At 64.3% G+C, this 56,637-nt stretch carries 51 protein-coding genes (2 of these 51 cut by a window edge); 31 read left to right on the plus strand and 20 right to left on the minus strand.

The window, feature by feature from the left end:
• The 3 genes from JAB4_RS15470 to JAB4_RS15480 form a co-directional block, all read right to left on the minus strand.
• On the minus strand, window positions 1-39 hold the beginning of the coding sequence (locus JAB4_RS15470) for a hypothetical protein (protein WP_070218687.1). The gene continues 354 nt to the left of window position 1, outside the view; the window shows 39 of its 393 coding nt (coding positions 1-39); it begins with the start codon at window positions 37-39; the stop codon falls past the left edge of the window.
• A gap of 33 nt (window positions 40-72) precedes the next feature.
• On the minus strand, window positions 73-522 hold the full coding sequence (locus JAB4_RS15475; protein WP_139143627.1) for a hypothetical protein: 450 nt from the start codon (window positions 520-522) through the stop codon (window positions 73-75).
• 186 nt (window positions 523-708) lie between these two features.
• Window positions 709-1,443: a helix-turn-helix transcriptional regulator gene (locus tag JAB4_RS15480; RefSeq protein WP_083287099.1), complete on the minus strand. Its 735-nt coding sequence runs from the start codon at window positions 1,441-1,443 to the stop codon at window positions 709-711.
• Window positions 1,444-1,719: 276 nt separating this feature from the next.
• Between JAB4_RS15480 and JAB4_RS15485 the strand changes: the two genes are divergently transcribed.
• Genes JAB4_RS15485 through JAB4_RS15505 form a run of 5 tightly spaced genes read left to right on the plus strand, consistent with a single transcriptional unit; the run spans window position 1,720 to window position 8,205 of the window.
• Window positions 1,720-2,403, plus strand: coding sequence for a VWA domain-containing protein (locus JAB4_RS15485; RefSeq protein ID WP_070218690.1), 684 nt, complete (start codon window positions 1,720-1,722; stop codon window positions 2,401-2,403).
• 14 nt (window positions 2,404-2,417) lie between these two features.
• Window positions 2,418-3,176: a PP2C family serine/threonine-protein phosphatase gene (locus tag JAB4_RS15490; protein ID WP_070218691.1), complete on the plus strand. Its 759-nt coding sequence runs from the start codon at window positions 2,418-2,420 to the stop codon at window positions 3,174-3,176.
• On the plus strand, window positions 3,173-5,512 hold the full coding sequence (locus tag JAB4_RS15495) for a hypothetical protein (RefSeq protein ID WP_070218692.1): 2,340 nt from the start codon (window positions 3,173-3,175) through the stop codon (window positions 5,510-5,512). The genes JAB4_RS15490 and JAB4_RS15495 overlap by 4 nt, the downstream gene beginning before the upstream one ends.
• Window positions 5,513-5,521: 9 nt before the next feature.
• Window positions 5,522-6,868 (plus strand): toxin-antitoxin system YwqK family antitoxin, encoded by a 1,347-nt coding sequence (locus tag JAB4_RS15500; protein ID WP_070218693.1) that lies wholly within the window; start codon window positions 5,522-5,524, stop codon window positions 6,866-6,868.
• Window positions 6,853-8,205: a toxin-antitoxin system YwqK family antitoxin gene (locus tag JAB4_RS15505; protein WP_070218694.1), complete on the plus strand. Its 1,353-nt coding sequence runs from the start codon at window positions 6,853-6,855 to the stop codon at window positions 8,203-8,205. Before JAB4_RS15500 ends, JAB4_RS15505 begins: the two co-directional genes overlap by 16 nt.
• Before the next feature lie 21 nt (window positions 8,206-8,226).
• Here JAB4_RS15505 and JAB4_RS15510 read toward each other — a convergent pair whose 3' ends face one another.
• The 4 genes from JAB4_RS15510 to JAB4_RS15525 form a co-directional block, all read right to left on the minus strand.
• Window positions 8,227-8,592 (minus strand): hypothetical protein, encoded by a 366-nt coding sequence (locus JAB4_RS15510; RefSeq protein WP_070218695.1) that lies wholly within the window; start codon window positions 8,590-8,592, stop codon window positions 8,227-8,229.
• A 151-nt stretch (window positions 8,593-8,743) separates the two neighbouring features.
• On the minus strand, window positions 8,744-9,157 hold the full coding sequence (locus tag JAB4_RS15515; RefSeq protein ID WP_070300526.1) for a hypothetical protein: 414 nt from the start codon (window positions 9,155-9,157) through the stop codon (window positions 8,744-8,746).
• A 104-nt stretch (window positions 9,158-9,261) separates the two neighbouring features.
• Window positions 9,262-10,875 (minus strand): L-aspartate oxidase, encoded by a 1,614-nt coding sequence (nadB, locus tag JAB4_RS15520; protein WP_070218697.1) that lies wholly within the window; start codon window positions 10,873-10,875, stop codon window positions 9,262-9,264.
• A gap of 46 nt (window positions 10,876-10,921) precedes the next feature.
• Window positions 10,922-11,101 carry a hypothetical protein gene (locus tag JAB4_RS15525; RefSeq protein ID WP_139143629.1) on the minus strand — a complete coding sequence of 60 codons (180 nt, stop codon included), beginning with the start codon at window positions 11,099-11,101 and terminating at the stop codon, window positions 10,922-10,924.
• Here JAB4_RS15525 and JAB4_RS15530 point away from each other — a divergent pair.
• The 6 genes from JAB4_RS15530 (at window position 11,081) to JAB4_RS15555 (ending at window position 18,248) form a co-directional block, all read left to right on the plus strand.
• Complete coding sequence (locus tag JAB4_RS15530) at window positions 11,081-12,469, plus strand: TIGR03013 family XrtA/PEP-CTERM system glycosyltransferase (protein WP_070218698.1); 1,389 nt, start codon at window positions 11,081-11,083, stop codon at window positions 12,467-12,469. The two genes, JAB4_RS15525 and JAB4_RS15530, sit on opposite strands and share 21 nt — an antisense overlap.
• On the plus strand, window positions 12,466-14,568 hold the full coding sequence (prsK, locus tag JAB4_RS15535) for an XrtA/PEP-CTERM system histidine kinase PrsK (protein WP_070218699.1): 2,103 nt from the start codon (window positions 12,466-12,468) through the stop codon (window positions 14,566-14,568). Before JAB4_RS15530 ends, prsK begins: the two co-directional genes overlap by 4 nt.
• Window positions 14,569-14,583: 15 nt before the next feature.
• Window positions 14,584-15,939, plus strand: a complete 1,356-nt coding sequence (prsR, locus tag JAB4_RS15540) for a PEP-CTERM-box response regulator transcription factor (RefSeq protein ID WP_070218700.1) — start codon at window positions 14,584-14,586, stop codon at window positions 15,937-15,939.
• 105 nt (window positions 15,940-16,044) lie between these two features.
• Window positions 16,045-16,488 (plus strand): hemerythrin domain-containing protein, encoded by a 444-nt coding sequence (locus JAB4_RS15545; RefSeq protein WP_070218701.1) that lies wholly within the window; start codon window positions 16,045-16,047, stop codon window positions 16,486-16,488.
• 35 nt (window positions 16,489-16,523) lie between these two features.
• Entirely contained in the window at window positions 16,524-17,462 is a 939-nt protein-coding gene (locus JAB4_RS15550; RefSeq protein ID WP_070218702.1) for a hypothetical protein, read from the plus strand.
• A 216-nt stretch (window positions 17,463-17,678) separates the two neighbouring features.
• Window positions 17,679-18,248, plus strand: a complete 570-nt coding sequence (locus tag JAB4_RS15555) for a DUF1439 domain-containing protein (protein WP_070218703.1) — start codon at window positions 17,679-17,681, stop codon at window positions 18,246-18,248.
• 12 nt (window positions 18,249-18,260) lie between these two features.
• On the opposite strand, the gene JAB4_RS15560 is transcribed toward JAB4_RS15555, so the two are convergent.
• Window positions 18,261-18,497, minus strand: coding sequence for a hypothetical protein (locus tag JAB4_RS15560; protein WP_070218704.1), 237 nt, complete (start codon window positions 18,495-18,497; stop codon window positions 18,261-18,263).
• Window positions 18,498-18,653: 156 nt separating this feature from the next.
• Here JAB4_RS15560 and JAB4_RS15565 point away from each other — a divergent pair, with 156 nt between their 5' ends.
• Both JAB4_RS15565 and JAB4_RS15570 read left to right on the plus strand, forming a co-directional pair.
• Window positions 18,654-19,379 (plus strand): hypothetical protein, encoded by a 726-nt coding sequence (locus tag JAB4_RS15565; protein ID WP_139143994.1) that lies wholly within the window; start codon window positions 18,654-18,656, stop codon window positions 19,377-19,379.
• Between the two features lie 119 nt (window positions 19,380-19,498).
• A complete protein-coding gene (locus tag JAB4_RS15570; RefSeq protein ID WP_070218705.1) occupies window positions 19,499-21,547 on the plus strand; it encodes a M13 family metallopeptidase in 2,049 nt (682 codons plus the stop codon).
• 31 nt (window positions 21,548-21,578) lie between these two features.
• On the opposite strand, the gene fdx is transcribed toward JAB4_RS15570, so the two are convergent.
• The 3 genes from fdx to lpxO form a co-directional block, all read right to left on the minus strand.
• Window positions 21,579-21,911 (minus strand): ISC system 2Fe-2S type ferredoxin, encoded by a 333-nt coding sequence (gene fdx, locus JAB4_RS15575; RefSeq protein WP_070218706.1) that lies wholly within the window; start codon window positions 21,909-21,911, stop codon window positions 21,579-21,581.
• A gap of 61 nt (window positions 21,912-21,972) precedes the next feature.
• Window positions 21,973-22,371, minus strand: coding sequence for a DUF6331 family protein (locus tag JAB4_RS15580; protein ID WP_070218707.1), 399 nt, complete (start codon window positions 22,369-22,371; stop codon window positions 21,973-21,975).
• Between the two features lie 84 nt (window positions 22,372-22,455).
• Complete coding sequence (gene lpxO, locus JAB4_RS15585) at window positions 22,456-23,355, minus strand: lipid A hydroxylase LpxO (RefSeq protein WP_070218708.1); 900 nt, start codon at window positions 23,353-23,355, stop codon at window positions 22,456-22,458.
• Between the two features lie 142 nt (window positions 23,356-23,497).
• On the opposite strand from lpxO, the gene JAB4_RS15590 reads away from it, so the two are divergent.
• On the plus strand, window positions 23,498-23,932 hold the full coding sequence (locus tag JAB4_RS15590) for a hotdog fold thioesterase (RefSeq protein ID WP_070218709.1): 435 nt from the start codon (window positions 23,498-23,500) through the stop codon (window positions 23,930-23,932).
• 292 nt (window positions 23,933-24,224) lie between these two features.
• Window positions 24,225-25,805: a methyl-accepting chemotaxis protein gene (locus tag JAB4_RS15595; RefSeq protein ID WP_070218710.1), complete on the plus strand. Its 1,581-nt coding sequence runs from the start codon at window positions 24,225-24,227 to the stop codon at window positions 25,803-25,805.
• A gap of 493 nt (window positions 25,806-26,298) precedes the next feature.
• Here the strand turns inward: JAB4_RS15595 and JAB4_RS15600 are convergent, their stop codons facing one another.
• On the minus strand, window positions 26,299-27,921 hold the full coding sequence (locus tag JAB4_RS15600; protein WP_139143632.1) for an MFS transporter: 1,623 nt from the start codon (window positions 27,919-27,921) through the stop codon (window positions 26,299-26,301).
• 110 nt (window positions 27,922-28,031) lie between these two features.
• On the opposite strand from JAB4_RS15600, the gene JAB4_RS15605 reads away from it, so the two are divergent.
• The 10 genes from JAB4_RS15605 (at window position 28,032) to JAB4_RS15650 (ending at window position 41,026) form a co-directional block, all read left to right on the plus strand.
• Window positions 28,032-28,925: a LysR family transcriptional regulator gene (locus tag JAB4_RS15605; RefSeq protein WP_070218712.1), complete on the plus strand. Its 894-nt coding sequence runs from the start codon at window positions 28,032-28,034 to the stop codon at window positions 28,923-28,925.
• Window positions 28,922-29,632: a DUF6000 family protein gene (locus JAB4_RS15610; RefSeq protein WP_070218713.1), complete on the plus strand. Its 711-nt coding sequence runs from the start codon at window positions 28,922-28,924 to the stop codon at window positions 29,630-29,632. Before JAB4_RS15605 ends, JAB4_RS15610 begins: the two co-directional genes overlap by 4 nt.
• Window positions 29,633-29,862: 230 nt before the next feature.
• A complete protein-coding gene (locus tag JAB4_RS15615; RefSeq protein WP_070218714.1) occupies window positions 29,863-32,907 on the plus strand; it encodes a calcium-binding protein in 3,045 nt (1,014 codons plus the stop codon).
• A gap of 102 nt (window positions 32,908-33,009) precedes the next feature.
• A complete protein-coding gene (locus JAB4_RS15620) occupies window positions 33,010-35,208 on the plus strand; it encodes a type I secretion system permease/ATPase (RefSeq protein WP_070218715.1) in 2,199 nt (732 codons plus the stop codon).
• Complete coding sequence (locus JAB4_RS15625) at window positions 35,205-36,548, plus strand: HlyD family type I secretion periplasmic adaptor subunit (RefSeq protein WP_070218716.1); 1,344 nt, start codon at window positions 35,205-35,207, stop codon at window positions 36,546-36,548. The genes JAB4_RS15620 and JAB4_RS15625 overlap by 4 nt, the downstream gene beginning before the upstream one ends.
• Window positions 36,538-37,935 carry a TolC family protein gene (locus JAB4_RS15630; RefSeq protein ID WP_139143633.1) on the plus strand — a complete coding sequence of 466 codons (1,398 nt, stop codon included), beginning with the start codon at window positions 36,538-36,540 and terminating at the stop codon, window positions 37,933-37,935. The genes JAB4_RS15625 and JAB4_RS15630 overlap by 11 nt, the downstream gene beginning before the upstream one ends.
• A gap of 63 nt (window positions 37,936-37,998) precedes the next feature.
• Window positions 37,999-38,499, plus strand: coding sequence for a VOC family protein (locus tag JAB4_RS15635; RefSeq protein ID WP_217494524.1), 501 nt, complete (start codon window positions 37,999-38,001; stop codon window positions 38,497-38,499).
• Window positions 38,500-38,605: 106 nt separating this feature from the next.
• Complete coding sequence (gene purT, locus JAB4_RS15640; RefSeq protein WP_071650151.1) at window positions 38,606-39,835, plus strand: formate-dependent phosphoribosylglycinamide formyltransferase; 1,230 nt, start codon at window positions 38,606-38,608, stop codon at window positions 39,833-39,835.
• Window positions 39,835-40,272 (plus strand): DUF6678 family protein, encoded by a 438-nt coding sequence (locus tag JAB4_RS15645; protein ID WP_070218718.1) that lies wholly within the window; start codon window positions 39,835-39,837, stop codon window positions 40,270-40,272. The genes purT and JAB4_RS15645 overlap by 1 nt, the downstream gene beginning before the upstream one ends.
• Window positions 40,273-40,288: 16 nt before the next feature.
• A complete protein-coding gene (locus JAB4_RS15650) occupies window positions 40,289-41,026 on the plus strand; it encodes a hypothetical protein (protein WP_070218719.1) in 738 nt (245 codons plus the stop codon).
• Here JAB4_RS15650 and JAB4_RS15655 read toward each other — a convergent pair.
• Window positions 41,013-42,362, minus strand: a complete 1,350-nt coding sequence (locus JAB4_RS15655; RefSeq protein ID WP_083287101.1) for a hypothetical protein — start codon at window positions 42,360-42,362, stop codon at window positions 41,013-41,015. The two genes, JAB4_RS15650 and JAB4_RS15655, sit on opposite strands and share 14 nt — an antisense overlap.
• Before the next feature lie 241 nt (window positions 42,363-42,603).
• Here JAB4_RS15655 and JAB4_RS15660 point away from each other — a divergent pair, with 241 nt between their 5' ends.
• Window positions 42,604-43,782, plus strand: a complete 1,179-nt coding sequence (locus JAB4_RS15660) for a hypothetical protein (RefSeq protein ID WP_070218720.1) — start codon at window positions 42,604-42,606, stop codon at window positions 43,780-43,782.
• A 149-nt stretch (window positions 43,783-43,931) separates the two neighbouring features.
• Window positions 43,932-44,264 (plus strand): hypothetical protein, encoded by a 333-nt coding sequence (locus JAB4_RS15665; protein WP_139143634.1) that lies wholly within the window; start codon window positions 43,932-43,934, stop codon window positions 44,262-44,264.
• Between the two features lie 70 nt (window positions 44,265-44,334).
• Here the strand turns inward: JAB4_RS15665 and JAB4_RS15670 are convergent, their stop codons facing one another.
• The 4 genes from JAB4_RS15670 to JAB4_RS15685 all read right to left on the minus strand — a co-directional run bounded on the left by JAB4_RS15670 (window position 44,335) and on the right by JAB4_RS15685 (window position 50,060).
• A complete protein-coding gene (locus tag JAB4_RS15670) occupies window positions 44,335-45,771 on the minus strand; it encodes a catalase (RefSeq protein ID WP_070218722.1) in 1,437 nt (478 codons plus the stop codon).
• Between the two features lie 282 nt (window positions 45,772-46,053).
• Window positions 46,054-46,746: a tetratricopeptide repeat protein gene (locus JAB4_RS15675; RefSeq protein WP_083287102.1), complete on the minus strand. Its 693-nt coding sequence runs from the start codon at window positions 46,744-46,746 to the stop codon at window positions 46,054-46,056.
• A 56-nt stretch (window positions 46,747-46,802) separates the two neighbouring features.
• Window positions 46,803-48,899, minus strand: coding sequence for a bifunctional 2',3'-cyclic-nucleotide 2'-phosphodiesterase/3'-nucleotidase (locus JAB4_RS15680; protein WP_070218724.1), 2,097 nt, complete (start codon window positions 48,897-48,899; stop codon window positions 46,803-46,805).
• A 114-nt stretch (window positions 48,900-49,013) separates the two neighbouring features.
• Window positions 49,014-50,060, minus strand: coding sequence for a hypothetical protein (locus JAB4_RS15685; protein ID WP_070218725.1), 1,047 nt, complete (start codon window positions 50,058-50,060; stop codon window positions 49,014-49,016).
• 237 nt (window positions 50,061-50,297) lie between these two features.
• Between JAB4_RS15685 and zigA the strand changes: the two genes are divergently transcribed.
• From zigA to JAB4_RS15705, 4 genes are read left to right on the plus strand one after another with little or no spacing between them, the layout of a single operon-like run.
• Window positions 50,298-51,524, plus strand: a complete 1,227-nt coding sequence (gene zigA, locus JAB4_RS15690; protein ID WP_070218726.1) for a zinc metallochaperone GTPase ZigA — start codon at window positions 50,298-50,300, stop codon at window positions 51,522-51,524.
• Window positions 51,525-51,542: 18 nt separating this feature from the next.
• Window positions 51,543-52,547: a GTP-binding protein gene (locus tag JAB4_RS15695; RefSeq protein ID WP_070218727.1), complete on the plus strand. Its 1,005-nt coding sequence runs from the start codon at window positions 51,543-51,545 to the stop codon at window positions 52,545-52,547.
• Window positions 52,544-53,332, plus strand: a complete 789-nt coding sequence (locus JAB4_RS15700; protein WP_070218728.1) for a hypothetical protein — start codon at window positions 52,544-52,546, stop codon at window positions 53,330-53,332. Before JAB4_RS15695 ends, JAB4_RS15700 begins: the two co-directional genes overlap by 4 nt.
• 44 nt (window positions 53,333-53,376) lie before the next feature.
• The gene (locus JAB4_RS15705; protein WP_070218729.1) at window positions 53,377-53,895 is read left to right on the plus strand and encodes a GNAT family N-acetyltransferase; all 519 of its coding nucleotides are present in this window, start codon (window positions 53,377-53,379) and stop codon (window positions 53,893-53,895) included.
• Between the two features lie 13 nt (window positions 53,896-53,908).
• Here the strand turns inward: JAB4_RS15705 and JAB4_RS15710 are convergent, their stop codons facing one another.
• The 3 genes from JAB4_RS15710 to JAB4_RS15720 form a co-directional block, all read right to left on the minus strand.
• The gene (locus JAB4_RS15710) at window positions 53,909-54,334 is read right to left on the minus strand and encodes a transcriptional repressor (RefSeq protein WP_070218730.1); all 426 of its coding nucleotides are present in this window, start codon (window positions 54,332-54,334) and stop codon (window positions 53,909-53,911) included.
• 103 nt (window positions 54,335-54,437) lie between these two features.
• Window positions 54,438-55,787 (minus strand): alpha/beta fold hydrolase, encoded by a 1,350-nt coding sequence (locus JAB4_RS15715; RefSeq protein WP_070218731.1) that lies wholly within the window; start codon window positions 55,785-55,787, stop codon window positions 54,438-54,440.
• A 108-nt stretch (window positions 55,788-55,895) separates the two neighbouring features.
• Window positions 55,896-56,637, minus strand: partial view of a peptidase gene (locus JAB4_RS15720; RefSeq protein WP_070218732.1) — the 3' portion only. Its footprint extends 137 nt past the window's final position; the window shows 742 of its 879 coding nt (coding positions 138-879); the start codon falls outside the window, past its right edge — the gene reads right to left on this strand; its stop codon occupies window positions 55,896-55,898.

Below are 56,637 nucleotides of genomic sequence, written 5' to 3' on the forward strand. Positions count from 1 at the left end.
CAGCGCATTTTGCTGTTGCACAGAATATTGCTTGCTCATGGCTGTCACCCATGCGGAAGGCGGCTTGCTGCATCAACGCGATGCCAGGCTCATGCTTTGCACATGGGCGGGCACGATGTCACCGCTGGCCAGTTTTTCGGCCGGCACCACCATCAGCACTTCGCCGCCCACGCTGCCATTGTCGCGCAAGTCGATGCGCATGGCCAGTTGCCGGTCGAGCGCCACGAAGCTGTTGCTGCCGCTGGCGACGATGCGGTGTTCTTCCTGGTCATCGATGCGCGCATACATCATGGCGCCGATGCTGCTGGCGTTGCGCAGGTACAGCACTTGTCCGTTCGACAGCTCATAGCCGCCGCGGAACGGAGAAAATTCTTGCGCGCTCATGAAGTGCCTGTGGGCGGGCAGTTCGATCGTCTGCATGCGCCCGCCTGGAATGACGACGGTCTGGCTGTCGGGAAGCGTTTGTGCATTTGCCAGCAGGGCGCAGATGCCCAAGGTGCCGGCCAAGATCCATGTTTTCATTTTTTTACCCATCCTTGAATTTTGATGCCGTCCGCTGCCGGCGCGGCGATATTGTTGTCGATGCCAGGGAAATCGCGCCGGGTGGCCCGCATGCGCCGTGGTGACCTTGGCAAGGCGGGGGCGCCCGGTCTTGCCAGTGTAGGCAGGCAAGATGCCGCGCACATCATCCGATCGGATGACACGGCCTCAGGCATCCAACACGGTCAGGTGCGCCGTCGCGCCGTGGATCAGCGCGATCAGCTCGCCCTGGCGGCGAGTGTCGGTCTTCAAATAGGTGTGGTGCAGATGCGTCTTGACGGTATTGACGCTGATGCCGCCGCGCGCGGCGATTTCCTCGATGGTGGCCCCTTGCGCCAGTGCCTTGCCCACTTGCGCTTCGGCTTGCGTCAAGTCGAACAGCTGCCGCAAGGCAGTGACAGACGTGCTCGCTTGGGTGGGATCGCGCGCGATCAGCAGCGCGCATGGGGGCTGGCAATCGGCAAGCGGGGTGACTGTCAGGGCCAGGGGACCTTGCTGCTTGCGCGCCAGGCGCAGCGACTGGCATTGCGCTGCGCCGCCGGTGCTGGCGATGACCATGCGCACGGCGCGCGCCAGGTCGGGCGGCGCGGCGTGCGCCAGTTGCGCCGCATGCAAGGCGTGGCCGGCGGGCGTGGCGAAACGCAGTCCGAGGTTGGCGTCGAGCACCAGCACGATGGCGCCCATGGCGTCGAGCGCCGCCAGCGCGCAGTGGCTGGCCAGTTGGGCTTCGCGCAGGCGCTGCTGCAGGCACAGGGCGCGTTGCAGATGCGGCAAGAGTTCCTGCCATTGCTGGCCGCTCAGGTCAAAGCTGTCGAGCTGCGGCCAGTCGCCCGCGCCGCAGGCCGAGTCGTACATGGCGGCGATCAGTTTCCCCACATCCGCCGTTGCTGTACCTGTGTCCATGCTTGCCCCCAATCCTGACTACATCAATGTGCCGCAGGCGCGCAGGTGCGGAACTGGGTAAGGGCGGTGTTGCGCAGCGATTCGTCCCACCTTTGTGAGGAAGGTCTGTTCGCTGCCTTCTGTCCTGGGCAATTATCAAGATAGTACAAAGATATCGGTGCCGCAATGGTTCACGCCTGTCCTTCTGGATAGTGTTCTGCAGGAAACTCGCGCGGGTAAATCATGGCCATGATGTAAGATTCGCACTATGTCCGATTTCACATTTACCGATTGCCCATGAGTTCAATAATGATTCCCGACGTCGCCCTGGTCGACAACACCGAACAACGCACGCCGCTGGTGCTCGTGCTCGACTGCTCCGGCAGCATGGATGGCGAACCCGTCGCGCTGCTCAACGATGGCCTGGCCTTGCTGGAACAGGAACTCAAGTCCGATGTGATCGCCGCCAAGCGCGTGCGCATCCTCGTGATTCAATACGGCGCCCACGATGAAGCCGTGGTGGCCAGCACCTGGTGCGACGCCATGGATTTCACGGCGCCCCGGCTTGAAGCGAACGGCACCACGCCGACCGGCGCCGCCGTGGAACTGGCCCTGGCCGAGATCGAGCAGGAAAAGCAGCGCTTCCGCGCGGCGGGCGTGGCGTACACGCGGCCATGGCTGTTTTTGATGTCCGACGGCGAGCCGACCGATCCCTGGCAGCGCGGCGCCGAGAAGGCGCGCGCGGCCGAGCAGGCGAATAAAGTGGCGATCTTCCCCATCGCCGTGGGCGACAATGCGAATACCGATACCCTGGGGCAGTTTTCCAGCCGTGGCGAACGGGGCGTGAAGCAGCTGAAGGGCTTGCAGTTCCGCGAACTGTTCCTGTGGCTGAGCGCCAGCATGCAGGTCGTGTCGCAATCGCGCCCAGGCGCGCAGGCGCAGCTGGCTTCGACGGACGGCTGGTCCGTCGTGAATACGTGAAAGCCCGCTGATCCATGGCAATAGCAAAGCAGCAGTGGCGCGTGTTTGGCGCGTCCGTCACGGGCAAGGCGCATCTGGATAAAGACATCGCTTGCCAGGACGCGCACGCGCACGCCGTCGTGAACGACGTTTTGGTGGCCATCGTCTGCGATGGCGCCGGCTCGGCCCGCCTCAGCGAGCAGGGCGCGCAGTTTGTCGCAGCGCAAACCGTGCAGGCGCTGGCTGGCCGGCTGGAGCAGGGCGCCACCGTGCAGGATTTACAGGACGGCGCGCTGGCGGCGACCCTGGCGCAGATCCGCGCCGCGCTCGACGACATCGCCCGCGCGGCCAACGCCACCCTGGACGACTACGCCAGCACGGTGGTGGGCGTGGTCATGGGGCAAGAGGCCGGCTTCTTCTTCCACCTGGGCGATGGCCTGGGCGTGGCGCAGTTGATGGACGGCGGCGAGCTGATCTCGCTGCCCGCCAACGGTGAATACGCCAACGAAACATATTTCATCAGCGGCGAGCGCTGGCGCGAACAGCTGCGCCTGCTGGCGATTCCGCAAGCCGTGCGCGGCGTCGTGCTGATGTCGGACGGCTGTATGCCCTTTGCCATGAGCAAAAACAATGCAGCGCTGTACGCGCCGTTCATGGATGCCGTGCAAGGCTATCTGCGTACGGTCGAGAGCAGCGAGCTGGGCAATGCGGCGCTGGCGTCCACCCTGGCCGACCCGCGCACGCACCAGATCACGGGCGACGACAAGACCCTGCTGCTGGCCTTGCGCGCATGAGCCGGAAGCAGGGAGTCACGCCCGGATTCAGTCCGGGCGGCAAGATATGGCTCGATAAAGTCCGCAGCCTGGTGCTGGGCAAACTGATTAAAAGCGGCGGGGCGGGCAGCGTGTATCTGCTGCCCGGCGCGCCCGCGCAGGTTGCCAAGCTGTACCACCCGCACCTGGACCGGGCCGCCAACCGGCGCAAGCTCGAAGCGATGCTGGAACTGTCGCCTGAATTGCCCGATCAAGTGGAAAACGGCAAGCGCTATGTGCAGATCGCGTGGCCGCAAGCGGCCGTGTTCGACGGCCAGGGCGGCTTTGCCGGTTTCGTCATGCCCCTGCTGGACATGGCGCAGACGGCCGAGCTGGAACAGATCATGCAGGAGCGGCAAGCGCGCGCGGCGGGCTTGCCCACGGGACTCGGTCCCAAGCTGACCCTGGCCGCCAATCTGGCCGCCGTCCTCGACGCGCTGCACCAGCAGCAGCATTACGTGGTCGACTTAAAACCCGTGAACCTGCGCTTTTACCGCGATTCGCTGTACATCGCCATGCTCGATTGCGACGGTTTCAGCATCCAGGGCCATGCGGAACGTTTTCCTGCCGAGCAATTCACGGCCGACTACCTGGCGCCGGAATTCCAGCGCAAGGGCATGCCTGCGGGCACGGAAATGGCACAGGACCGTTTCGCCCTGGCCGTCGTCATCTTTCAGTTGCTCAACTTTGGCATCCACCCGTACAGCGGGCGGCCTGGCAATGCGCAGGCACCCACCGACATTCCCGGGCGCATCCGCGATGGTTATTACGCGTATGGCGCCAAGCGCCACAAGAACATGGCGCCCAACGCCACCAGCGGCCACGCGCTGATGCCGCCCGAATTGCGCGCCATGTTCGACCGCGCGTTTTCCCAGTCGCCAAACTCCCAGCGGCCATCGGCGGCCGACTGGGCGCAATTGCTGCGAGGCTATGCGCAGCGCAGCGGCGGCAAGCTCGTCGTTTGCGCCGCGAATCCCGAACACCAGCATTTTGCGGGCCAGGGCTGCGCGGCCTGCGCGCGCGACAAGGTCATCGCCTCGGCCGCGCAAGCGTCCGTGCAGGCGCAGCAGATGCAACTGCAACAGCCATCGTTGCCGCAGCAGCGCGGCGCGCACCATACGGCGCCGGGCCAGGCGCCGGTCTTCATCCCCGTGGCGGGCAACACGGGTGGCGGCATGACGGGCAAGGGCTGGGCCGTTGTGGTGCTGCTGATCGTGCTGTTCCTGATTGGCTTTACGGCCTGGACCTCGTCGCCCGACGAGGCGAAGGACAAGGCCGCGATGCAGGCCCAAGCCGAGCAGGCGGCCGGCCTGGAAGTATTCAGCTGGCGCCCCCGCAAGGCGGCCGGTTTCCAGCCGTCCGATGCGCGCAAGGCCGTGCGCAGCCTGTCGCAAGCGGTCAGCAAGGGCGACGATGACGCCGTCACGCGGGGCTTGCAGCTGTTGTACCGTGCCGGAGAGCAAAAATCGTCTGTCTACGGCGGCGACCCCGTCCAGGCGCAGCTGCGTGCGTCCTTGCTGGAAGGCCTGGGCTGGGTGCCCGGCTATGAGCCGTCGCTGGTGGCCAGCTATCTTGACTTGCTGCAAGCGAACCCGCGCGACCATCTGGTGGCGGCGGCCATGGGGCGCATGCACCTGAGCCTGAACGAACCGCAGGCGGCGCGCCAGTACTTCGAGCAAGCCTTGTGGGCACGCCCGACCGATGGCACGGCCTGGCTGGGCATCGCGGCGACGGCGCTGCTGCGTGGCGGCGACGAGCGCGATGCCGTCAACATGGTGGCGCTGGCGCAGCTGACGGCCTACCGTTATGCCGTGCAGAACGCCTTGCCCGCCGAGCCGGGCCAGCCGTCCGACAATGGCGTCGTGCGCACGATGCAACGCATGGACCTGAACGCCAAGATGCTGCGCCTGGTTCAGGGGTGGGATTACCAGAAGCGCTGGGACAAGGCGCTGGCCGATGGCGCGCTGCTGGCGGCCAGACTGAAGGCCATGCCGCCCTTGCGCGACCAGGCCGGCGGCGTGCAGCGCGAGACGATGACGACGGTTGAATATGGCGTGCTGGACGAACAGCATGCAACGGGTGAAAACCGCCTGACCCTGACCATTGCGGCCGACGGCACTCTCAGCTATGCGGCGGCCGAGTTGCCGATGGAGCCGATGCTCAACAAGGTGCTGCTCGACAGCGTGAAGCGCTGGACCTACTTGCCGGCCGTGCAGCACGGTCAATTGCGGGAGGCCAAGGTGGTGGTGCTGGTGCGCTATCGTAACGGCCGGGTCAGCTTCGTGCCGGCCGGCGTGGCCGCCACGATGGAAAATTAAAGGAATACCATGAAAATCAAGACTTTATGTGCGCTGCTTGGCGCTTGCCTGCTGACCCCGGGTCTGGCGCAGGCGGACATCGTGCAGCGCCAGGTGCTGACCAGCATGGCCGTCGAACCCGACAGCGAAGGCGGCGACGTGTTCACGATTGCCGGCACGACGGCCTGCGGCGGCAAGCAGATCCGCATGGATGCCCGCTCGGTCAATCTGGACGAGGCGCCGTACGACGCGCTGAAAGCCGATCTGGCCCGGCACATCCGCAGCAAGACGCCCATGCGCGTCACCCTGAAAAAATGCCCCGAGGATGCAAGCGTGCCCATCGTGCGCCAGATCGCCGCCTGCACGCCAGCCGCCTGTGCCGATGGCCGGGCGCGGCTGTACCTGCACGAAGGTTTCTACCCCATCGAGCAGGAAAAAGCGCCCAACGTGCTGCTGTTGCCCTTGCCGAAAGGCAAGCTGCCAGGCACATGGAAGGTCGATATTTATAGCGTCGCCGACCACAAGCTGCGCCTGTCCGGCCAGGTCAACCGCGCCGATTATGCCTCCGGCGAGCTGGTGGGCGGCTATGTGACGTATTTCCCCAATGGCAAGGTCGAGAAACAGGTGGCGCAGGATGGGCAAGGCCGGCAACACGGCATCGGCAGCAAGTACTATCCCGATGGCACGCTGGAGCTGCGCGGCAACTGGCGCCATGGCATGCCCGAGGGCGAGCACCAGCGCTATCACGCGACGGGCAAGCTGAGCGAGACGAGCCGCTACCGCGACGGCCAGCGCCTGGACGGGCCCGTGCAAACCTTCGATGAAAATGGCAAGCCCAGTACCAGCTACACTTTGCGCGGCGGCAAGATGGAAGGCGAGATGCTCACGTATTTTCCGGATGGAAAAGTCTCCAGCCGCTCGGAAATGCACGATGGCAAGTCCAATGGCGTGACGACGAATTACTACCCCGATGGCGCCGTGCACGCCAGGATGACGCAGGTCGACGATTTACCGGTCGGGGAAGCGCTGGAGTTCTATCCCGACGGCAAGGTGCAAAGCCGCCAGCGGTACGGCGACAAGGGCGGGCTGCTGAGCCTGCAGCGCTACAGTCCGCAGGGTGTGCTGGTGCTGGAACGACGCTGGGATGCGCAATGGCGCGAGCAGGGCACGTCGCGCTCGTGGTACGAAAGCGGCAAGCCCGAGCAATCGATCGAGTATGCGAACGACCGGCGCGACGGCTGGAGCCGCAGCTGGCACGAGGATGGCAGCCTGAAAAGTGAATGCCAGTATGTGGCCGGCAAGGCCCAGGGCGGCTGCGGCGAGGCGCCGCCGGCGCCGGAACTGCAGCGCAAGGAGCAGGCATGGCGCGCCTTGTGAAGCATGTGCTGCTTGCAACGCTGCTGTGGCCGGCGCTGGTCCACGCCGAGATCGAACAGCGGCAAGTGGTCAGCGCGATCAAGGCCGAGGCCGGCAAGGGCGGCGGCGATGTACTGACACTGGCCAGTGACAACGGTTGCGGCGGGCGCCAGGTGCGCATGGATGCCTTGTCCGTGCACCTGGACGCAGCGCAATACGCGGCCATGAAGCAGCAGCTTGCGCGGTTGATACGCGAGGCGACGCCCTTGCTGATGCGCATCAGATCGTGTCCGGCACCCGGTGCAGCGCTCGCCATGCCCGAAGTTAGCAAGCTGGGCGGCTGCGAGCCGCAAGCGTGTGCCGATGGCAAGGCGCGCCTGTACCTGAACCACAATCTGCGGCGCGGCGAAGTGAAGGAGCATGCGCGCTATGCGCTCGTCGTGCCGCTGCCGCCAGGCAAGACACCGGGCACCTGGCAAGTCGCGGTATTCCACGTGCGCGAAGGCGAGCCGACGCGGCTGTCGGGCCAGGTCGACGGCCCCGATTACCTGCGCGGCAAGCTGGTGGGCAATTACAGCATGTATTACCCGCATGGTCAGCTGGAAATGCAGGTGGAGCAGGACGGACGCGGCGTGCAAGAGGGCATGCAGACCCGCTATTACCCGGACGGCCAGGTTTCCCTGCGCGGCAGCTGGCGCAATGGCGTGCAGGAGGGCGAGGAGCAGACTTATCACCAGAGTGGCAAGCTGATCGAGTCACGCACCTACCGCAACGGCGCCCGCGCCGACGGTGTGGTGGAAACGTTCGATGAAAACGGCAAGCTGCGCACGCGCATGACGCGGGTCAAGGGCGAGACGGACGGCGAGCTGCTGCTGTTCTATCCCGATGGCAGCGTGGAAAGCCGCAGCCTGTATGTGAATGGCATCATGACGGGCCCCAGCACCGGCTATTTCCCGGATGGCAAGGTACGCAGCACGGTAAGCTATGTGGACGGCAAGCCCGCCGGCGACAGTGTCGAATATTATCCGGACGGCAACGTCGCCAGCAAGCGCACGCACAGCGGCCACTACGTATTGCGCAGCGAACAGCGCTTCAGCCGGGCCGGCGTGTTGCTCGTGCACAAGCTGTGGAACGCGGGCGGGCGCGAGGAGGGCGCCTTGCGTTCCTGGTACGCCGATGGCAAGCCGCGCCAGCTGATCGAGTACGTGGATGGCGAACGCCAGGGCTGGACGCGGCATTGGAACGAAGATGGCAGCCTGGAAAGCGAATGCCGCTATGTGGCGGACGAGCCGCAGGGGGAGTGTATGGGTGCGTCTGCCAAGTTTTCGTATACGGAAGATGGCATACACATAGACTAGGCGGCGGGCCGGTCAGGTCTTTTATCGGCCTGCGATCAAACGGGCATAGCGGTAATCTGGGATCAGCAACGGTTCAATATCTGCTCTCCAAACCCAGGCTGCGATATCACGCGGAGTTTCTTCCTGCGTAAAATCAGCAAAGAATTCCCGCAGGCTGGTGATGGCGATCAGAAAGTCTTCGGCGCCTAGCAATTGAAAGGAATACACCTCCTGGGTGATGAATTCTCCGCTTGTTATGCTGGACAATATTTCATGGTTGGAACTCAAGACCTCATCGAAAATGGCGCCAAACACACGCCATAGTGCATCATCGATACTGGCCCAGGACAGGTTTTCGGCCGAGGGCGGATGTTTGGGGTCAAGAAGACCGATAACAATAACACCCATGGATCAGTTCACTGCCACAAGGGCGCTACTGGTAGGCACAGCGTGGAGCCAGGCCGCAATGTTGCGCGAAATGAATAGCGCCACCACCATCCAACTAGCGACATTGTCGTCCCATGAGATGAACGACTGCTTCTGGCCGCTTGAAGCCACCTCAAATTCCATACCTGTTCCGAGCAGCGGCCTCAAGCTCAGCTTGCGCCAAGCCTGCTTGCCGCCAAAATTCAAAAAAATACTCCAATGTCTCGGCAGTAGCGCCACTATCCATAGGATGCAAGACGCATATGGCCGTTCTTATTTTCAAAACGTCCGGCTCGTCCGATTGGTCTCGTCCTTCAATTGCTCGCCAGAGGCGTACACGCTCAGCGATGACTTCCTCAGCCGTTGCCGCACCGGTGATGTATCGATTCGCCACCGCTGCCGCTGACCTGGCAACCTCAGGCAATTGTGCAGTCACTCTGCCAATGGCCTCAATCATGAATCGCTGCGCTAAAGATTGTTCTGCAGGGTCATCCAGGTCCACTGCGGATGCAATGGCATCAAAAAGTTTTTTATTTAATATGTGCATTAGTTTCGGTGATTGCGCGATGCCTGCAGCGGGGCCGCCTGTGGCAAATGGCGGCACACCGCCGTGATTCATCGCACGATGCAGCAGGCGGTGCTGCTTGTCGACTAGCGGTGTGGCGGCGTCAGCACGCTGGCGATGGCCTTCGGCAAGGTTTCCGGATAATCGCGGCTGAAGTGCAGGCCGCGGCTTTCGCGGCGCGACAGGGCGCTGTTGACGATCATCGAGGCCACGTCGACGAGGTTGCGCAATTCCAGTAAATCGTGCGTGATGCGGAAGTTGCGGTAGTACTCGTCGATTTCCTCTTTCAGCAGGGCGATGCGGTGCTGGGCCCGCTCCAGGCGCTTGGTCGTGCGCACGATGCCCACGTAATTCCACATGAAGCGGCGCAGCTCGTCCCAATTGTGGGAAATCACCACTTCCTCGTCCGCATCCGTGACGCGGCTTTCATCCCAGTCGGGCAGGTAGGGCGTGCCCAGCTTTTCCTTGCTTTCGATATCCTGCGCGCAGGCGCGGCCGATGACGATGCATTCCAGCAAGGAATTGCTGGCCAGGCGGTTCGCGCCATGCAAGCCCGTGCAGGCCGTCTCGCCGACCGCATACAGGCCCGGCAAGTCGGCGCGGCCGGACAGGTCCGTCACGACGCCGCCGCACGTGTAGTGGGCGGCGGGCACGATGGGAATCGGCTGCTTGGTGATGTCGATGCCCAGTTCCAGGCAGCGCGCGTAAATGGTGGGGAAGTGTTCGATGAGGAATTCGGCCGGTTTGTGGCTGATATCGAGGTGCACGTAGTCGAGGCCCCGCTTCTTGATCTCGAAGTCGATGGCGCGCGCCACCACGTCGCGCGGCGCCAGTTCGGCCCGCTCGTCGTGGGCCAGCATGAAGCGCTGGCCGGCAGCCGCGCCCGCTTCAGGCGGCAGTTTCAGCAAGCCGCCTTCGCCGCGGATGGCTTCGGTGATCAGGAACGATTTCGCATATGGGTGGTACAAACAGGTCGGGTGGAACTGGATGAACTCCATGTTCGAGACGCGGCAGCCGGCGCGCCAGGCCATGGCGATGCCGTCGCCGCTGGCCGTGTCGGGGTTGGTGGTATATAAATACACCTTGCCGGCGCCGCCCGTGGCCAGCACGGTGTGCTCGGCGGCAAACGTGTGCACCTTGCCCGTTTGCTCATCCTGCACGTACAGGCCGTGGCAATGCGGTTGCGCATTGCGCTGCGTGGGCTTCATGCCCAGCTTGTCGGAGGTGATCAGGTCGATCGCGCAATGGTGTTCGAACAGGCTGATGTTCGGGTGGGCGCGCACCTTTTCTTCCAGCGTCACTTGCACGGCGTGGCCGGTGGCGTCGGCCGCGTGGATGATGCGGCGCTGGCTGTGGCCGCCTTCGCGGGTCAGGTGGAAACCCAGCTCGGCCGAGGCGTCGCGCGTGAATGGCACGCCTTGCTCGATCAGCCATTCGATCGCTTCGCGGCCGTGCTCGACGATGTAGCGCGTGGCGCTCTCGTCGCACAAGCCGCCGCCGGCGATCAGGGTGTCTTCGATGTGCTGCTGGTGGCTGTCGCCGGAGTCCAGCACGGCCGCGATGCCGCCCTGCGCCCAGTTGCTGGCGCCATCGAGCAGCGCGCGTTTGGAAATGATCGCGACGGTGCGCGTCTCAGCTAAATGCAGTGCAACCGATAAACCCGCCAGGCCACTGCCGACAATCGCTACATCAAATTTCATGACATTTATCTTCTTTTAGGGGAAGCATACTATATGCCATTTCCCCTCATTCGGTAATGTATTGAGATAAATTCTGCCAGTGAAAGATCGCTGGGGCTGTAGCTTGTGGCGCATCAATGTCTTCTTGGAACAGTTCGCCATCATGGCAAGACCAGCAGCGGCCCGCCTTGCGCGCCGCCTGGTGCTTTTTGCCGCAGGGGGAACCATGATCCGCATCTTCAGCCATTATGTCTCGAAAACAGCGTTTATCTTGCTGTTGCTGGAAATCCTGCTCCTGCTGCTGTCGGCCACCCTGACGTCCTTGCTGTGGCTGGCGGACGGCAGCCGCGTGCTGCGCGTGGGCGATATTTACCTGTCGTCCGCCATCTTTGCGCTGGTCATCGTCCTGAGCATGAGTGCGCTGGGCATGTACCAGCACCGCTCACGCGAAGACATCCGCAACACCTTATTGCGCATCCTGCCTTCGTTCGCGCTGGGTTTTGCCGTGCTCAGCGTCCTGATACGCTTCATTCCGGCGCTGCAATTCGGGCGCGGCAGTGCGATGATCTTCGGCCTGGGCGCCATCGGCGTGCTGCTGGCGCGCCTGGTGGTATTCAAATCCTCGCAATCGGCGCTGATGGAAGGCCGGCTGATCCTGGTGGGCGGCGGGGCGCTGGCGCGCGAATGCATGGACTTGGCGGCCAGCAAGATCGGCTTCCATCAATTTACGGTGGTCGGCTGCATCGATGTGGCGGGCGAGCAATGCTGCGTGCCGGCCTCGGCCTTGCTGCCGGCCGGACCGTCGCTGCTGGCCACGGCGCAGCGCCACGCCGCGCATGAAATCGTCGTGTCCGTCAGCGACCGGCGCAATGGCGCGTTTCCTGCCAAGCAATTGCTGGAATGCGCGCTGGGCGGCGTCAAGGTGATCGACGCGGCCACGTTTTTCGAACGCGAAGCATGCCAGATCCGCATCGATTCCTTGCAACCGAGCTATCTGATCTATGGCGGCGGTTTCGACCAGAGTTTTTTCCGCGCCGCGTCGAAGCGTTTGTTCGATCTGGCGGCCAGCGCGGTTATCTGCCTGGCCACGCTGCCCGTCATGCTGGCGACGGCGATCTGCATCCGCCTGGAAGACGGCGGCCCCGTGTTTTACCAGCAAGAGCGGGTGGGGCGCGATGGCCTGCCTTTCAAGGTGCTGAAATTTCGCAGCATGCGTTGCGATGCCGAGCGCGACGGCAAGCCCATCTGGGCCCTGGCCAACGATGCGCGCATCACGCGCGTGGGCAATCTGATCCGCAAGCTGCGCATCGACGAACTGCCGCAGATGCTCAATGTGTTTCGCGGCGAAATGAGTTTCGTGGGCCCCCGTCCCGAGCGCGCGTATTTTGTCGAGCAATTGAAGGAGCAGGTGCCGTACTACAACATTCGTCACAACATCAAGCCGGGCATCACGGGTCTGGCGCAGGTGCGCTACCAGTATGGCGCTTCCGTCGATGATGCCGTCAAGAAGTTGCAATATGACCTGTATTATGTGAAAAACAATAGCCTGTTCCTCGACTTGCTGATCCTGCTCGACACGGTGCAGGTGGTACTGTTTGGCAAGGGCAGCCGATGATGCGGGCGCATTCGGCCTGGCTGGCGGCGGCCGATGCGGCGGCGCTCAGCCATGGTCTGGCATCGCTGGCCTTTTTCGTGCTGGCGCTGCTGCTCATCAGCAATTGGCGCGCGCGGCAGAACGTGCGCGCCTTGCTGGTCGCGTGCCTGGCGACGGGAGTCTGGGCCACGGGCACGGTGGTGCTGGTGCTGCTGGGGCAGCGCATCGCGCTGGCCGGCGACGCGCTCGAATTGCTGCGCACCCTGGCCTGGCTGGTGTTTTTGCTGCTGCTGATCGAGCCGTCGCGGCCCCGCCTGCGCCTCGTGCTGGCCGGCATCGTTCTCACGGCGCTGGCGCCCTGGCTGCTCTCCATGGCTTCCTCCTGGCTGGCGCTGCCTTTGCCGGCGCGCATCATCGCCAGTGTCTGCCGTTTGCTGCTGGCCGTGCTGGGCATGTTGCTGGTGGAACAGTGGTACCGCAACACGCCGCCCTTGAAACGCTGGGGCATCAAGTTTGCGTGCCTGGGCGTGGGCGGGCTGTTTGCCTACGATTTCTATCTGTACAGCGACGCCTTGCTGTTTCGCGCGGTCAACGATGACATCTGGGCCGCGCGCGGCATCGTCGACGCCCTGTGCGCGCCGCTGCTGGCAGTCTCGGCGGCGCGCAATCCGGGCTGGGCGCTGGGCTTGTCCGTCTCGCGCCAGATGCTGTACCGCTCGGCCGCCTTGCTGGGCTCGGCCATTTACCTGCTGGCCATGGCGGCCAGCGCCTATTATTTGCGCTATTTCGGCGGCACCTGGGGTTCCTTGATGCAGATGGCTTACCTGGGCGGCGCGGCCCTGCTGCTGGCGGGCGTACTGTTTTCGGGCAGCCTGCGCGCCAAGCTCAAGGTGACTATCAATAAACATTTTTACAATGCCATCTTCGACTACCGCGAGGAATGGCTGCGGTTTACGCGGGCCTTGTCGGAAGACGGGCCGGCCCTGGGCGAGCGCACGATACAGGCCATGGCGAAACTGGTGGAAAGCCGCGCCGGCGCGCTGTGGATACTGCGCGAACCTGGCCTGTTTGCCCCGGCCGCCAGCTGGAACTGGCCGCCGAGCACGTGGAGCGAGCCGGCGTCCGGCAGCCTGTGCCAGTTTCTGGAGGCGCGGCAATGGGTGATCGACGTGCCCGACTGCGAGCACAACCCGTGCCAGTACGGCGGCTTGCTGTTGCCGCCCGCGCTGCTGGCGCTGCCCGACGTGTGGCTGCTGGTGCCCCTGATGCTGCATGGCCAGCTGTTTGCCTTTGTCGCGCTGGCGCGGCCACGCACGCACATCGGCTTGAACTGGGAAATCCTCGATGTGCTGAAAATTGCCGGCAGCCAGGCCGCCAGCTACCTGGCGCACCGCGAATCGCTCGATACGCTGACGGTGGCGCGCCAGTTCGAGTCGTTCAACCGCATGTCGACTTTCATCGTGCACGACCTCAAGAACCTCGTGTTCCAGTTGTCCCTGTTACTGAGCAATGCGGAAAAGCACCGCGCCAATCCCGCCTTTCAGGAAGACATGCTGGGCACCTTGGACCATTCCGTGCAGAAAATGAAGACCCTGCTGCAGAAACTGGCGCGCGGCGAAGCGCCGGAAGCGCCCGCGCCGCTGCTGCTCGACGGCTTGCTGCGCCAGGCCGTGGCCGCCAAGGCGAGCCTGGCGCCGGCGCCCCGGCTGGAAATCGTCGATGGCGAACTGACGGTGCTGGCCAACCGCGCGCGGCTGGAACGGGTGCTGGGCCACTTGATCCAGAACGCCATCGAGGCCACGGCCAGCGATGGCAAGGTGGACGTGCGGCTGCGGCGCGAGCAGCACACGGCCGTGGTCGAGCTTGACGATACGGGGCAGGGCATGAGCGAACAGTTCATCCGCGAACGCTTGTTCAAGCCGTTCGACACGACCAAGACGGCGGGCATGGGCATCGGCGTGTTCGAAAGCCGCGAATACCTGCGCGAAGTGGGCGGCAGCCTGGAAGTGCGCAGCGAACCGCAGGTGGGCACGACGTTTCGCGTGATCCTGCCGCTGCATGCGCCTTTGGGGGCAGCGCCGTCGGCGCTGACCCCGGACTTCCGTTGCCCTATTCACTGACAGGAGCTGATACGCATGGCCAAGCAAAAGTTGCTAGTCATCGAAGACGATCCCGGCTTGCAAAAGCAGCTGCACTGGAGTTTCGACGGCTATGAGGTCTTGCTGGCGGGCGAGCGCGAGGCGGCGCTGGCGCTGGTGCGGCGCCACCAGCCTGCCGTCGTGACGATGGACCTGGGCTTGCCGCCCGACCCGGACGGCGCCACGGAAGGCCTGGCCACGCTGCAGCAAATCCTCGCGCTGGCGCCGGACACGAAAGTCATCATTTTGTCGGGCAACCAGGAGCGTGCGCATGCCTTGAAAGCCATCGCGCTGGGCGCCTACGATTTCCACCAGAAACCGTTCGAGGCCGACATGCTGGGCCTCGTCATCGCCCGCGCGTTCTACCTGCACGCGATGCAGCAGGAAAACCGCCGCATGCTGCAGACGCAGGCCGATTCCCCCCTGGCGGGCATCGTCAGCCGCGATCCCGGCATGCTCAAACTGTGCCGCAGCGTGGAAAAAGTGGCGCCTTCGTCGGCCAGCGTGATGCTGCTGGGCGACTCGGGCAGCGGCAAGGAACTGATCGCGCGGGGCTTGCATGCGCTGTCGAGCCGCCATGCCCAGCGTTTTGTCGCCATCAATTGCGCGGCCATCCCGGAAAACTTGCTGGAAAGCGAGCTGTTCGGCTATGAGCGGGGGGCGTTTACGGGCGCGGCGCGGCAAACGCTGGGCAAGATCGAGCTGGCCCACGGCGGCACTTTCTTTCTCGATGAAATCGGCGACATGCCGATGGCGCTGCAGGCGAAACTGCTGCGTTTCCTGCAGGAGCGAATCATCGAACGGGTGGGCGGACGGGCCGAGATCGCCGTCGACGTGCGCATCGTCTGCGCGACGCACCAGGATTTAAAGGTGCTGGCGGAACAGGGCCGTTTCCGCGAAGACCTGTTTTACCGCCTTAGCGAAATCGTGCTGCGCATTCCTCCGCTGCGCGAGCGGGCTGGCGATGCGGCCTTGCTGGCCCATCATTTCAAGAACAAATTCTGCGCCAGCGAAGGGCGCGGCAGCCTGCATTTCAGCGCCGGCGCGCTGCAGCTGATCGAAAGCTATGGCTGGCCCGGCAACGTGCGCGAAGTGGAAAACTGCATCAAGCGGGCCGTCATCATGAGCGACGGGCCGCAGATCGCCGCCGACGATCTGGGCTTGCCCGCCGGCGCCCAGGCGGCCCCCCAGGACGAATCGCTGAACCTGCGCCAGGCACGCGACGGAGCCGAATACAAGGTCATGGTGCGCGCGCTGGCGCGGGCCGACGGCAATATCGCCAAGGCGGCCGAACTGCTGGGTGTCAGCCGGCCCACGCTGTACGACTTGATGAACCACCACGGCATCAAATAGTGTCCGTGCACTGATGTGTATCAAATATCAAGATTGTGTAAGGCGTCGCACATACGCAGGCGCCGCCGTGGCGCATCCTAGCCTCATCAACAACGAGGAGGCGTCATGAATGCGATCAGTTTATTAATGCAGGACCACAAGGCCGTCAAAGCCCTGTTTGCCCAATATGAAGGCTTGAGCGACCGCTCATTTGCCACCAAGAAAAAGCTGGCCGACCAGATCTGCCAGGAATTGACCGTGCACACGCAGCTGGAAGAAGAAATCTTCTACCCGGCCGTGCGTCGTCCCATCCACGATGGCGACCTGATGGATGAAGCCCTCGTCGAGCACGCGAGCGCCAAGGAACTCATCGCGCAAATTACCGCGATGGACCCCGCCGACGACCTGTACGACGCCAAGGTCAAGGTACTGTCCGAGCAGATCGAACATCACGTCCAGGAAGAAGAGGGCGATATGTTTCCCAAGGTACGCGATACGGCCGTCGACCTCGACGCGCTGGGCAAGGAAATGGCCGCGCGCAAGGAACAGCTGACGGGCGTCGCCGCCTGAACGGCATAAAAAATCAACAACCAAGGGAGTATTTCATGCAAGCTACACAACTGTCCGTATCGGACCTGAACAACCCGGGCGTGTCCTGGGGCGCCGTGCTGGCGGGCGCCGCCGCGGCGGCCGCCTTGTCCTTCATCCTGCTGATCCTCGGCGTGGGCCTGGGCCTGTCGTCCGTATCGCCGTGGTCGTTCAACGCCACGGCCATCGGCGTGTCGACCATCGCCTGGCTGGCCTTCATGCAACTGGCCGCCTCCGGCATCGGCGGCTACATGGCGGGACGTCTGCGCGTGAAATGGAGCGCCATTCATACGGATGAAGTGCATTTCCGCGATACGGCGCACGGCTTGCTGGCCTGGGCCGTGGCTACCCTGATCACCGTGGCCGTGCTGGCCGGCGGCACGCGCGCCGTGCTGAGCGGCGCCATCGATGCAGGCAGCGGCGTGGCGGCGGCAGTTGGCCCGGCCGTAGGGGCGGGCGCAGGTGCTGCAGGTGCCGCCAGCGCCAGGCAAGGCGAGGGCGGCGGCGCCAATCCGCTCGATTATTTCTCGGACATGCTGCTGCGCGCGGCGCCAGCGCCAGCTGCGACCGGCACGCCAGCGATGGCGAATCCTGGCGCGACCGTCGCCGACCAGCGCGTGGAAATCGGCAAGATCTTCGCCACCAGCCTGTCCACGGGCAGCCTGGCCGCCGATGACCGCGCCTACCTGGGCCAGGTCGTGGCCAGCCGCACGGGCGTGACGCAGGCTGAAGCGGAAGCGCGCGTCGACGCCGTCTATGCGCGCGCCGTGAAAGCTGCCGCCGATGCGAAGGCTGCCGCTCAGCAAGCCGCGGAAACGGCCCGCAAGGCCGGCGCCCACACGGCACTATGGATGTTCGTCGCCTTGCTGCTCGGCGCTTTCGTGGCTAGCCTGGCGGCAACGTTTGGCGGCCGCCAGCGCGACCATGAGCGCGTGCTGCGCCACGTCACCATCTGAACCCCTACCTATTAGTTAAATCAAGGAGTCTGCCATGCGTTCCATCCTCTTGCTGTTGTTGGGTATTCCATTACCCATCGTCATACTGATCGCCCTGTTCGTCCGCTAAGCGGGCCAACATGAGAAAAACCGGCGCCCGCTGCAAGGTGGGCGCCGGTTTTTGCGTGAAAGCAGGCGCATGTGTAAGATGACGCCATCTTTCCACCGAGACTATCCATGAACGTGAGCACCATCCGTCCCTTGCTGAAAACCGCCGCCATCGCCGCCTTTGCCTGCAGCGTGCTGGCCTCGTGTTCCACCCTGATCGGCCCGCGCGACGTGAATGTGTCGCTCAGCAAGATGCAGCAAGGCCTCGAGCGCCGCTTTCCCATCGATAAACGGGTGCTGTCCGTGCTGGACGTCAAGCTGACCCGCCCGCAGCTTTCCTTGCAGCCCGAGCGCGAACGGGTCGCCTTGAGCGTGGACGCCAGCGTGATGCCGCCGTTCATCCGCCAGACCTGGCGCGGCAGTCTGGCCATGTCGGGCCGTTTGGTGCTCGACGCGCAGCGCAACGCCATCTACCTGAGCGAAGCGAGCGTGGACAAGGTGAGCATCGACGGCATGGACGAGGCGCAGCAGCGCCAGTTCGCCAAGGTGGCCAGCCTGGTGGCCGACCAGCTCATGCATGAAACGCCGATCTACACGTTCAAGCCCGACGAATTGCGCTATGCGGGCGTGCAATTCGTGCCCACGCAGATCAGGACCACGGGCAATGGCTTGACGGTGACGTTCGAGCCGGTGAAGTAGCGGTGAAGTAGCTTAGGCCCGGAATGCGGGAGCGGTGAGTTGCTTGGCCGTGTTATTGCGTGGCGTCGCTTCTTCATGGAACAGGTCGGCCAGGTATTCGCATAGCGCATCTGCTTGAATATCGTCCGGAATAATGAAATCGGCGGGGCGGCGCTTGCCTTCCGCACCCAGGTAGAAGGCGCGCCATGCTCCCGGATTGCCCCGGATGGCGATCAGCGTGCCGAAAATATTGAATCTGTATTCCTGCATCAATCTGCTCCATTCCCTTGCTCAGGTTTGACATTTGTTGTGCTATAGTAATATTTACTTATATAGTAACATTTACTGATCCAGGGGCGGACAATGGTCAATATCAGCACGGCGGGAATCCAACCCGGGGGACTGTCTGCCTCGGAAGGCAACAAGGTGTCATCAGGCAAGGCAGCATCGGACAAGGCCCAGACAACCCAGGCGCCAGCCGGCGTCGGCGCCGTCGCGGACGAGGTCGTGATTTCGACCCTGGCCGGGCGTTTGTCGACGGCAGCGACGGCGACCAGCGCCGCTATCGAGGGTTACGATCATCGATCGCTGGGCGCATGGGTCAATGACAATATCAGCAGCATCCTGTATCCGCTGGACGCCGGACACAAGGCGGCCGCCGCACAGCAGCTGCCGCAACCGAATGACGCGGCATCGGCCAGGTCGGCCGCGGCCGCGACCGCGTTTATCGATAACAAGGGTCCCAATCCGTTTGCGGGCTTGTCGCGCGAGCAATTGGCCACCATCACGCACGACGACAGCGGGACATTTACGGTCAACGAGCGGCGCGCCGCCTATACGCAGGCCTATGATGAAGAGCAGGCGTGGCGCAGCCAGGTCGTGGCGCAAGCCATGCAGGAATACAATACCACCGGCAAGATGACCAATTTCTTCAAGTCGGCGCTGGCGCATTTCAATGCATTGCCGCAGCTGGAACAGGCACAGTATCCTGAGAATTACGCGAGCGGCCTGCAAGATAAAATCAAGCTCGATTTTAACTATTTCAATCACGCGGCCGGCGATGGCGCGCCTACGCCGGGTTCGCTGGCCGACATGCAGCGCAATCAGGGCGCCAAGCAAGGCGCAGACCTGTTTGAGCTCCTGAGCCGCTGAACACTGGAATTGTTCAACGGACATTGTTTCCACGAAGGCAGGCCGACTATAATCCTGCCTCGCATGCCTGGACACAGCATGTTCTCCAACATGAAGTGAAAACAATTAAAGGAATCTTCGTGAAACGTTCGCTTATCAGCGCCGCCTGCTGCGCTTTGCTCGCCTTATCTTCGCCATCGCTGTACGCCCAGCAAGCCGCAACTGCTGCTGCGCCCGTCTCCGGCATCGACCTGAAAACCCTGGACCCGGCCGTCAGTCCCAGGGACGATTTCTACGGCTACGTCAACGGCGTGTGGACCCGCAATACGGAGATCCCGGCCGACAAATCCGTCTGGGGCACGTATATCGAATTGCGTGAAATCGCGCAGGGCCAGCTGCGCGGCCTGATCGATGCCACCGTCAAGAACCCGGGCAAGCCCGGCAGCGAGGCGCACAAGGTCGCCGACCTGTACACGAGTTTCATGAACGACAAGGCGCGCGATGCGGCCGGCTTCAAGCCCCTGAAGGCCGAGCTGGCCCGCGTCGTCGCCATCAAGGACAAGAAGGACTTGCCGGCGCTGTTTGCTTATTTGCAAGGCAATGGCATCCAGACGCCGTTTTCCGCCTATGTGGCGCCCGATGCGCAAGACCCCGAGCGCTACACGGTCAACATCAGCCAGTCGGGCCTGGGCTTGCCCGACCGCGATTACTACCTGAAGGATGACGACGCCAAGCTGCAAGCCGTGCGCGCCAAATACCTCAAGCATATCGAGACCATGCTGGCCATGAGCGGCGACAAGGCCGCGGCCGAACACGCGGCGCAGATCCTCGACATCGAAACGCGCCTGGCGGCCGTGCAGTGGACGCGCGTGCAGATGCGCGATCCCGTCAAGTCGTACAACCGCGTCGATTTCGACAAGTTCGCGGCACTGGCGCCCGCCTTCGACTGGAAAGCCTACTTTGCCGCCGCCGGCCTGGCGAAAAAGGAAAGCTCGGCCGTGGTGCGCCAGCCCAGCTTCATGACTGGCTTCTCCGAGACCGTGGCCGCCGTGCCGCTGGCATCGTGGAAGAGCTACCTGAACTGGCGCATCATCGAAAGCTATGCCTCTTACCTGGACAGCGCCACCGTCAAGGAGCGTTTCGCCTTCGACGGCACGGTGCTGCGCGGCGTGCCGCAAAGCGAACCGCAGTGGCAGCTGGCGCTGCGCTTCACGGATAACGCCATCAGCGATGCCGTCGGCAAGCGCTACGTGGACATGTATCTGCCGCCGGAAACCCGGCCCCGCGTGATGGCCATGTTCGACAATTTCGTCGCCTCGTTCAAGGAGGGCATCGAACAGCTCGACTGGATGGGCCCGGAAACCAAGAAGGAAGCCCAGCTCAAGCTGGCCGCCCTGAAGCCGAAGATCGCGTATCCCGATACCTGGCGCGACTACAGCAGCATGAAGACGCAGCCGAACGACCTGATCGCCAACGTGCGCGCCTCGCGCGTGTGGAGCCGCCAGCAAAACCTGGCCAAGCTGGGCAAGCCCGTCGACCGCGACGAATGGTCGATGACGCCGCAAACCGTCAACGCCAGCTACAGCCCCGCGCTGAACGCCATCACGATCCCGGCCGCCATTTTGCAGCCACCATTCTTCAATGTGAAAGCGGAAGACGCCGTCAATTACGGCTTGCTGGGCATCACCTTCGGCCATGAGATCAGCCATGCCTTCGATGATTCTGGCAGCCAGTACGATGCCAAGGGGCGCTTGCGCAACTGGTGGACGGCGCAAGACCGCACGGCCTTCAAGGCGCTGGCAGCAGGGCTCGTCAAGCAGTACGGCGCCTACAGCCCCGTGCCGGGCTACCACATCAATGGCGAGCTGACCCTGGGCGAAAACATCGGCGACAATTCCGGCCTGTCGATCACCTACAAGGCTTACCAGCGTTCGCTGGGCGGCAAGCCGTCACCCGTCATCGACGGCTTGACGGGCGAACAGCGCCTGTACATCGGCTTTGCGCAGAAATGGCGCGCGAAACTGCGTCCCGAAGCGGCGATCGCCCAGATCAAGAGCGACCCGCATTCGCCGGGCGAATTCCGCGCCAAGGGCACGGTCAAGAACCAGCCCGGCTTTTATGAGGCGTTCGGCATCAAGCCGGGCGACCCGATGTACCTGCCGCCCGAGCAGCGCGTAATCATGTGGTAAGCATGGTTTAAGCGGCTCACCGCGCCGGGAATTATTCCTTGGCGTGGTTGAGCGTGTACCGGGGCAGTTCGACCGTCAGGTCTTCGTTTGACACGCGCGCCTGGCACGACAGGCGCGAGTGGGGCTGCAAGCCCCAGGCCTGGTCGAGCATGTCTTCTTCATTGTCGCCCAGTGCGTTGAGCGAGTCGAAACCCTGCACCACGACCACGTGACAGGTGGAACAGGCGCCCACCTGGCCGCAGGCATGTTCGATGTCTATCTTGTGAAGCAGCAAGGCGTCGCAGATGCTCATTTGCTCGGGCGCGTCGAGGACGGCGCCGTCGGGAGCGAGCTCGGGATGGGGCAGGACGGTGATTTTTGGCATGCGGGATTCTCCTCGGTTATCTTGCAATACCGTCACCTTGGGCCTTCCCGCCTTGGCAAGGTCAAGCTCCCGCGCGATCCTGCGCGACGATGCACGCGTCGAGATGATCGAGCAATTGCAAGAACACGCGTTTATCCGCAACGTGATTCATCGTGGCGCTCGTCAAGACATCGCTGGCCACCGCCGTCACGGCGGCCCTGGCCTGCGCGCAGGCGGCATGCAGCTGCGCGCGATCGAGTTCCAGCAAGGCCGTATCGATGGCTGCGCGCGTAAAATCGTAGGCATCCATGCCGCAGCAGCCGGCCACGCAATGCGTTTCCAGCCGGCAGATCAGCTGCCACAGTTCCCCCAGCAAGGCATCGATGTCGATCGCCTGGTCATAGCGGCCGTCAAGATCGATGAATTCGATCCAGGCGTCGTCGCCGATCTGGATATCGTACTGGCGGTCGCGTTCTGTCATTTTTCAACATTCTCCGGGTCGGTGGCATCGCATTATAAAAAAACCGCCCGAAGGCGGCTTTCCTATGCGGTGCAAGCAAGGCGCTTAAATAAAATAGATCAGCGCGATGATGCCAATCACGAGCGCCACGCGGGTGACCTGGTAGGCCGTCTTGTTCCACGCCTTGAAGCGGCGGCGGTACTGGCCCATGGTCCAGGAAATCTGGAACAATTTACTCACGCCGCCCACCTGGTCGCCCAGTTCGTTGGGCGAGGCGGCGGCCGTCATCAGCGTGCGGCCCAGCCAGCGGTTCAAGCCTTGCGCCCAGCGGTAGCGCATCGGGCGCTCGATGTCGCAGAACAGGATGATGCGGTCGCTGTCGGCATCGTTGCGGGCCCAGTGGATATACGTTTCATCGAACATCACGGCCTGGCCGTCGCGCCAGCTGTGGCGTTCGCCATCGACGTCGATGAAGCAGCGGTCGTCGTTCGGCGTCTGCAGGCCCAGGTGGTAGCGCAGCGAACCGGCGAACGGGTCGCGGTGCGGGTTGAGCTTGCCGCCTTGCGGCAGTTCCGCGAACATGGCCGCCTTGATGGACGGAATCGATTGCAGCAGCGCATAGGTTTGCGGGCACATCTGCTGTGCCGACGGGTGGTTCGCGTCATACCATTTCAGGTAGAAACGCTTCCAGCCATACTTGAAGAAGGAATTGAAGCCCACGTCATTGTTCTTTTCGGCCGCCTTGATCTTTTTCATTTCCTGCATGCGCAGCGCTTCATCGCGGATGATTTGCCAGTTCTGCTGCAGCGGCGCCAGTTCCGGGAATTGATCGACGGACAGATAGGGCGTGGCCGGCACCTTGGAAAAGGTGTGCATGAACAGGTTCAGCGGCGCCATGAACGAGGAGTGATCGAAGATCTGGCGGCGAAACGGCAGGCGCACCTTGCCTCGAAAATGAATATGTAAAACAGAAAACACAAAAATGCCCAGCAAGGCCCACTTCATACACAACCTCGTTTTGAAAGAATGGGGCAATTATAACCAGTTAATGCCCCGGCTACCCCGTGCCACGGTGAAGGAAAGATGAAGCGGCGCGCGCTGGCGCTCTGTCCTACAATGGCTTTATTTCATCACTGAAGGGGTAACAATGGAAATCTGGCACGCACCGCTTGACCTGGCCGCCCTCAACGCCGCCAGCGAGGGCACGGCCATGCGCCACCTGGGCATCGAATTCTCGGCCTTCGGCCCCGACTGGATCGAGGCGATCATGCCCGTCGACCACCGCACCATGCAGCCTTTCAAGCTGCTGCATGGCGGCGCGTCCGTCCTGCTGGCCGAAACCCTGGGCAGCATGGCCGCGAATGCCTGCCTCGACAGCAGCAAGCAGGTCAGCGTGGGCCAGGAAATCAACGCCAACCACGTGCGCGGCGTGCGCGGTGGCCACGTGACGGGGCGCGCCACGCCCATCCACCGGGGCCGCACCAGCCAGGTCTGGGAAATCCGCATCAGCGACGATGACGGCAAACTGTGCTGCATCTCGCGCATCACCATGGCCGTTATCGACACTCCGGGCGCAGGCTGACGCGGCGGTTCTTGACTTGCATCAAGGCACTAAAAGCGAGCGCGTGGAATCATCCATAACGCTGTTCGCTTATAATTCAGTGTGCTGTTGTATTGCGCGGGGTTTCCAGCCGCGCAACTACATTGCCCGAAATTAAAAGCTGACTGCCCAAAAAACGCCAGTTAGAGACCCATCCTGCGCCATGCGGGAAAGGCAACACGACGGCGAGCAGATCGCTGGTGTCTGGCGAGCCCTAGCGGGGCTTGCCTGGCGGAACCGGCAACAATCAACTTTATACAGGGCAATAACAACAATGATGTCATTCAATCGTTTGACGATAGGCGCGCGCCTGAGCGCAGGCTTCGGGCTGCTGGTCTTGCTGATGCTGGTGCTGGCCGCCTTCGCGCTGCTGCGCATCGGCGCCATCTCCGGCGCCATGGACGCGCAAGACAAAGTACAGCTGGAGAAACTGGACCCTCTGTATGTGGCGCGCGAAGCGCTCGACCAGACGGGCCTGGCCGCCCGCAACGCATATATCTTCCATGACCAGGCCGCCGCCGAAAAGGAGCTGGCCATCCTCGACACCCAGAAAGCGCTGTACCTGGAAGCGCTGGCGAAGCTGGCGCCGCAGTTCGCCGGCGATGCGCAATTCGAGAAAGTCAGCACGGGCCTGAAAACCATGGCGCAGGAATTGCTGCGTCCGCGCCAGTTCCGCGCCACGGGACAGATGGCGCAGTACGGCACTTTCCTCGTCGAGGAGTGCAGCCCCCTGCGGCGCCAGATCGTGTCCGACATCGATGCCGTCCTGAAAAACGTGCAGCGCGAATCGGAGCAGGCCAGCGTGGCCGCGCGCGCCATCTACGGCCAGTCGCTGCGCTGGATCGGCGTGCTGGCCGCGCTCAGCGTGCTCATTTGTATTGCGGTCGCCACCGTCATCACGCGGGGCCTGCTGCGCCAGCTGGGCGGCGAACCTGCGTATGCGGCCACGATCGCCGGACGCATCGCGCTCGGGGAACTGGCCATCGACGTGCATACGCGCCACGGCGACGACAGCAGCCTGCTGTTCGCCATCAAGACCATGCGCGACAACCTGGCCGCCATCGTCGGCAAGGTGCGCCACGGTACGGAAAGCATCGCCACGGCCTCCACCGAGATCGCTACCGGCAACCGCGACCTGTCGCAGCGCACGGAGCAGCAGGCCGGTTCGCTCGAGGAAGTGGCGTCATCGATGGAAGAACTGATTTCCACCGTGCGCCAGAATGCGGACAACGCCCAGCAGGCGAACCACCTGGCGCGCGAAGCGTCGAAGGTGTCGGAGCAGGGCGGCAAGGCCGTGGCCGAAGTGGTGCACACCATGGGTCTCATCAATGCCTCGTCGAACAAGATCGTCGACATCATCGGCGTGATCGACAGCATCGCCTTCCAGACGAACATCCTGGCCTTGAACGCGGCCGTGGAAGCGGCGCGCGCGGGCGAGCAGGGGCGCGGCTTTGCCGTGGTGGCAACGGAAGTGCGCAACCTGGCGCAGCGCTCGAGCGCGGCCGCGCGCGAAATCAAGGCCCTGATCGACGATTCCGTCAGCAAGGTGGGCACGGGCACGGTGCTCGTCGAGCAGGCGGGCGCCACCATGCATGAGGTGGTGGCCGGCATCGGCCGGGTGACGGGCATCATGGCCGAGATCAGCCATGCCACGCAGGAGCAGGGCGCGGGCATCGAGCAAGTCAACCGCGCCATCGTCGACATGGACCGCGTGACCCAGCAAAATGCGGCGCTGGTCGAGCAGGCGGCGGCCGCCGCGCACGAATTGCAGCAGCAGGCGGCGCAGCTGGAACAGGAAGTGGGCATTTTCAAACTGGCCCCGCCGGCGAACGGCCCTTTGCGCCTGGCGGCCTGACGCCGATGGCACGGCGGCACGGCGCGCCGGCAGCCATGCGCCAATAGTCGTATTCCGCGCTACAATGAGCGCTGGATCACCGCCAGGACTACTCATGCAAGTGCGCAGCAGCCATGATCTATCCAGCCCGGACGACGACAAGCCGGCGCCGCCCGTGCTGCAGCTGGCCCTTGCCGGTCTCGGCTGGGGCTTGCTCACCTGCATGCTGTGCTTTGCGATCCTGTTCCTCACGAAATGGCTGCTGCCGCCCGAATACTGGGGCGCGCACACGGGCCTGTCCAAGTTCAAGCGCGAAATGTCGCTGCCGCTGCTGGTGTTCTGGGTCGTCATCTATTCTCCCATCCTGGAAACGTTTCTCGGCCAGTTGCTGCCGCTGGAAATCCTCAAGCGCCTGGGCGCCACCCGGCAGCTGAGCATTTTTATCGGCGCCATCCTGTGGGCCATCGTGCATTACATCAGCGGCGGCTTGCTGCACGCGATTGTCGCGCTCGGTTCAGGCGCCATGTTCAGCTTTGTCTACCTGCGCTACCGCGCGCCCACTGTGGCCGTGGCCTACGCGACAACGACCTTTTCCCGCGCCTGCAACAATATCGCCATCCTTGTCGCGGTGTTTTACGGCCTCGACGCGTAGACGCCTTTCTTTCTTCCTGAGCAAATACGGCAGCAGCGCCGCCAGCGCCACGGCCAGCAGCGCCAGGCCATTCAGCAACTGGCGGAAGGCGGCGTCGTAGCTGGCGCGCAGCAGTGTTTCGTGGCCGCCCAGCAGCTGTGTTGCCTGTTGCATATCGCCAAGCGCGGCGCGGCTGGCGGCCGCCAATAGCGGTAGACCGGCGGGCAGTTGCCGCGCCAGCGCCGCGGCGATCAGGCCGGCCAGCAGGGCGCCAGCCAGGGCAAGCGCCACGCCGTCGGCGCTGATGCGCACGGTATTGAAGATGCCCGTCGCCATGCCGGCCCGCTCTGTGTCCACCACGCTCAATGCCATGCCATCCATCAAGCCCCACGGCAAGCCGATGCCTGCGCCGACCAGCAGCAGGGGGCCGGCCAGCGCCGCGGTGCCGCCATGGCCCGGCACCTGTGCCAGCCAGGTCAGGCCCGCCGCGGCCAGCAGCAATCCCGCCGCGCACAGCATGCCGGCACTGATCCAGCGCGACAGCAGCGCCGCCAGCAAGGGCACGAGCAGCAATGGCGCGGCCAGGGCCACCATCAAGCGGCCCGCCGCCAGCGCGGACATGCCGTCGATGCCGATGAAACGCCCCGGCAGCATGACGATGAGCACGATGAACAGGAAGGCGGGCGAGGTGGCCAGCACTTGCACGGCCACAAAGCGGCGCTGGCGGAACAGGGTCAAGTCCAGCATGGGCTGCGCCGTCCTGCGTTCGATCCTGATAAAAATGAAAAACAGCAGCACCGACGCGGCGACGGGCAGCAGCACGGCCCCGCTGCGCCAGCCGTGTTCGGGCGCCAGCAGCATGCCCAGGGTCAGCAGGCCCAGCGCGGCGCTGAAGCTGATGGCGCCGGGCCAGTCCAGCCGGCCCTTGCCGCGCGGCGGATCGGCCGGCACGTTGCACCAGACCAGCAGCATGCCGATGGCGCCCAGCGCGGCCGTGGCGTAAAAGATGGCGGGCCAGCTGGCCAGCGCCAGCATGGCGCCCGCCGCCAGCGGACCGAAGGCCAGGCCCAGGCCGAACGTCGTGCCCAGCACGCTCATCACGCGACTGCGCGCCGCGCCGTGGAACAATGGCGCCAGCGACGACATGGCAGCGGCGAACGCGGCCGCGCCGCCCAGGCCCTGCACGAAGCGCAGCGCGGCGATCCATGCCACCGAGGGCGCGACGGCGATGGCCAGCGTCGCCGCGCAAAACAGGGCCAGCCCCGCCAGCCACACGCGGCGCCGTCCCAGCACGTCCGTCAGGCTGCCCGCCACCATCATGGCGCTGCCATAGCTGAGGATATACGCATTGACGACCCAGTTCAGGGCGGCGGCGCTGCCGTGCAATTCGGCGCCGAGGGCGGGCAAGGCCACGGCCGGGCCCGTGAAGCACAAGGGAATGAGCAAACCCGTCAGGCAGGCGGCCAGCACTTGCAGCGGGAGAGAAAAGCGGGCGGAAGAGGGCATCGGTGTCGGAGATGAAAGAAAGAGGGACGAGTATGGCGCGCCCGTCATTGAAGAAAAATAGGCTAAACTGCCGAACATATCGGACAAGAATGTCTTCAATGGAAAATCGTATGGATAGCCTGGGCGGCATCGCCATGTTCGTGCAGGTGGCCGACAGCGGCAGCTTTTCGGCCACGGGCCGGCTGCTGGGCCTGTCATCGTCGGCCGTGGGCAAGAGCGTGGCGCGCATGGAAGCGCGGCTCGGCGCGCGGCTGTTCCAGCGCAGCACGCGGCACCTGGCGCTGACGGCCGAAGGAGAAAAATTCCTGCAGCGCTGCAAGCGCATCCTGGCCGAGGTGGCTGCGGCCGAGCGCGAGCTGGGCGAATCGGGCGGCGCGCCGAGCGGCCGCCTGCGCATCAGCCTGCCACGCTACAGCGGCCTGTTCGAGCCGGCCATCGCCGCCTTCATGCAAGCGTATCCCGCCATCGAACTCGACCTCGATTTCTCCGACGCCATGGTCAACATCGTCAGCGACGGCTTTGACACGGCCGTGCGCACGGGCGAACTGGCCGATTCCGGCTTGATGCGGCGCAAACTGTGCACGTTCCGCCGCCTGCTGGTGGCCTCGCCCGCCTACCTGGCGCGCCATGGCCGGCCCGCCGACGGCGCCGAACTGCTGCGGCACCAGCGCCTGCACTACCGTTTTCCCGCCACGGGCCGCCTGGAACAGTGGCCGCTGATGGAGGAGTCTGCCCAGCCGGCACCCGGCATGGTGTGCAACAGCGTGGAAATGCGCGTCTTCCTGGCCGTGCAGGGGCAGGGCATCGCCTACCTGCCCGAATTCGCCGTGCAGCGCGAGCTGGCGGCGGAGCAGCTGGTTTCGCTGCTGGACGAACACACGCAGGCGGCAACGGCATTCTGGCTGCTATGGCCTGCCAGTCGCCACCTGCCGCCGCGCCTGCGCGTATTCATCGATTTCCTGGTGGAACAATTCGATCAGCGTACTTCGGGAGGCTGGCCTTGAGCGATGACAACACCGCCCTGCGGCGCCACGTGGCCGGCGCCACCGTGCGCCACGCCCACCCGTTCAGCATCGCGCCGTTGCCGCCGCAGGAAGCGCTGACGGCGGCCCTGCGCGACGACTGGGTGCGGCCCCTGTACATGGGTCTGCACCAGCCCCAGGCGAGCGCATGCGTGGCGCGGCTGGCGCAGGCCGACGATGCTCTCATCGCCCGCCTGCTGGGGCAATTCGACTGGCGCAGCCGCACGGCGGGCGCCTACCTGGCCGCATTGACGGGGCAGGGCGCCTTCACGGATCAGTTGGGCGGCCTGCTGCTGGCCAGCGAGGTCTGCTACGCGGGCAGCGCGTATTGCCTGGCGCTGGCCGTTTTCGACACGCCCGACAGCCGCGACTACCTGCACCGCTATCTCGAACATTACCTGCGCCAGCCGCAGTTGTACTTTGATCAGGAGCAAGCCATGGCTGCCATCGCCTGGCTCGATGGTCAGCACGGCCGGGATGAGGCGGCGCGCCACGCGCCAGCCTGGACCGGTTTTGCCGCCAGCCGGCCGGGTCTGGCGCTGGACGATGCGCTCGCGGCGTTTGCGGCCAGTATGGACGCTTGCGCACCCTGCAAGCTCTCAGGGCGCCCGCTAAGTAATCCTCAGGAAATTCTTGTGAAGTTTTGCAAGTCAGAAATCACAATAATTTCTTGGGGGTTAGTTACTTAGCATCGCTCCAGCCGCCGACGTCCCATCCCCACGCCGTACGGCCACTCCCTCCCCACATCCCGCTTTCATGACATTTGCGTGACAAATGGCAGTGTTTCCCCGCCTGATCTGTCACTGCAGGGTGCATGCCGAAGCTGCTTTTCGACGCGGCACGACTTTGTCATCCATGCCGGCTTGCGCTGGCATATCCACGCGTGATTTTTTTAAGTTTAACGACAGGAAACTGCAATATGACTAAGAAATTTGAATCCGCCGCCTTCGCGCCATCTTCCGAAGCGGCCGGCGTGTCCGCCATTGACGCCTATCTGAACAGCCTGGCGGCCCCGCAGCGTTTCGTGGGCACGGCGAACGCCGATGTACTCACCGGCACCACGGGCGCGGACGTGCTCGAAGGACTGGCGGGCGACGACACGTATTACGTCAACCATAGCGGCGACGTGGTCGTCGAGCTGGCCAACGGCGGCACCGATACCGTGTACACCAGCGTCAACTACACGGTGGCCGAGAACGTCGAGAACGTCCACCTGACCGCCGCAGGTCTGACGGTGACGGGCAGCGCCACGACCAACAACATCTTTTACGTCGATGTCCCTGGCGGGCACGTGATTGATGGCGGCAGCACGGGCAACGTGGTCAACTACGGCGGCGCAAGCGCGGGAGTGACGGCTGTCTTTGCGCCTGCGGACGGCCCACTAGTGGCGCGTCCTGGCGCTGACGTAGTGAGGAATGTGGCCAGCATCGTCGGCAGCAAGTTCAATGATGTGCTGACCGGCAACGAACTCAGGAATTTCCTTGCCGGCGGTTATGGAAATGACATTTTGCAGGGCGGCAAAGGCGACGATGGCCTGTTCGGCGCGATGGGTGACGATACCTACATTTTCGCCCGCGGCGACGGCGCCGATAACATCACCGAGATGGTGGAGGCGGGCAGCCGCAACGTCGTCTCCTTCCTGGCAGGCGTCAACGCCGACCAGTTGTGGTTCCGCCAGGTGGGCGCGAACCTTGAAGTGAGCACCATCGGCACGGCCGACAGGATCACCATCAATGGCTGGTATAACGCCGGCTCGCCTCCTCGCATCGATGAATTCCGCACAGCCAACGGCCGCGTGCTGCTGGGAAGCGACGTGGAAAACCTGGTGCGGGCGATGGCCGTCCTGGTGCCGCCGCCGGCGGGCCAGCTGACCTTGCCGGCCGGCATCGCCGCCGCGCTGGCACCAGCGCTGGCGCAGAACTGGCGCATGGAAGGGCCGAACCAGCCGACCAACGGCACTTTCACCGGCACGGCGAACCCGGACATCATCAATGGCACGGCGGGCGCCGACGTGATGGCCGGCCTGGACGGCGACGATATCTATTACGTCAACCATGGCGGCGACGCTGTCGTCGAACAGGCGGGCGGCGGACGCGACACAGTCTACACCACCGTCAATCACACCCTGGCCGCCAACGTGGAAGAGGTGCATGTCAGCGCCGCCGGCCTGACGGTGACGGGCAACGGCAACGCGAACGTCTTCCACGTCGATGCCGCCGGCGGCAATGTGCTGCGCGGCGTCGGCGCGAACACTTCGGCCACCTATGCCGCGTCCAGGGCTGGCGTGACGGCCGCCATGATCGCCGTCAACGGTGACGCCACGGCGCGCCCGGGCAGCGATGTGCTGGTCAATATTTCCAACGTGACAGGCAGCGCCCATGACGACATGCTGTCCGGCAACGAGCTGGCCAACACCCTGTCCGGCGGCCTCGGCAACGATACCTTGCAAGGCGGCAAGGGGGACGACGTGCTGACCGGCGGCCTGGGCGACGATACCTATGTCTTTGCGCGCGGCGACGGCGCCGACGTCATCGCCGAGCCCTCGGCCGACGCCAATTACGACAGCATCGCCTTTTTGGCCGGCGTGAACATCGACCAGCTGTGGTTCCGCCAGGTGGGCGCGGATCTGGAAGTGAGCACCATCGGCACGACGGACAAGATCACCATCCGCAGCTGGAACGCGGCTGCGCCGAACATCGAGGAATTCCGCACGGCCGCCGGCCACGTCATGCGCGGCGCCGACGTGCAGCTGCTGGTGCAGGCGATGGCGAACCTGGCGCCGCCGCCGCTGGGCCAGCTGACCCTGCCGGCCGCCACGGCCGCTGCCCTGGCGCCCGTGCTGGCCCAGGCCTGGCACTTCAACGGTCCCACGCAGCCCACGGGGCAGCACTTTGTCGGCACGGCGAACGCCGATGTCATCAACGGCACGGCCGGCGCCGACCTGCTCGAAGGCTTGGGCGGCGACGACACGTATTACGTCAACCACAGTGGCGACTTCATCGTCGAGCGGGGCAACGGCGGCAACGATACCGTCTACACCAGCGTCGATTACACGGTGGCCGACAATGTCGAATACGTGCGCCTCGCCTCTGCCGGCCTGAAGGTGACTGGCAGCGCCTATAACAACAACGTCTTTTATGTCGATACCCCCGGCGGCAATGTGCTCGATGGCGCCGGTGCCGGCAACTCGGTCACTTACAGCGGCGCCAGTACAGGCGTGACGGCCGTCTTCGCGCCCGTTGGTGGCCCCTTGACCGCGCGTCCCGGCGTAGACGTGCTGTCCAATTTCGGCATGCTGTTCGGCAGCAAGTTCGACGATGTGCTGATCGGCAATGAGCTCAAGAACATTCTCTTTGGCGGCTTCGGCAATGATATCTTCCAAGGCGGAAAGGGCGGTGACACTCTGGCCGGCCTTGCGGGCGACGACACCTATATCTTCGCCCGCGGCGACGGCGCCGACATCATCGCTGAGACGGAGGAGGCGGGCAGCCATGACGTCGTGTCCTTCCTGGCCGGCGTCAGCGCCGAGCAGCTGTGGTTCCGCCGGGAGGGCGCCAACCTGGAAGTGAGCACCATCGGCACCACGGACAAGATCACCGTGAATAACTGGTTTGCCGATACGGCCGTGCGCATCGAGGAATTCCGCATGGCCGATGGCCGCGTCTTATTGGGTAGCAATGTGCAAAACCTCGTGCAAGCGATGGCTGGCCTGACGCCGCCGCCGGCCGGCCAGCTGACCTTGCCTGCCGGCACGGCCGCCATCCTGGCGCCGGCGCTGGCGCAAAACTGGCGTGCCGCGCAGCAATTCGGCGCGGCCAGCCAGGGCGGTTCCTCTGCCTGGCAAGCCGATCCGGCGCAGCTGGTGCAAGCGATGGCCGGCTTTGCCGTGCCCGCGGCCGCATCGGCGCCCTGGGCCGGCCACGGCAACCCGTCGACGCAGATCCAGCTGGCGGCAGCGCAATGACCGCTTACGTTGATCGCTTGAGCACGTAGTTCCACCCCCGCGCAGCCGGGCCGGCCTTGCACGTGCCGGCCCGGCTGCGCCATTGATTTCCGACATGATCCGATGACCGTACTTCCCTATCGCCACGCCACTTCGTCCACCGAACCCGCGCCCGACACGGGCCTGCTGTCGCTGCTGCTGATGGCCAGCCTGCACGGCATCGCCGCCGACGGCGCCCAGCTCAAGCACGCTTTCGGCCAGGCCGTGTTTACGCGCCAAACCGTCTTGCTGGCCGCGAAAGGGCTGGGCTTGACGGCCAAGCTGGTGCGCCAGGCGCCCGAACGGCTGGCGCAAGCGCCGCTGCCCGCCATCGCCATCGGTCACGACGGGCGTTTCTTTATTCTCGGCAAGGTCGACAGCAGCGACGGCGCCGTGAGCAAGGTGCTGATCCAGCATCCGGGCCAGCCGCCGCAGATCCTCGGCCGCGACGCTTTTCTCGCCATCTGGTCGGGCGAACTGATCTTTTTTACCAGCAAGGCCAGCTATGCGGGCGAGACGGCCCGCTTCGACTTCAGCTGGTTCATCCCCGCCATCGTCAAATACCGCAGGCTGCTGGGCGAAGTGCTGCTCATTTCCTTCGTGCTGCAGCTGATCGGCCTGGCCACGCCCCTGTTTTTCCAGGTGGTGATGGACAAGGTGCTGGTCAACGACGCCATGCAGACCCTGAACGTGGTGGCCATCGGCCTGGTCTGCGCCATCGTCTTCGAGGCGGCGCTGGGCCTCATCCGCACGTATGTTTTCGCGCGCACCAGCAGCAAGATCGACGTGGAACTGGGCGCGCGCCTGTTCCGCCACCTGCTGGCCCTGCCGATCGCGTATTTCCAGGCGCGCCGCGTGGGCGATTCCGTGGCCCGCATCCATGAACTGGAAAACATCCGCTCATTTCTTACCGGCAACGCCATGACCCTGGTGCTCGACGTGCTGTTTTCCTTCATCTTCATCGCCGCCATGCTGTGGTACAGCGCGGCGCTCAGCGTGGTCGTGCTCGCGTCTATCCCCGTCTACGCGGTCCTGTCGATGCTGCTCACGCCCGTGCTGCGGGGGCGCTTGAACGACAAATTCAACCGCAGCGCGGAAAACCAGTCTTTTCTGGTTGAAACGATCAGCGGCGTCGATACCGTCAAGGCCATGGCCGTCGAGCCGCGCTGGCAGCAGCAGTGGGAAAGGCAGCTGGCCGGCTATGTCTCGGCGGGCCTGTCGGCGAACAACATCGGCATGCTGGCCAGCGGCGGCGTCACCCTGGTGAGTAAACTGGTGACGGCGGCCATCATGTGGTGGGGCGCCACCCTCGTCATCGACGGCAGGATGACGGTGGGCGAGCTGGTGGCTTTCAACATGCTGGCGGGACAGGTGGCCTCGCCCATCCTGCGCCTGGCGCAGCTGTGGAACGATTTCCAGCAAGTGGGCATCTCCATGAGCCGGCTGGGCGACATCCTCAACGCCCGCACGGAAGCGGGTAGCCAAGACGCGGGCAACCAGAAGGCGCGCCTGCCGCGCATCGCCGGCGCCATCGACTTCCAGCAGGTGGGTTTCCGCTACCGCCCGGACGCGGCCGAGGTGCTGCGCGAGGTGTCGATCGCCATCGCACCCGGCGAGGTGATCGGCATCGTCGGGCGTTCCGGCTCAGGCAAGAGCACCCTGACGCGGCTGGCGCAGCGCCTGTACATCCCCGAACGGGGCAGGGTGCTGATCGACGGGCAGGACATCGCCGTCATCGACACGGCGTCACTGCGGCGCCAGATCGGCGTGGTGCTGCAGGAAAACATCCTGTTCAACCGCTCCGTGCGCGACAATATCGCCCTGAGCGACCCGGCGCTGCCCATCGATGCGGTCATTGCCGTGGCGAAACTGGCGGGCGCCCACGATTTTATCTGCGAGCTGCCGGAAGGCTATGACACCATGGTGGGCGAGCACGGCACGGGCTTGTCGGGCGGCCAGCGCCAGCGCATCGCCATCGCCCGCGCCCTGATCGGGGACCCGCGCATCCTGATTTTCGACGAAGCGACGAGCGCGCTCGACTACGAGTCGGAAAAGATTATCCAGGACAATATGCGCGGCATTTGCGCGGGACGCACGGTACTCATCATCGCCCACCGCCTGTCGGCCGTGCGCGAAGCGAACCGCATCGTCGTCATGGAGCGGGGGCAAGTGGCGGAACTGGGCAGCCACGACACGCTGCTGAAACGGCCGGGCGGCATCTATGCCCATTTGTACAGCCTGCAGCAGGGTACGCACGGGAGCGCAACAGGGGACGCAACATGAGTGCCGGCCACCGTCTCGCCGCATATGGCGAATTGTTGCAACGCTATGGCCAGGTACTGCGGCATAGCTGGCGCCACCGCGCCGCATTGGGCGGCCCCGTGCTCAGCGAAGACGAGGCGGCCTTTTTGCCGGCCGCGCTGGCGCTGCAGGAGCGGCCCGTGTCGCCGTCGTTGCGCCTGACGGCCAGGGTGCTGATGCTGCTGGTCGGCTGCGTGGTGCTGTGGGCCGTTTTTGGCAAGGTCGACATCATCGTCCATGCGGCGGGCAAGATCATTCCATCCGGTAACACCAAGACCATCGCTTCCGTCGACGTGGCGGCCGTGCGCGCCCTGCACGTGCGCGAGGGACAGGCCGTGCAGGCGGGCCAGCTGCTGGTGGAACTCGACAGCCGGGGACCGGACGCCGAGCGCGACAAGGCGGCCGGCGACGCCGTGGCGGCCGCGCTGCAGGTGGCCCGCGCGCGCGCGCTGATCGCCGCCGTCGACACCCTGACGATGCCGAAGCTGGCGGCGCCGGACGCGATCCCGGCCCTCGAGCGCGCCGCCGCGCAGGCGCACGTGGACGGGCAGTACGCGAGCTTTCGCGCCCGGCTGGCGCACCTCGACGGCGAAATCGCCCGCTACGCCCAGGCGCTGCCATTGGCGGCCCAGCGGGCCGGCGATTACCGGGCACTGCTGGCCACGCGCGACGTGGCCGAACACGCGTGGCTGGAGAAGGAACAGGCGCGCATCGACCTGGCCGGCCAGCTGGCGTCGGCCCGCAGCGAACGGGCGGCCCTGGTGGCGCAAACGCGGAAAGATGCGTACGACGCGCTGGCGGAAGGGGCGCGAGTGGCGGCGGCCAGCGGCCAGGATGCGCGCCGCGCGGGCGCCCGCGGCAGCCTGCTGCGCCTGACGGCCCCCGTCGACGGCACGGTGCAGCAACTGAAGGTGCATACGGTGGGCGGCGTGGTGCCGGCCGCGCAGGCGCTGATGCAGATCGTGCCGCGCCAGGGCAGGCTGGAAATCGACGCCATGCTGGAAAACCGCGACGTGGGCTTCGTGCAGGCAGGGCAGGCGGTGGCCGTCAAGATCGACGCCTTCGACTACACCAAGTATGGCACCGTGCCCGCCGTCGTCAGCAGCGTCTCGCGCGACTCCATCGAGGATGAAAAAAAGGGGCCCGTCTACGCCGTCAGGATCACCTTGCGCCAGCCGTCCATCGTCGTCGACGGCAGATTGGTGCCGCTGTCGGCCGGCATGGCCGTGCGCGCGGAAATCCGCACGGGCACGCGCAGGGTGGTCGAATACGTGCTCTCGCCGCTGGTGCGGCACCAGAAGGAGGCGCTGCATGAACGCTAGGCACGCCGCCATTTTCTTCGCCGCCGGTTTGTTCCTGGCCGGCGCGCCAGTCCGGGCGCAGATGTTGGACGCCGCGCCATGCCCGTCCACGTACGAGGGCGATGTGCCGTTGACCCTGCCGGCGGCCGTCGACCTGGCCCTGTGCCGCAACGCGCAGGTGCACGGCGCCTGGGCCGGCATCCGGCTGCAGGCGGCCGGCGTGGGCGAGGCCAGGGCCGCCTACCTGCCCACCCTGAATGCGGGGCTGAGCCGGGTGCACGACCGCACGGCCTATCCAGGCGCCGGCACGCCTTCCGGCAGCCTGAACAGCAATACGGGTTCGCTGAGCCTGTCCTGGCGTTTGTTCGACTTCGGCGGGCGCGCGGCGGGCCAGCGTTCCGCGCAAGCCATGCTGGACGCGGCCCTGGCCAACCGCGACGCCGTGCTGCAAAAGACCCTGGCGGCGACGGTCAGCGCGTATTTCGAGGCGCAGACGGCGCGCGCCAGCGTGCGCATGCGGCAGGAATACCAGACGCTGGCCAATGAAACGGTGCAGGCCACGCAGCGCCGCGCGCAGCGGGGCCTCGGCTCGCACAGCGACACCCTGCAGGCGGCCAGCGCCCTGGCCAAGGCGGCCCTGGGCGCCAGCCGCGCCGACGGCGAGTTCCACAAGGCCCGTGCCGTGCTGGTCTACACGCTGGGTTTGCCGGCCGATGCGGGCGTGATCTTGGACGACGACGCGGACGGCGCGGCGGCGGGCCTGCGCGAGGGTTTGCAAGATGAGCTGCACGCCTGGCTGGCGCTGGCCCAGGCGCGCCATCCGGCCATACTGGCGGCGCAGGCGCAGCTGGCGGCGGCGCGCGAACGGGTGGAGATTGCCCGCTCGGAGGGCCGCCCCAGCATCGACCTGACGGCCAATATCTACCAGAACGGCCGGCCCAACCAGGGCTTGTCGCCGGCTTCCACGCGCGAAACGCTGGTGGGCATCTCGCTCAACATACCCCTGTTCGACGGCTTTGCGCGCCACTACAAGGTGCGCGGCGCGCAGGCGCAGGCGGGGCAAAGGGAAGCCGAGGCTGAGGAAGTGCAGCAGCAGACCCTGATGGAACTGGTGAAAACGCATGCGGAAGCCAGCATGGCGCTGGCCAACCTGGCCGCGTCGCAAGCGTGGCTGGATGCGGCGCAGGATGCGCTGGCCAGCGTGCGGCGCAGGTTCGGCCTGGGCGCGGCCGATATCCTGGAAATGCTGAACACGCAGTCGGCGCTGCTCGAGGCGCAGCAGGAGCGCATCCGTTGCCAGGCGGAATGGCGATCGGCCCGGCTGCGGCTGCTGGCCAGCGCCGGCATGCTGGCGCGCGACGACGTCGCGCAAGGGGGAGGCAAATTGCGCGCCCCGGCGGCGCAATAATGACTATATTGGTGGCGGTCCTTCCCGCACAGGGAAGGCGTTCCTGTTTCGGACTAGGGAGACATCATGCATAGCGTACAAAAGATTACCCCATGTTTATGGTTCAACGGCAACGCCGAGGCGGCGGCCCGGTTTTATACGGAAATATTTCCCAATTCGAAGATCGGCCAGATCCTGCGTTATGGCGAGGAAGGCAAGGAAATCCACGGCCAGGAGCCGGGCAGCGTGCTGACGGTGGCCTTTGAACTCGATGGCCAGACGTTTACGGGCTTGAACGGCGGGCCGCAATTCCAGTTTTCCGAAGCGATCTCGTTCCAGGTCAATTGCGAAACCCAGGATGAAGTCGACCACTACTGGAACCTGCTGTCCCGGGGCGGGCCGCCGGAAGCGCAGCAATGCAGCTGGCTCAAAGACCAGTTCGGGGTATTGTGGCAAATCGTGCCCACCCTGATGATCAAGCTGCTGGGCGACCCCGATCCCGTCAAGGCCGGGCGCGTGATGAAGGCCATGATGGGCATGAAAAAGATCGACATCGAGCAGATCAAGCGCGCGTACGCGGGCTAGCCTGTCACGCGGGGCAGGGGGCGCACGCCAGCGGCGCACCCTGTCCAAGATGGCCGGCATTTGCTATAGTTCCGGCCATCTTTCCATTGCCAGATTGACCCTGCCCATGACTATCAGCACCAGCAGCACCATCGCTCCCCGCACTTTCGGCACACCGCTGTCTTCCACCGCCATCAAAGTCATGTTGCTGGGTTCCGGCGAACTGGGCAAGGAAGTGATCATTGCGCTGCAGCGCCTGGGCGTGGAAGTGATCGCCGTCGACCGCTATCCGAACGCGCCGGGCCATCCCGTGGCGCACCGCTCGCACGTGATCGACATGAGCGACGGCGTGGCGCTGGCCGCCCTGATCGACCTGGAAAAGCCGGATTTGATCGTGCCGGAAATCGAAGCCATCGCCACCGACACCCTGGCGGCGCTGGAAGCGGCCGGGCAGATCACGTGCATCCCGAACGCGCGCGCGGCCGTGCTGACGATGAACCGCGAGGGCATCCGCACCCTGGCGGCCGAAACCCTGGGCGTGGCCACGTCGCCATACCGCTTCGCCAGCAGCCTGCAGGAGTTGCAGGCCGCTTGCCAGGAGATCGGCTTCCCGTGCGTGGTGAAACCCGTGATGTCGTCGTCGGGCAAGGGCCAGTCCAAACTCGATAGCGCCGCTGACGTGGACGCCGCATGGGCGTATGCGGCCAGCGGCAGCCGGGTCGATACGGGCCGCGTCATCGTCGAAGGTTTCATCGACTTCGACTACGAAATCACCCTGCTGACGGTGCGCGCCGTCGGTGCTTCGGGGCAGATCGAAACGCAGTTCTGCGAGCCGATCGGCCACTTGCAGGTACACGGCGACTACGTGGAATCGTGGCAGCCGGCCCGCATGGCGCCGCTCGCCCTCGAGCGTTCGCGCGAGATCGCCCGCAAGGTGACGGACAACCTGGGCGGCCTGGGCCTGTTCGGCGTGGAGCTGTTCGTCAAGGACGACATGGTGTGGTTCTCGGAAGTGAGCCCCCGTCCGCACGACACGGGCATGGTCACGATGGCCAGCCAGGTGCAGAGCGAATTCGAGCTGCACGCGAAAGCCATCCTCGGTTTGCCCGTCAACGTGGCGCTGCGTTCGCCCGGTGCCTCGGCCGTCATCTACGGCCAGCTGGAAGCGAAAGGCATCGCCTTCGAAGGCGTGGCCGACGCCTTGAAGGTGCCGGGCGCCGATTTGCGCCTGTTCGGCAAGCCGGAATCGTTCGCCCGCCGCCGCATGGGCGTGGCACTGGCCACGGCCGACGATATCGACACGGCCCGCCAGCGCGCCGTGCTGGCCGCGTCCAAAGTCAAGCCGGTGGCCCGCTGATGGCAGAGGCCAGCCTGCCGCTGGCCGACGCCGGCGGCGACGACATCAAGCGCAAGCTGCGCGGCCACATCGCGCGGCGCAACCTGGCCGGCGCCGCCAACGACTGCAAGTGGAACGAACTGCTGGCCGTCATGCGCGGGCGGACCGACTGGGTGCCGTCGTACCGCTACGGTTCCGTGTCCGGCTACGTGTCGCGCTGGGACACGGAGTGGGATTATCACCCGCCGTTTCCGTTCCTGGGCGTGGAGTGGTTCGACATCAGCCTGTACTCGGAAGAATACGTGGCCATGCTGCTGCCGAAGAAAATCATCGACCATGGCGTGTGGATCGTGCCGGAACTCCAACGCATCGGCTTCGATTTCGAGGTGCGGGACCGGGTGGCGCGCATCTGGGGCTATCTGCCCCGTTCCTACCATGACTTCCCGCCTGCTGACTAATTCAATGAGTATTGATATGCCTGGAAACGATATTCCACAAGTACCGCAACCGGACGACGCCGTCGTCGGCAAGGAAGCGGGCGCGCAAATGCTGGCCGCGGCTTGCGCCGCGCGCGACGCCTTTTATGCCACCCTGGGCACCGTAGACACTGACGTGCTGGCGCCGCTGGTCAACCCGGCCTTCATGGGTGGTCCGCGCTGGCCATCGCTGCGCCAGGCCTGGAGGGTGATCCGCCGGGCCGATACCATCATCATCGCCAGCGATGGCTTGAGCGATCCGTTCGAGGATGACGACGACGTGTTTGTGCCGCGCGGCCACCTGCTGGAAGTGTGCATCGAGGCGCCGCTGTCCGCCTTTGACGGCAAGGACGTGGCGCATTCCTGGCTGTTCGACCTGATCTACCAGGTCAGCCAGAACGTGGCCGACCATGGCTCCATCGACTTGCTGGTGCAGCGCCACGGCAGCGTCTCGATGGTGCTGGACGTGCGCGATGCGCCGGCAGGCCTCGAAGACGAGCACGAACAGGTGGGCGTGCTGCTGGCCCAGGGCGCAAGCAGCATCGCGCCATCGTTCGATACGCCATATGGCGAAGTGATGCTGCTCGCCGTCACCGCGCTGCAGCCGGCCGAACTGGCGTTCATCAGCGAGGCCGCCGACAAGGCGCAATCGCGGCGCGACCTGGCTGCCACGCTGGCCGCCTCGCCGACGGGGCATTGGAGCGTGGCCCAGCGGCCGGCCGTCATTCCCCGCTAGATTCTTCGACCGGCGGCACGGCCGGTTCCTCGGTTTTCCGTGCTTCCTTCGCTTCAACGACGGCCGGCGCCGGCGGCGGCTCGCGCCACTTGCCCGCCGCCTTCAGCTTGTTCTTCAGCCCCGGCAAGGGGAAGCCCAGCGCATAGGCTTTTTGCGCATGCGCGCTGGCCTTGTCGTATTCCTTCTTTTTCACATACATCAAGCCCAGGTTGTACTGGATGGTGGCCTGCTCGGGCGCCAGGCGGCTGGCCGCATCCAGCTGTTCCAGCGCCATCGCATCCTGGCCCGTGGCCAGCAGGTAGTTGCCAAACACCATGCGCGCCGTCACGTCCTGCGGCGCGAAGGCGATCGCCCGTTCGAAGTAGCAACTGACCGTGTAGCGGGCGCCCACCGGCTGCGCGCTTTTCAGCCGCAATCCCAGCTTGGCCATCGACGCCAGCGCCCGGTGGTGGTTCGGGAAGTGCTCCAGGGTGTAGAGAAATTCGCGCTTGACCTTGAGGATTTCGATCATTTCCAGCATGCCGCGGCTGGCCGCATACACGGCGCCCGACCAGGACCATGCGCGCGGATCGCCCTCGTCGCCGTACTGCGCCACTTTCGACAGGTCGACGGAGCCCACGAGGTCGGCCAGGTCGGCCGTGGTGGGATCGTGCGGCGCATATGTGCCGATGCCGCAGCGGCCCGCCTCGGACAGGTGGATGCGCTCGACGGGCATGCGCAGGAAGTCGCCCCCGTACTGTTCTTCCAGGCGGGCGCGGCAATGGGGACACAGTTCGCCGTGCAGTTCGGCATCATAGCTGGCGCGAAAGTCGGCGCGCATGCTGTGCGGCACCAGATGCAGCGGCGATTCGTGCACGGGACAGCCGGCGATGCCATATAGCGCGCCTTCACTGCTGTGGCTGTATTCTTCCAGCCCCCGCTTGAGCAGGATCACCATGGTCGACTTGCCGCCCGATGGCGGGCCCAGCAGCAACAGCATGCGCCGGCCCACTTCGGAGCCGGCGGCGGCCGCCTTGAAGTAGGCGGCGACCCGGTCGATCGCCTCGTCGATGCCGAACAGCTCGTCGTCGAACAGGCGGCAGCGGAAGCGCCCGCTGTCGTCGGTCTGGCCGTTCCAGCGCATCATGTCCCACAGATACTGGTGCGCGCTGCGCGTCAGCAGGCCGGCGCGGCCGGGCAGGATTTGCTCGATGAAGTCGGCAAAACTGCCACGCCAGGGACTGATGCGGTGTTTTTCCGCCCAGGCCGCCATGCCGTGCACAAAACCCGCATGCTGGCCTTGCTCGCCCGCAGGCGCGTCGTCATCGGATTGGTGTGGCCTACCAGGAATCGTCATTATTTTCCCATCCATACCGTTGCTGCCGTGTGCAGGCCCAGTTCCAGCCTGCCAGTCAAGTATACGACGCTGCCTCTGCCCGCACGACTGATCTCGCTCAACCTTGACGAGGGAACTATTTTTATCCTCGCCGCGCCCATTGAGACAGGGCAGCCATGCGTCAGCGCGGTTCAATCCAGATCAATACTGGCCTGCGCGGCACGTCCACACTGGTCTTGCGACGACCCACGAGGAGAACATAATGATAGGTAGCGAGAATGGTTTCAGCGCCCCGCCTGGCGGCAGCGGCAGGGGACAAAGCGCGGACGACGAAGAGGCCGTCGGCCAGTTTGCCGCCCCCGGCGAAGACGACCATACGATCGAGAGCGCGTCCGTCTCGGAGGTACCCGACGCCTTGAGCGGCGTCAGCATGGAATTGCTGGAAATCAAGCGCAGCATCGAAGACGGCATGCGCCAGGGTATTTCCCAGGCGGGCGGCGTGCGCGCGGCCGACGCCTTCAGCGACGGCGGCAATATCCAGGGCGTGTCCATCGGCCTGGGCGAGGGCGCCAGCGACAGCTCGTCCGGCGAGCCGGGCTTGCCGGCCCTGACCCTGTACGTGGCCGAACCCACCTCCGTCGACCGCGCAAAGGCCGCCATCGTGGGGGCCATGGGCGTGCGCGCCGTGGCCAGCGACAAGGTGCCCGTCAACATCGTCGTCACGGGCGTGATCGATGCGCAACCGCACCGTTTCCGCTTGCGCCCGGCGCCGGGCGGCGTGTCGGTCGGGCATTTCCGCATCACGGCCGGCACCATCGGCTGCCTGGCCGTGGGCCGCAGCGCGCCGCGCAGCGGCCGCTTGATGATCCTGAGCAATAATCACGTGCTGGCCAATTCCAACGGCGGCGTGTTCAACGATTGCATCGTGCAGCCTGGTCCCATCGACGGGGGACGTTGTCCGCAAGACCAGGTGGCCGTGCTCGAGCGTTTCGTGCCCATCAATTTCAGCGGCGGCGTCAATTACGTCGATTGCGCTACCGGCTGGGCCTGGCCTGACCGCGTGCGGCCCGAACTGGTCTACCTGAGCGGCGGCGTGCCCGCCTACTTCCGTATCAGCAATGCGCTGGTGGCCCCCGCGTTGGGCATGATGGTCGGCAAGTCCGGCCGCACGACGCAATTGACGCAGGGCCGCATCACGGGCCTGGGCGCCACCATCAACGTCAATTACGGCGGCGGCAGGATCGCGCTGTTCCAGGACCAGATCGCCATCACGGGCGTGAGCGGGGCGTTCAGCGCGGGCGGCGATTCGGGTTCGTCCATCTGGACCTGGAACCAGCAGCGCAATCCCGTCGGCCTGCTGTTTGCGGGCGGCAACAACATCACGTTTGCCAACCAGATGCGGCGCGTGGTGGCGGCGCTCGACATCAATTTGTACACCTGAGCACGCTGCCAGGTGCCGCCTTGCATAACGCTGCTTTTTGCACGATGATGATTGTATGAGAGGCCGCAGCCATGCATGGTTGTGCCCGGCGAACGGCGCTGCAGCGCCGGATGGCCGGGTGTATCATGGAATGCCTCAGGAGGGTTGTCATGTCAAACAGTAAATTCGTACCATCGCCATATGCCGTCTTCGAAGACGCTGCCATGCCGTACTTACCGGATGAGATTCCTGGACAGGGCATGGGGCAGTACACCCCGGCCGCGCCCCACGGCCGCCTGGAAGCGGCAAAGCGGCGCAACGAGCGGGCGCTGATGGCCATCGACGGCGTGGAAGGCGTCAGCGTGGGACACACGGCCGTGGGCAAGGACGCGCTCGTCGTGTATTTGCGCGACTCGTCCGTCAAGCGGCGCGTGCCGTCGCAGGTCGAGGGCTATCCGGTGGAAACGAGCATCACTGGCCAGATCGATATCCAGCGCTGGTAGGCAGGCCTGGCCGCGGATCGTTGCGGCGGAAGGCCTGTTGCCAGGCCTTCCGGGTTCCTTTCAGCCGGCCCTACTTGCTCAGGCGGCTGATCGCTTCGGCCACGCCCGCGCCATAGGCGGGGTCGCACAGCGTGCAATTGCCGATGTGGCGTTGCTTGACTTGCTCCGAAGCGCCCGAGATGGCGCGCGCCGTGTTGTCGAACAGCGCCTGCTGCTGTGCCGGCGTCATCAGCTGGAACAGGGCGCGCGGCTGCGAATAGTAATCCTCGTCGACCCTGTGGTTCCAGTGGTCGGCCGCGCCTTCGATGCTCAATGGCGGTTCGCGGAAGTCCGGCTGCTCGGCCCATTCCTGCTCGCTGTTCGGCTCATAGCCCAACGTTCCTCCCTGGTTGCCGTCGACGCGCATCTGGCCGTCGCGGTGGTAGCTGTGGAACGGGCATTTCGGCGCGTTGACAGGGATATGGCTGTGGTTGACGCCGAGGCGGTAGCGCTGCGCGTCGCCATACGAAAACAGCCGGCCTTGCAGCATCTTGTCCGGCGAAAAGCTGATGCCGGGCACCACGTTGGCCGGGTTGAAGGCCGATTGTTCCACTTCCGCGAAATGGTTGTCGGCATTGCGGTTCAGTTCCAGCACGCCCACCTCGATCAGCGGATAGTCGCCGTGCGGCCATACTTTCGACAGGTCGAACGGGTTCAGGTGATACGTGCCAGCCTCTTTCTCCGGCATGATCTGCACGTACAGGGTCCAGCGCGGGAAATCCTTGTTTTCGATGCTTTCATACAGGTCGCGGTGCGAGCTTTCGCGGTCCTTGCCGACCAGTTCCTCGGCTTGCGCATCCGTCAGGTTTTGTATGCCTTGCTGGGTTTTAAACGTGAACTTGACCCAGAAACGCTCGTTTTGCGCATTCAGGAAGCTGAAGGTATGGCTGCCGAAGCCATGCATGTGGCGGAAACTGCGCGGCAAGCCCCGGTCGCTCATCACCACCGTCACCTGGTGCAGCGCTTCGGGCAGCGAAGTCCAGAAATCCCAGTTGCTGTTGGGGCTGCGCAAGCCCGTGCGCGGGTCGCGTTTGATGGCGTGATTCAAATCGGGGAATTTCAACGGGTCGCGCATGAAAAACACGGGCGTATTGTTGCCGACCAGATCCCAGTTACCTTCTTCCGTATAAAACTTCAGGGCGAAGCCGCGGATATCGCGTTCCGCATCGGCCGCGCCCCGTTCGCCGGCCACCGTGGAAAAGCGCGCAAACATCGGCGTTTGCTTGCCCACTGCGCCAAAAATCTTGGCCCGCGTGTAGCGCGTGATGTCGTGCGTGACGGTAAACGTGCCGTGCGCGCCCGATCCCTTGGCATGCATGCGGCGCTCGGGAATCACTTCACGGTCGAAGTGGGCCAGCTTTTCCAGGAACCAGACATCTTGCAACAGGGCGGGGCCGCGGGGGCCGGCCGTCTGGATATTCTGGTTGTCGACGACAGGCGCGCCAAAGGCGGTGGTCAGCTTTTTCATTGGACTCTTTCTTTCATGGCTAGGCAGAGCAATGGACGCACCGGCGCTACTCAAACACTGGCTGGGCTGAATGCACACTCACCGGGGCTGGTCCAGAGTAAAATTTCTAAAATGCAAACCAGTGTAAACTTTTTGGTACGGGATGGCTTGCCACGCCGTCCGAGCAAGCTCAGCCGGCGTACTTGCATCATAAGCGCTCCATCGCTGCCGCTCCCGCACGCTTGCAAGTTGCAAGTATATAAAGGCGGGCACCGCTCACGCCACTGGCCTTTTGTCCAGGCCCTAGAACTTGTTCCAGTTGTTATGCCGGTGCTCCGTCGCTTCCTTCATCAGGTGGCCCGCGCGCAGGGCGTCGTCGGCCTGCACCGTCATCGCCAGCTCCTGGAGGGCGGGCGGGTAGTCGTGGTGGGCCGCTTCTTCCAGCAACTCACGGCCCTTGGCCAGGTCGCGCGGCACGCCGCGGCCTTCGCGGTAGGCGTTGTACAGCAGGAACATGGCGTGTGGATTGTCCAGTTCGCTGGACTTGGCCAGCCAGTGCGCCGCTATGACGGGATCTTGCGGCACGCCTTCGCCATTCGCCGCCAGCAGGCCCAGCATCAGAGCCGCCTTCGCATGGCCTTGCTGCGCCGCTTGCCGGTACCACAGCCAGGCTTGGGCCGGCGTGGCCGCGCGCAACATCTGGCCCAGCTCGAACGCCGCTTCCGTGTCGCCGGCGCGGGCCGCCTGTTCGAACAGACTCAGCGCCTCGGCGCGGCGCTCAGGGCGTGGCTGGTAAATCAGCGCCAGTTCGCGTTCGGCGACGGGCATGTCCTTGCCGGCCCAGCTGCGTACCTTGCGTTCGGCCTGGTGGTCGCCCGCCTGGCGCGCGAGCATGGCCACGGCTTCGATTTCCGCCGCCGTGGGTGGTGGCGACGACTGGCAGGCGGCCAGGACGGTAGCCAGCACGACGGCGGGAAGGGAGAGGGCGTGTTTCATCTGGATGAACTTTCATCAAAACAGGCCGGAACTGACGCAGTTCCGGCCCATGGACCTTATTTGCTCAGGTCGATGCGGTACTTGGCGAAACCGCTGGCATCGAGCCCGCCTTCGGCCGCCACGCTGGCGATGCCGCTGCCTTGCGCCAGCGCCAGGTGGCCCGGCGCCGAGCGCAGGATCACGGGGCCGGCCGTGGCCGTCTTGACGAAGCTCCAGCTGCGCGCGCTGCCATTGGCCGCCAGCGTCACCTTGCCGCCCTTGGTACTGAGCGACGCCAGGTAGTTGCTGACCACGGCCTGGTTCGCATCGGGCGACTTGATGATGGTCTTGCTGCCGTCGATGCCCGGCACGGCGCCGCCGCCACCGGCGCGGTAATCGTTGGTGGCGACGATGAAATCATCGCCATCGGCCACGGGCGCGCCCTTGTACATGAGGTTGACGATACGGCTGCCGACCTTTTTCGTCACGTCGATCTGGTACGTGAGGGCATTGTTTTCCGCGTAGAACACGTCGTAGTTGTAAATCGTGCCATACGACGGCACCAGGTCCTGCTCCGCCGTGGCGCTCGGATCGATCTGCGCGAATTGCTTGGCCGACGTTTCCAGCCACGCCTTCAAGTCCGCGCCCTTGATTTTCACGGCTTGCAGGTTGTTATTGCTATATAGATACAGGTCGCCCGGATTGCGCACCTGCAAACCGATTGGCGCGGCCGGCGTCGCGCCCGCGGCCACGTCCGTGAAGTCCGACGGCCCGTTGCGGCCCGCCTTGAATGGCGCGCTGCACGAGATGACGGGGATATTCTTGTAGCTGGACAAGGTCGCATCCGTGCTGGTGGCGATGAAGTTTTTCATGTAATCGAGCTGTGCCTGGTTCACCAGCTGGATGGCGCTCACGTCGCCCACCAGCGCGAAATAGGCGGACATCTCGAAATCCGTGCTGATGCCCAGCGGCTGCTTGGCGTAGGCGATGGTGGCCGCATGCTCGGTGGCTACCAGCGGCGCGATGGCCGGGTCGGCTTTCACGAGGGTCGTGCCGTCCGTGTACTTGAAGCCGCGCGATTCCACCGTCGTCTTGGCCGGCTGCACCACCCACTTGCCGCCCTGATAGACCATGGTCAGCTTGATGATGCCCAGACGGCGGCCCCAGCTTTGCGCCATGACGGTGGGCACGCCGTTCACAAAGCCGTTGACGGCGTCGATCTTCGCGCTGGCGGGGAAGGCGGCAAACGAGGCGTCCAGCGCGGCCGCGCCCGTCTCTTTGCCTTTCGGGAAGATCAAATGCGAGTGGCCGATCATCAGCGCGTCGATGCCCGTGCTGGTCAAGTGATAGCTGCCGTTTTCCATCTTCGGGCTGTAGGCGCTGGTGTCCAGGCCGCCATGGGACAGGGCCACGACGAGGTCGGCGCCCTTGTTGCGCAATTCCGGCACATACTGTTTCGCCGCTTCCTGCACGCCCGTCACGCTGACTTTGCCGGCGAGCACTTTCTGGTCCCATTCGAGGATTTGCGGCGGTACAAAGCTCAGCACGCCCACATTGATTTTCACGGTCAGCTTGCTGCCGTCGGGCGCTGTGGCGGCGAAATCGCGGGGCAGCAGGGCGTAGGGCTGGAAGATGGGCTTGCCGCTGCTCACGCCGACGACATTGCTCAGCACGGAAGGGAAGGCGGGCGCGCCGCAGGTGCCCGTGGGCTTGGCCACGCCCGGTATGCCGAAATCCGTGTTGGTGATCTGGCTCAGGTAGGGCAAGCCATAGTTGAATTCATGGTTGCCCATGCCGCCCGCGTCGTATTTCAGCGCGTTCATGGCCTTGTGCACGGCTAGCGTGCTGCTGCAAGGAACGGGCGCGGCCACGGCCTGCAGGTCGGCCAGCAAGGTGCCCTGGATGACGTCGCCATCGTCGAGCAGCACATTGTTCGGATTTTCCGCGCGCGCCGCCTGGATCAGGGTCGACGTGCGCTCCAGGCCCAGGCTCGTGTCTTCGGCCAGCGCGTAATAGTTGTAGCTCAAGACGTTCGAGTGGATATCGGTCGTTTCCAGCAATGCCACGGTGACCGTCGTGCCCTCGGGAATGGCTGGCGCCGTATTCGAACTGCCGTTGCAACCGACGAGACCCGCACTTGCCAGCGCCGCCAGCATGACCCAATTTGTTTTCATTACCGCCCTCGGAAAGATTCAAAGGACGCGACTGTAACGCCGCCATATGACGCGGCGATGACAGCCGTGCAAGGCGCATGGAGACAGGGTCGCGCGCGATGGCGCGGCTGCCTGTCAATGTGCCGGCAGTTTTTTCAGTACTTCATTGCTGAAGTAAGGCTCGTCTTCCACCCAGAAAATATAGTCGAGGCCCAGGTAGTTGCGGGCAAAGTCGAGCAAGTCTTCGACTGAATTCTTTTTCCCAGTACGGGGATTGATTTGGCGCAGGTTGCCGTCCTGTACGGCCATGCCCTTGACCAGGTTCGCCGGATAGTCCTTGATAAAACCGTAACTCTGGCCCATATGGCTTTTCCGATACGGCATCAGGTCAGGACCGCCGACGCCCATCCGCAGCGCTTGCGCTTGCGCAAACAGGCCGCGCATATAGCCCTTGTCGGTCCACGGCAGCCATTCACCGGGCAGGAAATTCAGATACACCATGGTGGTGGTGTGGGGAAAAGCCGCGGCCAGTACCTGCATGTTGTCCTTGATGGCGTCGACATATTGTTGCGGCTTGAAATCATCGGGGAACGTCGTATTTCCCTTGCCGTCCTCCACGCCAATGTCGATCGAGCTTTCGCTGAAATTGATGCCCTCGATTTTCCCGTCAAATTCCTTGCCCAACGCCTGGATCAAGCGTTGATAACGCTCGCGTACCGGCGCTTCCCACATTTTTGGCGACCAGCCATATTCATCATCGGTGACCGCTTTATGCGGGTCGCGTTCCGGTGCGGAAAGCATGCTCTGCTTGATGATGCCGCCCTGGTAGCGAGGATCGCTGAGCAAATACGCCGGCACATTGTGGCGCGGCGTGAATGATTTTTCCTGCAGTTGTATCCACAGCTTTTTCCCGATCGAGTCGAGATAGCTGATGTCGTGGCGGATCGGCGCAAAATCGTAACGGTCCTGTTCCGGCTCCAGGCTGCGCCAGGTGTACACGATTTGAGCACCGCTGAAGCGCGGATCGCTTAATGCCTTATCCGCGCGGATGTTTTCCCCGTGCGGTTCACGGTGATTGAAGTAAATATAGTGCTTGATCGGGTGCTTTATTTCCGCGGCAATCGCACTGCCCATCATCAAAATAACTAATGCAAAAAACGTTGTATGGCTGCGTAAGATCATCGATTCCTTGGGCACTGTGAGAATTTAGCTGTTCAGTCGCCAGGCGCTTGCTTCGATAGCAGAGCCGGTGCGATTCCACTATAGCACCTTGAGGAGGTGGCCTGGACTGCGCGGCGTGTTCAGGATGGCAGGTGACGATTGTCACGCCAATGCAAGTAAGTTGCATTATAATTCGCAAATGCAATTGAACTGCATTTATATCCGCCATCACGCACCCACCAATTCGAAGGATTCCCCATGCCCCAGCGCAAACTCCCCGTCACCGTCCTGTCCGGCTTTCTCGGCGCCGGCAAGACCACCTTGCTCAACCACATACTGCGCAACCGCGAAGGCAAGCGCGTGGCCGTCATCGTCAACGACATGAGCGAAGTCAATATCGACGCTTCGTTGGTCAAGGACAGTGCCGAGGCGGCCGGCGCGGCACTGTCGCGCACGGAAGAAAAACTCGTGGAAATGTCGAACGGCTGCATCTGCTGCACCCTGCGCGACGATCTGCTGCTGGAAGTGCGGCGCCTGGCTGCCGAAGACCGCTTCGATTACCTGTTGATCGAATCGACGGGCGTGGGCGAGCCGATGCCCGTGGCCGCCACCTTCGACTTCGAGGACGAGCACGGCGACAGCCTGAACGACGTGGCCCGCATCGACTGCATGGTCACCGTCGTCGACTGCGCCAACCTGCTGGCGGATTTTCATAGCGAAGACAGCCTGGAGCAGCGCGGCGAGATCGCGGGCGAGGGCGACGACCGCCAGCTGGCCAACCTGCTCACGGAACAGATCGAGTTTGCCAATGTCATCGTCCTCAACAAGGTCGACATGGTGGCGGCGGACGAGCGCCGGCGCGTGCTGGCCATTTTAAAAGCCCTCAATCCCGGCGCGCGCATCATCGAAACCAACCAGTCCGTCGTGCCGCTCGACGCCATCCTGGGCACGCACTTGTTCGACCTGGAGCACGCAGCCGCCATGCCGGGCTGGGCGCAGGAGTTGGCTGGCAGCCACACACCGGAGACGGAAACCTACGGCATCGGCAGCTTCGTCTACCGGGCGAAGGAGCCATTCCACGCGCAGCGCCTGCACGATTTCATCTCGCAACCGATACCGGGCGTGGTGCGCAGCAAGGGATATTTCTGGTTGGCCAGCCGCCCCGAGTGGGTGGCCAGCCTGTCCGGCGCGGGCAAGCTGATGAATATCGAGCCCGTGGGCCTGTGGTGGGCGTCCGTGCCGAAGGAGCGCTGGCCCACGGACGCCGCCTCGCTGGCGGAAGTCAAGGCGGGCTGGAGCGAAACGTACGGCGACCGCTACCAGGAGCTCGTCTTCATCGGCCAGGACATGGACCAGGCGGCCATCGAGGCGGACTTAAGGAAATGTCAACTCAACACCACGGAAACGCGCCAGGGCATGGCCGCCTGGCGCAAGCTGCCCGACCCGTTTCCCCAATGGCAACGAATGGAAGAACTCGAAGATTAACTTGGACAGGAACACACTATGACAGAACTGATCCCCGTCACCATCATCACGGGTTTTCTCGGCAGTGGGAAAACCACCTTGCTCGAGCGCATATTGCAGGGCGATCACGGCGTGCGCATCGCCGTGATCGAAAATGAATTCGCCGCCGAAAGCATCGACCATGGCTTGCTGGTGCAGGACAGCGACGAGCAGATCGTGGAAATGAACAATGGCTGCATCTGCTGCAGCGTGCGGGGCGACCTGATCCGCATCCTGGGCGATTTGCACGCCAGGCGCGCGGCGGGAAGCATCACGTTTGATCACGTCATCATCGAAACGACGGGCCTGGCCGCGCCGGGTCCCGTGGCGCAAACCTTCTTTGCGGAACCCTCCGTCAGCGAGTGCTACATGCTGGACGCCATCCTGACGGTGGTCGATGCGCGCCATGCGCAGCAGCAATTGACGGCGCACAAGGAAGCGCAGGAGCAAGTGGGCTTTGCCGACCGCATCCTGCTGTCGAAGACGGACCTGGTCAGCAAGGACGACCTGGCCGCGCTGCGCCAGCGCCTGGTCGCCATCAATGGCCGCGCCAGCATACAGAAAGTGCGCTTCGGCAATGTGCCCTTGCGTGACATCCTGAATATCCGCGGTTTCAATCTGAACGCCATCGTCGAGCTGGAGCCGGATTTCCTCGGAGAATTGGGCCACCGCCATGGGGACGGCGTGCAATCGTTCGTGTACCACCAGGCCCAGCCCCTCGATCTGCTGCAGGTGGAAAACTTTCTCGATGCCGTGGTGCAGCTGTTCGGCGCCCAGCTGATGCGCTACAAGGGCATTTTGTATGTTGCCGACTTGCCATGCCGCGCCGTGTTCCAGGGCGTGCACATGCTGATGGGCTCGGAATTGGGCGCACAGTGGCGCGACGATGAGCCGCGCGCCAGCAAGATCATTTTTATCGGCCGCGACTTGCCGCAGGAGATGCTGATCCGGGGCCTGGACCGCTGCGTGGTCAAGGCGGATAGTCCCGTCGGGGTGGCCGCATGAGCGTGGGAGCGGGCTTGCCCGCCCTGGCGCTGATCTTTCTGCTTGGCATGCGGCATGGCCTGGAACCGGACCACCTGGCCGCCGTCGATGGCCTCACCTTGCGTAGCCAGGCGGCCCACCCGCGCTGGACGCCGTGGATGGGGGCGCTGTTTGCCCTCGGCCATGGCGTCTGCGTGCTGGCCATCGTGGCCGTTGCCGCCCTGGCATCCAGGCAATTCACTCCTTCGGAAAGCGTGTTCGGCTGGCTGGAATGGCTGCCCATCGTCTTGCTGCTGGTGATAGCCGCGCTGAATGCGCGCAGCTTGCTGGCTGGCGCGCAACTGGCCGAGGTGCGCGGCCGGCTGCTGCCAGGCTGGCTGCGGCGCGCGTCCGGGCCGCTGGGCGCCATCCTCGTCGGCATGCTGTTCGCGCTGGTGTTCGATACGGCCTTGCAGGCGGCGGCCTGGGGCTACGCGGCCGTGGCGCTGGGCGGCATGGGGCCAGCCTTGCTGACGGGGACGGTGTTTGCCGTCGGCATGGGCGTGACGGATACCTTCGATGGCTGGGTCACGGCAAAGGTCATGCGCACCGGCAAGCTTGATGTCGTGCGGGCGTTCCGGCGCCGCCTGGGCTGGCCCATCGTCGCCATCTGCGTGGCGATGGCCGCTTACATGGCTGCCGGCAAGCTTGATCCGGCCTGGTCGCTGCCGGAAAGCTGGACGGCGGCGCTGGGCGCGGCCATGGTCTTGCTGATGGCGGCCGTGTACGGCTGGACCTTGCTGGGCTTGCGCCGCGTGCGTGCGTAAGGGAAGGGCGTGGGTATAATGGGAAAAAACTGCCGAGTCCTCCCATGCCCGCACCCGATATCGTCATCCGCCTGCTGACGCCAGCCGACACCACCGCCTTTTGCGCGCTGCGCCTGCGCGCCATCCTCGATTCGCCCAGCTCGTTTTCGGCGTCACGCGAGGATGAGCTGGCGCGCACGCCGGAAGAACACGTGCAGCGCATCGCCGGCGGCACCCTGCAGCGCGGCTTTGGCGCCTTCGATGGCGATCGTCTCGTCGGTTTTGCCGGCTTGCGGCGCGAATCGCTGCGCCAGCTGTCGCACAAGGCCGTGTTATGGGGCGTGTTCGTCGATGTGACGCAGCGGGGCCATGGCGTGGCGCGGCGTCTGGTGAACGCCTGCATCGAACTGGCCGAGACGGACCCTGCCATCATGCAAGTGCACTTGAGCGTGAATGCGGAAAACAATGCCGCCCTGCGCCTGTATGAATCCCTGGGATTTATCGCGTATGGCACGGAGCCGCGCTCGATGCGCGTGGGCGACCTGTTTTATGACGAGCATCACCTGGCCTTGCTGCTCAAGTGATGTCAGAAGGGTCTTACTTGCAGCGCGGGCACAGGCCCTTGATCAGGTAATCGACTTCGCCGCCGCTGAAACCTTCCGGCAAGAGCACGGGCGGCGGCAGCTTGACTTCGTTGAAGCAGGTGACGTTCGCGCATTTGGTGCACTGAAAGTGCGCGTGCTCGTGCGCCTGGTGGCCGGCACCGGCGCTGAAGCGCCACACCTGGTCGGCGCCCGCGATGCGGTGCACCAGTTCATTTTCCGTCAGCCATTCCAGCACCCGGTACAGGGTGACGGAATCGATATCGCTGTCCTGCGACAGCGCTTGCTGGATTTCATGGTGGGTCAGCGAACGGCTTTGCGCCATTAAAAAGTCGAGCACCTTCACGCGCGTCTTGGTGACGCGGGCGTTGGTGTTGCGGATCAGCGATTCGGCGTGCGGTGTAGAAGATGATGTCAACATGATAAGCCTGCTTGCGGGGGATCGGCTGACGGCGTCATCGCCGTGCCCGTTGCCACCCTATGGGCCGTATCTTAGCATGCGTGCCGCACCGGATGGAACGGCGTCATGGTTTGAACGTCCAATAGCGGCCGGCGGCCGTATCGACGGGCTCGAGAAAGCGCTGGTCGGCGCGCGCATGGTTGCGTATCAGATAAAACATGTCGGACAGGGCCGAGCGCTTTTCCGCAAAGTAGGAGTGCTTCATGAAGCTCGTGTCGACCCCGGTGGCGTCGATGGTTTCCACGCCCGCCACGATCAGCATGCCGGCGCCGCTGTCGCCTGCCCGCGCGTAGCCGTGCACGGCTTTCGAGGCGGCCAGCGCCAGGTCTTGCGAAGAGGCATATAAAGTGACGGGGTTGCGCGCGCCGGCCAGTTTGGGCGCGATATCCTGTTTGAAGATGGCGGCGTCGATGTCGGGCGCGGACAGGATGATTTCCGTGATCTTTTGCGCCAGCTGCGGTTGCGCGGCCAGCAAGTCGGCCGCGGCGCGCGCCAGGCCCCGGCTGCCCATGCTGTGGCCCACCAGATAGACTTGCGCCGCCTCCGTGCTGGCGAGAAAGTCGGCCAGGAAGGCCGTGATGTGGGGCGTGCTCCATTCGATATTGTTTTCATCGATGGTGTAGCTGGCCACTTCACCACGCGACGGCCAGCTGTAGAACACGGGCGCGCCGTCGAAACCGAGGTCGTAGGCCATTTGTCCCGTGCGCCGCGCCGCATCCTCGAAACTCACGTTGTAGCCGTGCACGAAGATAAAGGCGCTCTTGCCGGCCGACGCGCGGATCTGGGTTTTCAGTGCGGCAAAGAAGTTGTCGCGGTCCTGCACGTCGGCCGACAGCACCACCACGTGCTTGACCGGGTCGTCGCGAAATTCCAGGCGCCACAGCGACGGCGATTCCAGCTGGCCCATGCGGTGGTCGCGCGGGATGCTGATGTCGCAGCTGCCATAGCTGAGCGGGCCATTGCCTCCCATGACGTTGCGTTCGCCGCTGAAGCGCTGGGCCGGCGGCTTGCCCACGTCGCGCTGGCGGTCCGTGGCGAAATACACTTTCACCACCGCGTAGTTCGACACGACGGCGCTTTTGTCGGCGGGGGCGGGCGCCGTTTGCGCCGCAGGCGCTGCCGGCGGCAGGGCTACGGGCGGACGCAGCGCATCGAGCAAGCCTTGCGCGGCGAACAGGGTTTCCATGTCATCGGGTACTTTCGCCGTGGAGAGGGCAGCCGACAGGGCCAGTTGCAGCTGGGTATTGGCGGGTTCGGCCTCCAGCGCGGCGATGGCGGCCAGGATGGCGGCGGCGCTGTCGAACTTGGCGATGGCCAGCTTCAGGCGTTGATAGTGGCTGGCGACGGCTTCCGGCGCGTGGCCCGGCGCGCCATGTTCGATGGCCGCCACGACGGCGGAAGTAATCAAGTCCATGCGCTACCTGCCTCTCTGATCAGTATGAATTAAATATCAACTCATATTGCCATAAAAGCACGCGGAAAGCGACTTGTCCAGCACCGCGCGCACGCGGTGCGCGGCAGGTCAATGCTGCTTGTCGTCGCTGAACTGCTGCGCCAAGGATTGCAGAGGGGCCACCGTCAGGCCGCCGCGGCTCACGTGTTCGGGGATGGCTACGCGCACGGGCTTGCTGTGCATGTTGCTTGACGACAGCACGTTCGTGGTGGTCTCGGGCGCCGCGTTCCACACGGGATCGACGATGCCTTCGAACACATGTTTCAATTGCTCGCCCCAGGTGTCGCGGATCATGCGGAAATACTGGTTCTTTTCATCGATGGTGACGAAGCGCGTGACGGCCAGGCTGCCCGTCTCGTAGACGAGCAGATCGAGCGGCAAGCCGACGGAAATGTTCGAGCGCAAGGTGGAATCCATGGAGATCAGCGCACACTTGGCCGCTTCGTCCAGGCGCGTGAACGGGTTGATGACCCGGTCGATGATGGGCTTGCCGTATTTGGCTTCGCCGATCTGGAAATACGTGTTTTCATCATGCGATTCGATGAAATTGCCGGCCGAATACACCTGGAACAATCGGCAGCGCTCGGCGCCTATCTGGCCGCCCACAATGATGCTGACGTTGAAATCGATGCCGCAGTCGGCCAGGGCCTTCGCTTCGCGCAGGTGCACGGTGCGCACGGCTTCGCCCACGATGCGCGCCGCGTCGTACATGCTGGCCACGTTCCAGATGCTGCGTCCGTCCGCATCCACGTGTTCGGAGACGATCTGGCGGATCGCCTGCGAGATCGACAGGTTGCCGGCCGTCATCAGG

The organism is Janthinobacterium sp. HH102 (genome assembly GCF_001758625.2).
Classification (GTDB): Bacteria; Pseudomonadota; Gammaproteobacteria; order Burkholderiales; family Burkholderiaceae_D; genus Janthinobacterium.

What these genes read in the sequence shown, in the direction of transcription:
- JAB4_RS15685 (WP_070218725.1), bottom strand. Translation starts at nt 50,060, where the DNA reads ATGATCTTACGCAGCCATACAACGTTTTTTGCATTAGTTATTTTGATG.
- JAB4_RS15625 (WP_070218716.1), top strand. Translation starts at nt 35,205, where the DNA reads ATGAGTGCCGGCCACCGTCTCGCCGCATATGGCGAATTGTTGCAACGC.
- purT (WP_071650151.1), top strand. Translation starts at nt 38,606, where the DNA reads ATGACTATCAGCACCAGCAGCACCATCGCTCCCCGCACTTTCGGCACA.
- JAB4_RS15620 (WP_070218715.1), top strand. Translation starts at nt 33,010, where the DNA reads ATGACCGTACTTCCCTATCGCCACGCCACTTCGTCCACCGAACCCGCG.
- JAB4_RS15600 (WP_139143632.1), bottom strand. Translation starts at nt 27,921, where the DNA reads ATGCCCTCTTCCGCCCGCTTTTCTCTCCCGCTGCAAGTGCTGGCCGCC.
- JAB4_RS15545 (WP_070218701.1), top strand. Translation starts at nt 16,045, where the DNA reads ATGAATGCGATCAGTTTATTAATGCAGGACCACAAGGCCGTCAAAGCC.
- fdx (WP_070218706.1), bottom strand. Translation starts at nt 21,911, where the DNA reads ATGCCAAAAATCACCGTCCTGCCCCATCCCGAGCTCGCTCCCGACGGC.
- JAB4_RS15700 (WP_070218728.1), top strand. Translation starts at nt 52,544, where the DNA reads ATGAGCGTGGGAGCGGGCTTGCCCGCCCTGGCGCTGATCTTTCTGCTT.
- JAB4_RS15675 (WP_083287102.1), bottom strand. Translation starts at nt 46,746, where the DNA reads ATGAAACACGCCCTCTCCCTTCCCGCCGTCGTGCTGGCTACCGTCCTG.
- JAB4_RS15695 (WP_070218727.1), top strand. Translation starts at nt 51,543, where the DNA reads ATGACAGAACTGATCCCCGTCACCATCATCACGGGTTTTCTCGGCAGT.
- JAB4_RS15510 (WP_070218695.1), bottom strand. Translation starts at nt 8,592, where the DNA reads ATGGGTGTTATTGTTATCGGTCTTCTTGACCCCAAACATCCGCCCTCG.
- prsR (WP_070218700.1), top strand. Translation starts at nt 14,584, where the DNA reads ATGGCCAAGCAAAAGTTGCTAGTCATCGAAGACGATCCCGGCTTGCAA.
- JAB4_RS15490 (WP_070218691.1), top strand. Translation starts at nt 2,418, where the DNA reads ATGGCAATAGCAAAGCAGCAGTGGCGCGTGTTTGGCGCGTCCGTCACG.
- JAB4_RS15680 (WP_070218724.1), bottom strand. Translation starts at nt 48,899, where the DNA reads ATGAAAACAAATTGGGTCATGCTGGCGGCGCTGGCAAGTGCGGGTCTC.
- JAB4_RS15710 (WP_070218730.1), bottom strand. Translation starts at nt 54,334, where the DNA reads ATGTTGACATCATCTTCTACACCGCACGCCGAATCGCTGATCCGCAAC.
- nadB (WP_070218697.1), bottom strand. Translation starts at nt 10,875, where the DNA reads ATGAAATTTGATGTAGCGATTGTCGGCAGTGGCCTGGCGGGTTTATCG.
- JAB4_RS15485 (WP_070218690.1), top strand. Translation starts at nt 1,720, where the DNA reads ATGAGTTCAATAATGATTCCCGACGTCGCCCTGGTCGACAACACCGAA.
- prsK (WP_070218699.1), top strand. Translation starts at nt 12,466, where the DNA reads ATGATGCGGGCGCATTCGGCCTGGCTGGCGGCGGCCGATGCGGCGGCG.
- JAB4_RS15560 (WP_070218704.1), bottom strand. Translation starts at nt 18,497, where the DNA reads ATGCAGGAATACAGATTCAATATTTTCGGCACGCTGATCGCCATCCGG.
- JAB4_RS15555 (WP_070218703.1), top strand. Translation starts at nt 17,679, where the DNA reads ATGAACGTGAGCACCATCCGTCCCTTGCTGAAAACCGCCGCCATCGCC.
- JAB4_RS15705 (WP_070218729.1), top strand. Translation starts at nt 53,377, where the DNA reads ATGCCCGCACCCGATATCGTCATCCGCCTGCTGACGCCAGCCGACACC.
- JAB4_RS15650 (WP_070218719.1), top strand. Translation starts at nt 40,289, where the DNA reads ATGCCTGGAAACGATATTCCACAAGTACCGCAACCGGACGACGCCGTC.
- JAB4_RS15605 (WP_070218712.1), top strand. Translation starts at nt 28,032, where the DNA reads ATGGATAGCCTGGGCGGCATCGCCATGTTCGTGCAGGTGGCCGACAGC.
- lpxO (WP_070218708.1), bottom strand. Translation starts at nt 23,355, where the DNA reads ATGAAGTGGGCCTTGCTGGGCATTTTTGTGTTTTCTGTTTTACATATT.
- JAB4_RS15525 (WP_139143629.1), bottom strand. Translation starts at nt 11,101, where the DNA reads ATGGCTGAAGATGCGGATCATGGTTCCCCCTGCGGCAAAAAGCACCAG.
- JAB4_RS15515 (WP_070300526.1), bottom strand. Translation starts at nt 9,157, where the DNA reads ATGCACATATTAAATAAAAAACTTTTTGATGCCATTGCATCCGCAGTG.
- JAB4_RS15495 (WP_070218692.1), top strand. Translation starts at nt 3,173, where the DNA reads ATGAGCCGGAAGCAGGGAGTCACGCCCGGATTCAGTCCGGGCGGCAAG.
- JAB4_RS15480 (WP_083287099.1), bottom strand. Translation starts at nt 1,443, where the DNA reads ATGGACACAGGTACAGCAACGGCGGATGTGGGGAAACTGATCGCCGCC.
- JAB4_RS15655 (WP_083287101.1), bottom strand. Translation starts at nt 42,362, where the DNA reads ATGACGATTCCTGGTAGGCCACACCAATCCGATGACGACGCGCCTGCG.
- JAB4_RS15590 (WP_070218709.1), top strand. Translation starts at nt 23,498, where the DNA reads ATGGAAATCTGGCACGCACCGCTTGACCTGGCCGCCCTCAACGCCGCC.
- JAB4_RS15550 (WP_070218702.1), top strand. Translation starts at nt 16,524, where the DNA reads ATGCAAGCTACACAACTGTCCGTATCGGACCTGAACAACCCGGGCGTG.
- JAB4_RS15665 (WP_139143634.1), top strand. Translation starts at nt 43,932, where the DNA reads ATGTCAAACAGTAAATTCGTACCATCGCCATATGCCGTCTTCGAAGAC.
- JAB4_RS15580 (WP_070218707.1), bottom strand. Translation starts at nt 22,371, where the DNA reads ATGACAGAACGCGACCGCCAGTACGATATCCAGATCGGCGACGACGCC.
- JAB4_RS15475 (WP_139143627.1), bottom strand. Translation starts at nt 522, where the DNA reads ATGAAAACATGGATCTTGGCCGGCACCTTGGGCATCTGCGCCCTGCTG.
- JAB4_RS15715 (WP_070218731.1), bottom strand. Translation starts at nt 55,787, where the DNA reads ATGGACTTGATTACTTCCGCCGTCGTGGCGGCCATCGAACATGGCGCG.
- JAB4_RS15615 (WP_070218714.1), top strand. Translation starts at nt 29,863, where the DNA reads ATGACTAAGAAATTTGAATCCGCCGCCTTCGCGCCATCTTCCGAAGCG.
- JAB4_RS15660 (WP_070218720.1), top strand. Translation starts at nt 42,604, where the DNA reads ATGATAGGTAGCGAGAATGGTTTCAGCGCCCCGCCTGGCGGCAGCGGC.
- JAB4_RS15505 (WP_070218694.1), top strand. Translation starts at nt 6,853, where the DNA reads ATGGCGCGCCTTGTGAAGCATGTGCTGCTTGCAACGCTGCTGTGGCCG.
- JAB4_RS15595 (WP_070218710.1), top strand. Translation starts at nt 24,225, where the DNA reads ATGATGTCATTCAATCGTTTGACGATAGGCGCGCGCCTGAGCGCAGGC.
- zigA (WP_070218726.1), top strand. Translation starts at nt 50,298, where the DNA reads ATGCCCCAGCGCAAACTCCCCGTCACCGTCCTGTCCGGCTTTCTCGGC.
- JAB4_RS15500 (WP_070218693.1), top strand. Translation starts at nt 5,522, where the DNA reads ATGAAAATCAAGACTTTATGTGCGCTGCTTGGCGCTTGCCTGCTGACC.
- JAB4_RS15630 (WP_139143633.1), top strand. Translation starts at nt 36,538, where the DNA reads ATGAACGCTAGGCACGCCGCCATTTTCTTCGCCGCCGGTTTGTTCCTG.
- JAB4_RS15530 (WP_070218698.1), top strand. Translation starts at nt 11,081, where the DNA reads ATGATCCGCATCTTCAGCCATTATGTCTCGAAAACAGCGTTTATCTTG.
- JAB4_RS15670 (WP_070218722.1), bottom strand. Translation starts at nt 45,771, where the DNA reads ATGAAAAAGCTGACCACCGCCTTTGGCGCGCCTGTCGTCGACAACCAG.
- JAB4_RS15645 (WP_070218718.1), top strand. Translation starts at nt 39,835, where the DNA reads ATGGCAGAGGCCAGCCTGCCGCTGGCCGACGCCGGCGGCGACGACATC.